Source organism: Arthrobacter sp. Dra40 (genome assembly GCF_059091905.1).
This window is the reverse complement of sequence record NZ_JBNHHB010000008.1, coordinates 1-55,786: the sequence shown is the minus strand read 5'-3', so window position 1 is coordinate 55,786 and position 55,786 is coordinate 1. Positions and strand designations below refer to the sequence as shown.

General features: G+C 66.7%; 53 protein-coding genes (1 of these 53 cut by a window edge). 27 read left to right on the top strand and 26 right to left on the bottom strand.

All coding sequences use genetic code 11. From position 1 onward, the window contains the following. The 3 genes from AC5RWT_RS06265 to AC5RWT_RS06255 form a co-directional block, all read left to right on the top strand. Window positions 1–244 carry the 3' portion of a hypothetical protein gene (locus tag AC5RWT_RS06265; RefSeq protein ID WP_494079580.1) on the top strand. 191 nt of this gene lie to the left of the window's left edge, so only the last 244 of its 435 coding nucleotides appear in the window; its start codon lies beyond the left edge, outside the window; it ends in the stop codon at window positions 242–244. A gap of 63 nt (window positions 245–307) precedes the next feature. Further along, window positions 308–520 carry a hypothetical protein gene (locus AC5RWT_RS06260; RefSeq protein ID WP_494079579.1) on the top strand — a complete coding sequence of 71 codons (213 nt, stop codon included), beginning with the start codon at window positions 308–310 and terminating at the stop codon, window positions 518–520. Window positions 521–896: 376 nt separating this feature from the next. Beyond that, window positions 897–1,442: a hypothetical protein gene (locus tag AC5RWT_RS06255; protein WP_494079578.1), complete on the top strand. Its 546-nt coding sequence runs from the start codon at window positions 897–899 to the stop codon at window positions 1,440–1,442. A gap of 3 nt (window positions 1,443–1,445) precedes the next feature. Here the strand turns inward: AC5RWT_RS06255 and AC5RWT_RS06250 are convergent, their stop codons facing one another. The 3 genes from AC5RWT_RS06250 to AC5RWT_RS06240 are packed head-to-tail and all read right to left on the bottom strand — an operon-like array spanning window position 1,446 to window position 3,546. Further along, window positions 1,446–2,756 carry a Y-family DNA polymerase gene (locus AC5RWT_RS06250; protein ID WP_494079577.1) on the bottom strand — a complete coding sequence of 437 codons (1,311 nt, stop codon included), beginning with the start codon at window positions 2,754–2,756 and terminating at the stop codon, window positions 1,446–1,448. Beyond that, entirely contained in the window at window positions 2,749–3,168 is a 420-nt protein-coding gene (locus tag AC5RWT_RS06245) for a LexA family protein (RefSeq protein ID WP_494079576.1), read from the bottom strand. The genes AC5RWT_RS06250 and AC5RWT_RS06245 overlap by 8 nt, the downstream gene beginning before the upstream one ends. 57 nt (window positions 3,169–3,225) lie before the next feature. Further along, on the bottom strand, window positions 3,226–3,546 hold the full coding sequence (locus AC5RWT_RS06240; RefSeq protein ID WP_494079575.1) for a hypothetical protein: 321 nt from the start codon (window positions 3,544–3,546) through the stop codon (window positions 3,226–3,228). A gap of 261 nt (window positions 3,547–3,807) precedes the next feature. On the opposite strand from AC5RWT_RS06240, the gene AC5RWT_RS06235 reads away from it, so the two are divergent. Next, entirely contained in the window at window positions 3,808–6,402 is a 2,595-nt protein-coding gene (locus tag AC5RWT_RS06235) for an ATP-dependent Clp protease ATP-binding subunit (protein WP_494079574.1), read from the top strand. 156 nt (window positions 6,403–6,558) lie between these two features. Here the strand turns inward: AC5RWT_RS06235 and AC5RWT_RS06230 are convergent, their stop codons facing one another. Further along, window positions 6,559–7,260, bottom strand: a complete 702-nt coding sequence (locus AC5RWT_RS06230) for a TetR/AcrR family transcriptional regulator C-terminal domain-containing protein (RefSeq protein ID WP_494079573.1) — start codon at window positions 7,258–7,260, stop codon at window positions 6,559–6,561. Window positions 7,261–7,318: 58 nt separating this feature from the next. On the opposite strand from AC5RWT_RS06230, the gene AC5RWT_RS06225 reads away from it, so the two are divergent. From AC5RWT_RS06225 to AC5RWT_RS06210, 4 genes are all read left to right on the top strand, one after another. Next, entirely contained in the window at window positions 7,319–8,401 is a 1,083-nt protein-coding gene (locus AC5RWT_RS06225) for an NAD(P)-dependent alcohol dehydrogenase (RefSeq protein WP_494079572.1), read from the top strand. A 141-nt stretch (window positions 8,402–8,542) separates the two neighbouring features. Next, window positions 8,543–9,316 carry a pullulanase X25 domain-containing protein gene (locus AC5RWT_RS06220; protein ID WP_494079571.1) on the top strand — a complete coding sequence of 258 codons (774 nt, stop codon included), beginning with the start codon at window positions 8,543–8,545 and terminating at the stop codon, window positions 9,314–9,316. A gap of 280 nt (window positions 9,317–9,596) precedes the next feature. Next, complete coding sequence (locus AC5RWT_RS06215) at window positions 9,597–10,817, top strand: glycine cleavage T C-terminal barrel domain-containing protein (protein ID WP_494045132.1); 1,221 nt, start codon at window positions 9,597–9,599, stop codon at window positions 10,815–10,817. 112 nt (window positions 10,818–10,929) lie between these two features. Then, window positions 10,930–11,511 carry a sugar O-acetyltransferase gene (locus tag AC5RWT_RS06210; protein ID WP_494079570.1) on the top strand — a complete coding sequence of 194 codons (582 nt, stop codon included), beginning with the start codon at window positions 10,930–10,932 and terminating at the stop codon, window positions 11,509–11,511. A gap of 37 nt (window positions 11,512–11,548) precedes the next feature. Here the strand turns inward: AC5RWT_RS06210 and AC5RWT_RS06205 are convergent, their stop codons facing one another. Both AC5RWT_RS06205 and AC5RWT_RS06200 read right to left on the bottom strand, forming a co-directional pair. Then, entirely contained in the window at window positions 11,549–12,802 is a 1,254-nt protein-coding gene (locus tag AC5RWT_RS06205; protein WP_494079569.1) for a M20 family metallo-hydrolase, read from the bottom strand. Further along, a complete protein-coding gene (locus tag AC5RWT_RS06200) occupies window positions 12,799–14,493 on the bottom strand; it encodes an amidohydrolase (RefSeq protein ID WP_494079568.1) in 1,695 nt (564 codons plus the stop codon). The genes AC5RWT_RS06205 and AC5RWT_RS06200 overlap by 4 nt, the downstream gene beginning before the upstream one ends. Window positions 14,494–14,656: 163 nt before the next feature. On the opposite strand from AC5RWT_RS06200, the gene AC5RWT_RS06195 reads away from it, so the two are divergent. The 3 genes from AC5RWT_RS06195 to AC5RWT_RS06185 all read left to right on the top strand — a co-directional run bounded on the left by AC5RWT_RS06195 (window position 14,657) and on the right by AC5RWT_RS06185 (window position 18,776). Then, window positions 14,657–15,853 carry a helix-turn-helix domain-containing protein gene (locus tag AC5RWT_RS06195; RefSeq protein ID WP_494079567.1) on the top strand — a complete coding sequence of 399 codons (1,197 nt, stop codon included), beginning with the start codon at window positions 14,657–14,659 and terminating at the stop codon, window positions 15,851–15,853. Between the two features lie 187 nt (window positions 15,854–16,040). Beyond that, complete coding sequence (locus AC5RWT_RS06190) at window positions 16,041–17,369, top strand: MFS transporter (protein WP_494045142.1); 1,329 nt, start codon at window positions 16,041–16,043, stop codon at window positions 17,367–17,369. Between the two features lie 132 nt (window positions 17,370–17,501). Next, entirely contained in the window at window positions 17,502–18,776 is a 1,275-nt protein-coding gene (locus tag AC5RWT_RS06185; protein ID WP_494079566.1) for an ArgE/DapE family deacylase, read from the top strand. Window positions 18,777–18,824: 48 nt separating this feature from the next. Here the strand turns inward: AC5RWT_RS06185 and AC5RWT_RS06180 are convergent, their stop codons facing one another. Next, on the bottom strand, window positions 18,825–19,448 hold the full coding sequence (locus AC5RWT_RS06180; RefSeq protein WP_494079565.1) for a DedA family protein: 624 nt from the start codon (window positions 19,446–19,448) through the stop codon (window positions 18,825–18,827). 88 nt (window positions 19,449–19,536) lie between these two features. Between AC5RWT_RS06180 and AC5RWT_RS06175 the strand changes: the two genes are divergently transcribed. The 4 genes from AC5RWT_RS06175 (at window position 19,537) to AC5RWT_RS06160 (ending at window position 22,710) form a co-directional block, all read left to right on the top strand. After that, window positions 19,537–20,550, top strand: coding sequence for a pirin family protein (locus tag AC5RWT_RS06175; RefSeq protein ID WP_494079564.1), 1,014 nt, complete (start codon window positions 19,537–19,539; stop codon window positions 20,548–20,550). A gap of 62 nt (window positions 20,551–20,612) precedes the next feature. Then, window positions 20,613–20,960, top strand: coding sequence for a GNAT family N-acetyltransferase (locus AC5RWT_RS06170; protein WP_494079563.1), 348 nt, complete (start codon window positions 20,613–20,615; stop codon window positions 20,958–20,960). A gap of 163 nt (window positions 20,961–21,123) precedes the next feature. Further along, entirely contained in the window at window positions 21,124–21,957 is an 834-nt protein-coding gene (locus AC5RWT_RS06165; protein WP_494079636.1) for a hypothetical protein, read from the top strand. A 156-nt stretch (window positions 21,958–22,113) separates the two neighbouring features. After that, complete coding sequence (locus AC5RWT_RS06160; RefSeq protein ID WP_494079562.1) at window positions 22,114–22,710, top strand: NADPH-dependent FMN reductase; 597 nt, start codon at window positions 22,114–22,116, stop codon at window positions 22,708–22,710. A gap of 75 nt (window positions 22,711–22,785) precedes the next feature. Here AC5RWT_RS06160 and treS read toward each other — a convergent pair whose 3' ends face one another. From treS to AC5RWT_RS06145, 3 genes are all read right to left on the bottom strand, one after another. Further along, window positions 22,786–25,170 (bottom strand): maltose alpha-D-glucosyltransferase, encoded by a 2,385-nt coding sequence (gene treS / locus AC5RWT_RS06155; protein ID WP_494079561.1) that lies wholly within the window; start codon window positions 25,168–25,170, stop codon window positions 22,786–22,788. A gap of 81 nt (window positions 25,171–25,251) precedes the next feature. Further along, the gene (locus AC5RWT_RS06150; RefSeq protein ID WP_494079560.1) at window positions 25,252–26,034 is read right to left on the bottom strand and encodes a CPBP family glutamic-type intramembrane protease; all 783 of its coding nucleotides are present in this window, start codon (window positions 26,032–26,034) and stop codon (window positions 25,252–25,254) included. A 104-nt stretch (window positions 26,035–26,138) separates the two neighbouring features. Then, entirely contained in the window at window positions 26,139–26,636 is a 498-nt protein-coding gene (locus AC5RWT_RS06145) for a MarR family winged helix-turn-helix transcriptional regulator (protein WP_494079559.1), read from the bottom strand. A 46-nt stretch (window positions 26,637–26,682) separates the two neighbouring features. Here AC5RWT_RS06145 and AC5RWT_RS06140 point away from each other — a divergent pair, with 46 nt between their 5' ends. Both AC5RWT_RS06140 and AC5RWT_RS06135 read left to right on the top strand, forming a co-directional pair. Then, a complete protein-coding gene (locus tag AC5RWT_RS06140; RefSeq protein WP_494079558.1) occupies window positions 26,683–27,648 on the top strand; it encodes an EamA family transporter in 966 nt (321 codons plus the stop codon). A gap of 172 nt (window positions 27,649–27,820) precedes the next feature. Further along, entirely contained in the window at window positions 27,821–28,519 is a 699-nt protein-coding gene (locus AC5RWT_RS06135) for a polysaccharide deacetylase family protein (protein WP_494079557.1), read from the top strand. On the opposite strand, the gene AC5RWT_RS06130 is transcribed toward AC5RWT_RS06135, so the two are convergent. Together AC5RWT_RS06130 and AC5RWT_RS06125 are read right to left on the bottom strand one after the other, a co-directional pair. After that, complete coding sequence (locus tag AC5RWT_RS06130) at window positions 28,516–29,217, bottom strand: endonuclease/exonuclease/phosphatase family protein (protein ID WP_494079635.1); 702 nt, start codon at window positions 29,215–29,217, stop codon at window positions 28,516–28,518. The genes AC5RWT_RS06135 and AC5RWT_RS06130 overlap by 4 nt on opposite strands. A gap of 190 nt (window positions 29,218–29,407) precedes the next feature. After that, a complete protein-coding gene (locus AC5RWT_RS06125) occupies window positions 29,408–30,871 on the bottom strand; it encodes a protein adenylyltransferase SelO (protein WP_494079556.1) in 1,464 nt (487 codons plus the stop codon). Between the two features lie 76 nt (window positions 30,872–30,947). Between AC5RWT_RS06125 and AC5RWT_RS06120 the strand changes: the two genes are divergently transcribed. Both AC5RWT_RS06120 and AC5RWT_RS06115 read left to right on the top strand, forming a co-directional pair. Continuing rightward, window positions 30,948–31,130: a hypothetical protein gene (locus AC5RWT_RS06120; RefSeq protein WP_494079555.1), complete on the top strand. Its 183-nt coding sequence runs from the start codon at window positions 30,948–30,950 to the stop codon at window positions 31,128–31,130. Between the two features lie 174 nt (window positions 31,131–31,304). Next, on the top strand, window positions 31,305–32,810 hold the full coding sequence (locus AC5RWT_RS06115; RefSeq protein WP_494079554.1) for an aldehyde dehydrogenase family protein: 1,506 nt from the start codon (window positions 31,305–31,307) through the stop codon (window positions 32,808–32,810). A gap of 110 nt (window positions 32,811–32,920) precedes the next feature. Here AC5RWT_RS06115 and ligM read toward each other — a convergent pair whose 3' ends face one another. The 6 genes from ligM to AC5RWT_RS06085 form a co-directional block, all read right to left on the bottom strand. Then, complete coding sequence (gene ligM / locus AC5RWT_RS06110; RefSeq protein WP_494079553.1) at window positions 32,921–34,327, bottom strand: vanillate/3-O-methylgallate O-demethylase; 1,407 nt, start codon at window positions 34,325–34,327, stop codon at window positions 32,921–32,923. A 97-nt stretch (window positions 34,328–34,424) separates the two neighbouring features. Further along, on the bottom strand, window positions 34,425–35,096 hold the full coding sequence (locus AC5RWT_RS06105) for a GntR family transcriptional regulator (protein WP_494079552.1): 672 nt from the start codon (window positions 35,094–35,096) through the stop codon (window positions 34,425–34,427). 66 nt (window positions 35,097–35,162) lie between these two features. Beyond that, entirely contained in the window at window positions 35,163–36,125 is a 963-nt protein-coding gene (locus tag AC5RWT_RS06100; protein WP_494079551.1) for a VOC family protein, read from the bottom strand. 21 nt (window positions 36,126–36,146) lie between these two features. After that, entirely contained in the window at window positions 36,147–37,283 is a 1,137-nt protein-coding gene (locus tag AC5RWT_RS06095; protein ID WP_494079550.1) for a 4-oxalomesaconate tautomerase, read from the bottom strand. Further along, entirely contained in the window at window positions 37,273–37,968 is a 696-nt protein-coding gene (locus AC5RWT_RS06090; RefSeq protein WP_494079549.1) for a 4-carboxy-4-hydroxy-2-oxoadipate aldolase/oxaloacetate decarboxylase, read from the bottom strand. The genes AC5RWT_RS06095 and AC5RWT_RS06090 overlap by 11 nt, the downstream gene beginning before the upstream one ends. Further along, the gene (locus AC5RWT_RS06085) at window positions 37,965–38,699 is read right to left on the bottom strand and encodes a PIG-L deacetylase family protein (protein ID WP_494079548.1); all 735 of its coding nucleotides are present in this window, start codon (window positions 38,697–38,699) and stop codon (window positions 37,965–37,967) included. Before AC5RWT_RS06085 ends, AC5RWT_RS06090 begins: the two co-directional genes overlap by 4 nt. Before the next feature lie 393 nt (window positions 38,700–39,092). On the opposite strand from AC5RWT_RS06085, the gene AC5RWT_RS06080 reads away from it, so the two are divergent. The 3 genes from AC5RWT_RS06080 (at window position 39,093) to AC5RWT_RS06070 (ending at window position 41,276) form a co-directional block, all read left to right on the top strand. Then, window positions 39,093–39,683, top strand: a complete 591-nt coding sequence (locus AC5RWT_RS06080; protein WP_494079547.1) for a TMEM175 family protein — start codon at window positions 39,093–39,095, stop codon at window positions 39,681–39,683. Window positions 39,684–39,769: 86 nt separating this feature from the next. Next, the gene (locus AC5RWT_RS06075) at window positions 39,770–40,546 is read left to right on the top strand and encodes a VOC family protein (RefSeq protein WP_494079546.1); all 777 of its coding nucleotides are present in this window, start codon (window positions 39,770–39,772) and stop codon (window positions 40,544–40,546) included. Window positions 40,547–40,748: 202 nt separating this feature from the next. Next, window positions 40,749–41,276: a VOC family protein gene (locus AC5RWT_RS06070; RefSeq protein WP_494079545.1), complete on the top strand. Its 528-nt coding sequence runs from the start codon at window positions 40,749–40,751 to the stop codon at window positions 41,274–41,276. On the opposite strand, the gene AC5RWT_RS06065 is transcribed toward AC5RWT_RS06070, so the two are convergent. Then, on the bottom strand, window positions 41,273–42,154 hold the full coding sequence (locus tag AC5RWT_RS06065) for a helix-turn-helix domain-containing protein (RefSeq protein ID WP_494079544.1): 882 nt from the start codon (window positions 42,152–42,154) through the stop codon (window positions 41,273–41,275). The genes AC5RWT_RS06070 and AC5RWT_RS06065 overlap by 4 nt on opposite strands. A 78-nt stretch (window positions 42,155–42,232) precedes the next feature. Here AC5RWT_RS06065 and AC5RWT_RS06060 point away from each other — a divergent pair, with 78 nt between their 5' ends. Then, window positions 42,233–43,216 (top strand): formylglycine-generating enzyme family protein, encoded by a 984-nt coding sequence (locus tag AC5RWT_RS06060; RefSeq protein ID WP_494079543.1) that lies wholly within the window; start codon window positions 42,233–42,235, stop codon window positions 43,214–43,216. Window positions 43,217–43,241: 25 nt separating this feature from the next. Here the strand turns inward: AC5RWT_RS06060 and AC5RWT_RS06055 are convergent, their stop codons facing one another. Further along, a complete protein-coding gene (locus tag AC5RWT_RS06055) occupies window positions 43,242–45,578 on the bottom strand; it encodes an arylsulfatase (RefSeq protein WP_494079542.1) in 2,337 nt (778 codons plus the stop codon). Between the two features lie 91 nt (window positions 45,579–45,669). After that, window positions 45,670–47,010, bottom strand: a complete 1,341-nt coding sequence (locus AC5RWT_RS06050; RefSeq protein ID WP_494079541.1) for an MFS transporter — start codon at window positions 47,008–47,010, stop codon at window positions 45,670–45,672. A 108-nt stretch (window positions 47,011–47,118) separates the two neighbouring features. Between AC5RWT_RS06050 and AC5RWT_RS06045 the strand changes: the two genes are divergently transcribed. Further along, the gene (locus AC5RWT_RS06045) at window positions 47,119–48,036 is read left to right on the top strand and encodes a LysR substrate-binding domain-containing protein (protein WP_494079540.1); all 918 of its coding nucleotides are present in this window, start codon (window positions 47,119–47,121) and stop codon (window positions 48,034–48,036) included. Between the two features lie 47 nt (window positions 48,037–48,083). On the opposite strand, the gene AC5RWT_RS06040 is transcribed toward AC5RWT_RS06045, so the two are convergent. Both AC5RWT_RS06040 and AC5RWT_RS06035 read right to left on the bottom strand, forming a co-directional pair. Then, window positions 48,084–49,802: an amidase gene (locus AC5RWT_RS06040; protein ID WP_494079634.1), complete on the bottom strand. Its 1,719-nt coding sequence runs from the start codon at window positions 49,800–49,802 to the stop codon at window positions 48,084–48,086. Then, window positions 49,802–50,845 (bottom strand): agmatine deiminase family protein, encoded by a 1,044-nt coding sequence (locus tag AC5RWT_RS06035; protein ID WP_494079539.1) that lies wholly within the window; start codon window positions 50,843–50,845, stop codon window positions 49,802–49,804. The genes AC5RWT_RS06040 and AC5RWT_RS06035 overlap by 1 nt, the downstream gene beginning before the upstream one ends. Window positions 50,846–50,946: 101 nt before the next feature. Between AC5RWT_RS06035 and AC5RWT_RS06030 the strand changes: the two genes are divergently transcribed. Next, window positions 50,947–51,594, top strand: coding sequence for a TetR/AcrR family transcriptional regulator (locus tag AC5RWT_RS06030; RefSeq protein WP_494079538.1), 648 nt, complete (start codon window positions 50,947–50,949; stop codon window positions 51,592–51,594). A gap of 82 nt (window positions 51,595–51,676) precedes the next feature. Here the strand turns inward: AC5RWT_RS06030 and AC5RWT_RS06025 are convergent, their stop codons facing one another. Continuing rightward, window positions 51,677–52,081: a VOC family protein gene (locus AC5RWT_RS06025; RefSeq protein ID WP_494045169.1), complete on the bottom strand. Its 405-nt coding sequence runs from the start codon at window positions 52,079–52,081 to the stop codon at window positions 51,677–51,679. A 9-nt stretch (window positions 52,082–52,090) separates the two neighbouring features. Beyond that, window positions 52,091–52,531 carry a helix-turn-helix transcriptional regulator gene (locus AC5RWT_RS06020; RefSeq protein WP_494045170.1) on the bottom strand — a complete coding sequence of 147 codons (441 nt, stop codon included), beginning with the start codon at window positions 52,529–52,531 and terminating at the stop codon, window positions 52,091–52,093. A gap of 113 nt (window positions 52,532–52,644) precedes the next feature. Between AC5RWT_RS06020 and AC5RWT_RS06015 the strand changes: the two genes are divergently transcribed. Continuing rightward, window positions 52,645–53,373, top strand: coding sequence for a TMEM175 family protein (locus AC5RWT_RS06015; RefSeq protein WP_494079537.1), 729 nt, complete (start codon window positions 52,645–52,647; stop codon window positions 53,371–53,373). Between the two features lie 265 nt (window positions 53,374–53,638). Continuing rightward, window positions 53,639–54,835, top strand: a complete 1,197-nt coding sequence (locus AC5RWT_RS06010; RefSeq protein ID WP_494045172.1) for a M14 family zinc carboxypeptidase — start codon at window positions 53,639–53,641, stop codon at window positions 54,833–54,835. Between the two features lie 68 nt (window positions 54,836–54,903). On the opposite strand, the gene AC5RWT_RS06005 is transcribed toward AC5RWT_RS06010, so the two are convergent. After that, window positions 54,904–55,786, bottom strand: an 883-nt coding sequence (locus AC5RWT_RS06005; RefSeq protein ID WP_494079536.1) for a ribonuclease J, incomplete at its 5' end; no start/stop codon positions are given.

Below are 55,786 nucleotides of genomic sequence, written 5' to 3'. Positions count from 1 at the left end.
CACCGAGGCGGCCAAGAAGGCAGGCTCTGCGGCGGCGTCCAAGTTGCCCGGAAAGCATGGGAAAGACGGCGGCGGGACCTCCACCGGGACCACGACCACCGGGACCACCGTCGGCGATACCCTCTCCGATCCGGCTCTCAACGATCAAACCGGACAGGACTGGACGGATGAGGGAGGCGCCATGCCGGGCCGGCCTGCCACCGGCGGCAGTGATGACCTGCGCCCGCCCGGACCCGGAGTCTGACTCCTCGGAACGCAGCCAGCGGCCGGAGCCGGACCCCACACGCCATTGAGGGAAGGACATGGCATGACCGAAACCAACGAGGACAAAACGCCGCGCGGCCAAGAGGACCCTTCGGCGGAGCCGGGCGTCCCCGAAGAAAAGGCACCGCAAACTGATCCCGCGGCAAAGCCTGGGGACACAAAGGACATGAGCGCACCGGCCGGGCCGGCTGAAGAGAAGGACCGGCAAGAGCAGGACGACCGCGGCCTCACCACGGACACCAGCCCCAGCGACTGAGCGGTTCCCGCGAGGGCGGGGTATATCGGTGAGGGCAGGGTCCATGGGCCCTGCCCTCACCGATATACCCCGCCCTGAAGCAAATTCATGCTGGTGAGACGTCGTCCTCCTCATGCCTTTGCAGTGCGGGCCGTGGGCAACTAGCACTTGTTGGCCGGCGCGCCGGGTGAGGCGATTCGGATCGAGAGTAACGCCACAGTAACGCCGGCAGGACTAAACCGATGCCACGCCTCGTTTGCGGAGGCGCCCCTCGTATAACGAGGTGCTCGAAACTGCCGATAGAAGCGTGGGCCGTGGCCACGAACTTTCTCATCCTTCTTGACGGCGCCGGCGGCCGTGTCGGCGCAGCGGGCGGCAGCGATGTGGATAAAGCGCGGTGTTTGAGTACAAGCTGACACCGCATTTGTCGGTCTCGTTTCAGCGCTACCGTTACCCCGACCACGGCATTGTTTACGCCGCCCCTGCCAGTCTGGGTGCTTTGCCGTTCTGTGCCGGCTCCGAGGGCCTGACAGTCCCTTCCCCGGACGGAGAAGCCATCTGGATCGGCTTACTGACCCGGGTGGTCCCCAGCGAACCTCTTCTCGTGGGGATGCTGGCCACCGGAGCCGACGGGCAACATCTGGACGCCGTTGGCGGCGGGCCCGCCGAAGGGACAACGCCCCTGGCTTGGCTCCGGGTGCCGGAGATGCGGCAACTGCTGGGCATTTCCCATCACGACGACGGCTGGTGGGCGCTGGCCCGCGAAGCGGCCTTCGTCGGGGCGCCGTCTTGCGTTTCCTTGACGCTGCTGGCGCGGCCAGAGCGTCCCCGGCATGCCGCCGCAGTCGTCTTACCCATCCAGCTAACCGACCCCGCCGCGTTCGAAAGCATCTGCCACACACGCGTGCCGCCGCTGCGGCCGGGCCCCGCCTACGGCAGCTAATGCCTACGCCTTAACCACGGGAAGCTCTGCCCACTCGGTGGTGTAGCGCGGCGAGGAGAATTCGCGTTTCATGGACCACGCCGCCGGCGCTGCCAGCCCGCCTTGGCCGAGCCCAATGGCGGCTTCGCCGAACTTGGACCGGACGGCACCGAGCAGGTCGCCGATGTTCCGCTGGTCCAAGTCGCTCACGAACGGGTCGAAGGCCTCCTGGCCGGCAGCCGGTTCCAGCCCGGACAGCAGCACACCTGCCCGGACATAGTGGGCGCCGGGAATGAGGCAGCCGCGCATGGCGGCCACCGCGGCCTTGGTCAGCTGGATCGGATCTTGGGTGGGCGCCGGAAGGTGGACACTGGCTGCTGGAAACGACGCCTCTCCGCCGGCGAACCTGCTGGTCCCCGCCGTCACCGTCAATACCGAGGCGCGCAGTCCCTCGGCAGCCATCCGGGCCGCGCCGCGCTGGGCGTAGACAGCCATCACCTGGTCCATCTCCTCCAGCGTGGTCACCGGTGTGGAGAAGCTGCGCGAGAACATGATCTGCTGCTTGTCGGCCCGTTCCTCGGCATGGGGGATGCAGGCCGTCCCGTTCAGTTCCAGCACCGTCCGCTGCAGCACCACGGAAAACTTCTTGCGGATCATCTGTGGATCCGCGGCCTTCAAATCGGCGATCGACTCGATCCCGATGGCGTTCAGCCGCTTCCCGGTCCGCGCGCCCACGCCCCACAGACCGGTCACGGGAACGCGCGACTGGATCCATTCGATGTCCGCCGCGGGCATGGAACCCAGAGAGCAGACGCCGGCCATCTGTGGGTTCCGTTTGGCAACGTGGTTGGCGAACTTTGCCAGCGTCTTGGTCCCGGCCACGCCGACGGATACCGGAACGCCCACCTGTCGGACTACCGCGGCCCGGATCCGGCCAGCCGTCTCGCGAAGCTGCGGCTCATCCCCGGGCAGGCCTAGGAAGGACTCGTCGATCGAGTACACCTCCTGCCAGGCTCCGAACCGGCCCAGCACTTCCATTACCCGGGCGCTCAGGTCTCCGTACAACTCGTAATTGCTGGATTTCGCCACCAGCCCCCAGGCCTTGGCGCGTGGTGCCACTTGGAACCACGGCGTACCGGTCTTCAGCCCCAGCTGTTTGGCTTCCTCCGAGCGCGCGACCACGCAGCCGTCATTGTTGGACAGCACGACGACCGGGCGCCCCTCGAGCGACGGATCGAACACCCGCTCGCAGGAGACATAGAAGTTATTGACGTCCACCAGCGCTATCCGTTCACGAAGATGCTTCGAGGCTGCGGTGAATCCGCCGCTAGACATGGTGCAGGCAGCGCGTCGCCACGCCCCAGATGCTCAGGTCACCCAGTTCGCCTACCTCGGTGGGCACACCGCCGTCGTCCGTCTGCAGGCGCACACCATCAGCGGCCAGTTGCAGGCGGCGCACCACCAACTCTCCGTCCAGCACGGCGATCACCACCGATCCGTCGCGCGGCGCCAGCGAGCGATCCACAATCAGCTCGTCGCCGTCACAAATTCCAGCCGCCGCCATCGAGTTACCGGCCACGCGCATGACGAACGTACTGGTGCGGTCCTTGATCAGGTGCCGGTTCAGGTCGATGCCGCCGTGGAAGTAGTCTCGGGCCGGGGACGGAAAGCCACGCGCGTCCTCGGGTGTCCCGCTGCCCAGTTCCGGGCCAGATGTCGCGCCGGAAGGCCGCTCCAGACCGAACATGACATGCCCCCATCTTCGAACAAACCTTCGAAGACAAGGTTAGCACCGGGCGACCGGTCAGGCCGCCCCCTGGTGAGGGCCGGGAACATTTTTGATGTTCATCCGCACGCCGACCGGAAAGCGGCCGGCCGACGATTTTGCGTCATGGGACAGTTCGTCGAGCAGACCTTGGATTTCCTTGACAGACAGGCCAGCCCTGCACGCCCGAGCGAGCGTTTTGCCGACCTCTTGGGCGGCGCAGTCCATCTCCGCCCAGGCGACTTCGACAGCTTTTTTGACTTCCTCCTTCAGATAGGCTTCGAGCCGCGGGCCGCCTTCGTTGAGCAACTCCTTCAACTCCGCCATCCGCTTTCGGTTTTCCTCACGTTCATGTCCCATTTCCGCTCCTTTCCTCGATGGTGGAAGCAACGGTAGCCCCGCACCCAGCAGCCCTGGCGGACTATCCACAGGTGCAGGACAGGTGCCGTCGGGCGCGGTTCCTCGTGAACGGACGAAAGAAGTCCGCTCCTGTATGGACTGCCGGAATTCATCTCACGGATATGAGCGACCTCGGCTCAAGTTTTTCGAAGCTGTGGAATAATCTTCGACATGAAGCGTTAACATGAGCCAGAGGCACTCAAGTCCACAGGAGGATCATCCATGCCACTGTTCTTCGGACCCGCATCCGGCAACGGATCATTCGACGAGTTCCTGGTCCGCTACCTGCAGGGCCAGCGCGCGGCCCAGTCGCGCCGCACCGTCGACCTCACCCGGCTGCTCAGCCGCCGCACCCACGAGGTGCTGGCACAGGCCTCCGCGTTCGCGGCAGGTCTCGGCCACACGGAAGTGGACGCGCTGCACATTCTGCGCGTGATGGCTGAACAGGAACCTGCTGCCGGCCAGATTAAGCTCACCGGCGCCGATCCCCAGGACATCGTCCGCGCCGCCGAGCAGAGCCTGCCGGAAAAGGGCGATCCCATCAGCGAGGCGCCGTCCCTGACCCCGTCGGCGCAGCGCGCGCTGCTGGATGCGCACCAAGTGGCCCGGGCCTTCGGTTCCACCTACATTGACCCGGAGCATCTCTTCGCCGCCTTCGTCCTGAACCAGGAGACCGCGGCCGGCCAGATCCTGGCCGGCACCGGCGTCACCCCGCAGGCGCTGCAGCAGGCCAACGCGGCAGAAGCGGCCCAGACCCAGGCCGGCCCTGGCGCAAGCTCCGGCGCCCCACAGCAACAGGACTCCCATTCGGCGACGCCCATGCTGGACCAGTTCGGCCTGGACCTGACCGCACGGGCCCGCGAGAACCAACTGGACCCGGTGATCGGCCGCGCCGACGAGATCGCGCAAACCGTCGAGATCCTGGCCCGCCGAACCAAGAACAACCCGGTCCTGATCGGCGAGGCCGGGGTCGGCAAGACCGCCATCGTCGAGGGACTGGCCCAGGCGATCGTGGACGGCGACGTTCCGGAGCAACTGCGCGGCAAGCGCGTGGTGTCGCTGGACCTGCCCGGCATGCTGGCCGGCACCAAATACCGCGGCGACTTCGAGGAACGGCTGACCAAGACCATGGACGAGATCAGTGCCGCTGGCGGCGAGCTGATCGTCTTCATCGACGAACTGCATACCGTGGTCGGCGCCGGCGGAGGCGGCGAGGGCGGCATGGACGCCGGCAACATCCTCAAGCCCCGGCTGGCCCGCGGCGAGCTGCACGTGGTCGGCGCCACCACACTGGGCGAATACCGCACGGTGGAAAAGGATCCGGCCCTAGGGCGCCGGTTCCAGCCGGTGATGGTGGGCGAGCCCTCGATCGAGGACGCCGTGCAGATCCTGGCCGGGCTGAAGGACCGCTATGAGGAGCACCACCAGGTGACCTACACCGACGGAGCCGTCCGCGCCGCCGTCGAAATGTCCTCGCGCTACATCACCGACCGTTTCCTGCCGGACAAGGCGATCGACCTGATCGACCAGGCCGGCGCCCGGCTGAGCCTGCGCCGCGGCCCCCGCGTGGACGTGGAGGCGCTGCGCGGACAGCTGGCGAAGCTGGAGTTGGCCAAGAACGCCGCCGTTGCGGAGGAACGCTACGAGGATGCGTCCTCGCTGCGCGATGAAATCGAAGAGCTGAAGGCCACGATCGATTCTGCAGCCAAGCCAGCCACCCCCGCCACGGAAGACAACGACGGCGGGGCGCGCCTCGGCGTCGTACCCTCCGACGTGGTGGGCGAGGCGGGGATTGCCGAAATCATTGCCCGCGCCACCGGCATTCCGGCCGCCCGGCTGACTCAGGGCGACCGGCAGCGGCTGGCCCGCCTGGAGGAGGATCTGCACGCCCGGGTGATCGGGCAGGACGATGCGGTGACCGCCATCGCCAAGTCCGTGCGGCGCAACCGCACGGGCATGGGTGATGAGGGCCGGCCGGTCGGCAGCTTCCTGTTCCTGGGCCCCACCGGGGTGGGAAAGACCGAGCTGGCCAAGGCTCTGGCGGAGTCGCTGTTCGGTGACGAGAACGCCATGGTGCGCTTCGACATGAGTGAATATGGCGAGCGCCACACCGTCTCCCGGCTGGTCGGCGCCCCTCCGGGCTACGTTGGCTACGGCGAGGCCGGCCAGCTGACCGAGCGGGTCCGCCGGCGCCCGTACTCGGTGGTGCTGCTGGATGAGGTGGAGAAGGCGCACCCGGACGTGTTCAACCTGCTGCTGCAGGTGCTCGACGACGGACGCCTCACCGATGGGCAGGGCCGCACCGTGGACTTCCGCAACACCGTGGTGATCATGACCTCCAACCTCGGCTCGGAATTCCTGGCCAGCAAGGGCGGGGCGTTGGGTTTCATCTCCAATAACGGCGTGGACGGCTTCGCCTCCGAGCAGGACCTGCGCGCCCGGGTGATGGGCCGGCTGCGCGAGGCCATGCGGCCGGAGTTCCTGAACCGGATCGACGAGATTGTGCTGTTCCGCAAGCTGGAGAAGGAGCAACTACGCTCCATTGTGCGGCTGCAGCTGCGCCGGTCCGAGGCCCGGCTGGCAGCCCAGGGCATCTCGCTGGCCGTGGACGAGGACGCAGTGGACTGGATCGCCGAGGCCGGCTACGAACCGGAATACGGAGCCCGGCCGCTGCGCCGCGTGATCCAGCGCGAACTGGACGACCGGATTGCGGACCTGCTGGTGGCCGAGGCGGTGGCCGACGGCGGCCGGATCAGCGTGACCGCCGGAGAGGACGGACTCTCCGTGACGGCCGACAGCAGGGCCGCCGCCGCATAGCCGGCCCGGAACCCGGTTCCGCGCAACCAGAGGGCGGGGCACTCCTTCGAGCAGGTGGTCGACGGAGCGCCCCGCCCTCGCCGTTGTGTGCGATCTCTAGGGGCTGACGCACGCTCCGCGAAAGACCGACCGCGCAGGGATGAGGCCTGCGGCCGGCTAAGCCACCCCTGCGTCGACGCCACCGGCTGACTCCGGCAGATGGGCCGCGAGGCCATCGAGGATCAGGTCCAAACCGAAGTCGAACTCATGGCCAAAATCGTAGCCGGGCTGCAGAACGTGCTGCATCGCAAACTCGCGCAAATGTGGATAATCCCCCGTGCTGAACATTTCCACCATCGGCCCGGCGACCTCCGCCAAGCTGTCCGGCCCGTCGAACGGCAACGACGCCGCCTGCAGGGCTGAGCCATAAACGTAGGCATCCAGGAGGGCGTAGGTATGCGCGGCCAAGGGAAGGGAAAAGCCGGCGGCGCGGAGGGTCCCAAGGACCGCGTCATGGTGACGGAGGTTCGCCGGCCCCGGCACGGTCCGGGATTCCATCAGTGCAATCGCCCACGGATGGCGGCGCAGCACATCGCGGGCGGATGCCGCCCGCCGCTTCAGCTCTGCCTTCCACTCGCCGCCCGGTACCGGCAGCTCGATCTCGTTGAAGACGGCATCCACAATGCCATCAAGGATCTCGTCCTTATTGCGCACGTAGTGGTAGAGGGACATCGGCTTGGTCTCCATAGACCTAGCCAGCGAGCGGATGGTGAGCCCGGCAAGCCCGCCGCCGTCGGCAATGGCCATGGCGGACTGCAATACGCGTTCACGGCTGAGCGGCAGGCGTTCTGCGGGGGGAGCAGCGGATTTTTCATTCATTGTTCCCGCGACTATAGCATTCTCGTACTTTGTACGATACCTTCGTACAAAGTACGACTTGACCAGCAATCTCATCGTCCAAATCCTCGAGAAGGAAGCCGCCATGGAACCGAAAGAATCCCCTGCAGGACAGACACCGGCAGAGGGCAGCGCCGCCCCACTCGGACAAACCATGCGGGCCATCGTGCAGTACGAGTACGGGCTGGCCGATGCCCTGCATCCGGCCACCGTGGCGGTGCCGGACATTGCCGACAACCAGGTGCTCATCCAGGTCCGCGCCGCCGGGCTGGATCGCGGAACGTGGCACATGGCCACAGGCCTCCCCTACCCGGTCCGCGCCGTCTCGGGCTGGCGTGCTCCGAAGAACCCCATTCCGGGGCTTGATGTGGCCGGAAAGGTGGCTGCGGTGGGCGCTGCCGTGACACGGTTTGCCGTCGGAGACGAGGTCTTCGGCTTCGGCAAAGGCTCCTTCGCGGAATACGCGGTGGCCTCGGAGTCGCTGCTGGCCCTGAAGCCGGCCGATCTGACCTTCGAGCAGGCGTCGGCGGTTCCGGTCTCCGGCCTGACCGCCCTGCAGGCCCTGCGCGACGCAGGCAAGCTCCAGTCCGGACAGCAGGTATTAATCACCGGCGCCTCCGGGGGCGTGGGCACCTACGCCGTGCAGATCGCCGTTGCCATGGGCGCCGAGGTCACCGGCGTCTGCAGCGGCGCCAAGGCGGACCTGGTGCGCGGCCTCGGCGCCGAAACCGTCATTGACTATGCCAGGGAAGACTTCGCCGCCGCCGGCCGCCGCTACGACCTGATCGTCGATACGGCCGGCAACCCGTCGTTGAAGCGCTTGCGCCGGGCGCTGGCCCCTCGCGGGACGGCAGTCGTTGTCGGCGGCGAACACGGCGACCGCTGGACGGGCGGCTTGTTCAGGCCGATCGGCGGCATGCTCCTGTCCCTCTTCAGCCGGCAGCGTTTTGTCATGTTCATGGCACGGCAGAACGCCGCAGACCTCGAGCGGCTGAGTGAATTGATCGCCTCGGTCGAGGTGGCACCGAGCATCGACCGGACCTACCCGCTGGAGCAGATGCCGACAGCAATCGGCCGCCTGGACGCCGGCGAAGTCCGGGGCAAAGCCGTCATCACCCTCTAGCCAGCGGCAGGCTTCCGCGCGGACCAGCAAAAAAGGCACCGCGGCTCCGACACACAACGCCAAACAGTGGCGCACACCACGGCCGGCGTCCCAGACTAGGAGCGTCACCCGTTTCGGCTGCACCGCGAAGGAGCCACGGCTATGCCCAACAATGCCCATCTGCGACTCAGACCCGTCCTCGAGATCCTGGCCGATGCGGCCGCCAACGGCACCCGCCCCGATGCCCGCGAGGTGATTAGCGAAGCGTTGCGCCGCGTACCGCCGACCGCCTTCGAACAGGAACTGCTCAGCGGCGGAGTGCCACGCGGCTTCAAGAACCTGACGACGGCCACCGCCCGGCTGGTCAAGGCGGGCTGGATGTCCAAGGGCCGCGGCGGATGGGCCATCACCGAAGACGGGCTGCGGGCCGTCGCCGCTTTCCCCAGCCCGTCCGAGCTGGCAGAAGCCCTCGACGCAGGAACCCCGCTGCCCGAAGCGCCGGCTCCGGCGGCGCATGTCAAGCTTGCCAACCCGCCGGAAGCGCCGGCCCAGGCGGCTGAAGCCCCTGCCCAAGTGACGGAAGCCCCGGTCGAGGTGGCGGAGTCCGGCCGCCCCACCGACCAGCCGGCGTCCGTAGCCGTCGTCGGGGACTTCGGTGTTTTACTGGGCGCCGACCGGGACTGGGATCCGGCCGCAAGCGCGGTCCAGATGCGCTTTGAGCCCGGCGACGGGCTGTGGCGGTTGGACGGCGAACTGCCTGCCGGGCGCTACGCCTTCAAGTTCGCGCTCAACGGTTCGTGGGAGGAAAACTACGGGGCCTACGGCCTCCTCGACGGAGCCAACCACGAGTTCCAGCACGACGGCGGTGCGGTCACCATCGCCTACGACCACAACAGCCGAGATCTGGCCCCGGCGTCCCAGCTGACTCCTGCCTGAGCCTGAACGGTCCGGCCGGGGAGAGTAATTCTTCCCGGCCGGATTCTTCTAGCGAGACGAGCTAGCGAGACGAGCCGCACCCGAGGTGAGGGACCAGGGGCAGCTGCGGCCCGCCGTCGTACTTTTTCTAGGCGCTGACCGGCTCCACGGAAGGCTCTGCCGGAACCCTTGACTGGTTCGTTCAGCAACTGCCACGATGTCTCACATGGCGCAGAGCTGCGCATCATGCGCAACTACTTCAGGTCCGGCTGGCGCCAGAACCTCGAAGGAGGAAGCACCCATGTCGGAGATTCTCGATTCGGGCTCCGCCCCGTTCAACGGCACAGCTTCACGCGTCAATCCCCACCCGGCCGTCACGCTCTACACCCGACTGCGCAAGTCCCCGTACTTTTGGAAGTCGCGGGAGCACGGCGTCGCGGCCTACAGCGTCTACAACCACACGTACCATCCGCGGCATTACGGCGACCCGGTCAGCGAGTACTGGTCGCTGCTGAACGACGTCACCCTGTGGGACGTCGGCGTGGAGCGGCAGCTGCAGATCAGCGGCCCGCAGGCGTTCGATTTCACCAACATGCTGACCCCGCGCGACCTGACCAAGTGCGCGGTGGGCCAGTGCAAATACGCCTTCATCACCGCGGCCGACGGCGGGATCATCAACGACCCGATCCTGCTGCGCGTGGAGGAGAACAAGTTCTGGCTGTCGCTGGCGGACAGCGACGTGCACCTGTGGGCCATGGGCCTGGCGCACGCCGGCGGCTGGGACGTCACGGTGGAAGAAGTGGACGTGGCCCCGGTCCAGGTCCAGGGCCCCAAGGCCAAAGGGTTAATGTCCGACCTGTTCGGCCCGCAGATCCTGGACATGCCGTACTACTACATGCAGCACCACACCCTGAATGGCATGGACGTGGTGGTCAGCCGGACCGGCTACACCGGCGAGGTTGGCTACGAGATCTACCTCTACAACGCCACGCAGAACGCCGGCCGCCTCTGGGACACCGTCTGGGAGGCCGGCCAACCGCACGACCTGCGCGTCATCGGCCCCTGCCACATCCGCCGGATCGAGGCAGGCATGCTCGCCTACGGCTGCGACATCACGCTCAAAACCAACCCGCTGGAGGTCGGCTACGACTACAACTGGATGGTGGATCTGGACCAAAAGGCTGACTTCGTGGGCAAGGAAGCGCTGGGCCGCATCCGCGAGAAGGGCATCGACCGGCTGCTGGTCGGCGTGGACATCGACGGTGAACCGCTGGGCAGCTACAACGACGGCTCCATGATCGAACCCTTCCCGGTCTCGGTCGGCGGCGGCGCGCACATTGGCGAAGTCACCAGCGCCTGCAACTCACCGCGGCTGGAACGCAACATCGGCCTGGCCATGGTGCCATTCGACCTCAGCGAAGAGGGCACGTCGCTGTCCATCCACACGCCCGAAGGGGTCCGCGACGGCACGGTGGTGCAGAAGCCCTTCTTCGATCCCAGCAAGGAGACACCCAAGGACTGACCCTGACCTTCCAAGCAACCCCGTACGACGGCGGAGCCCACCTCCGCGGGTGGGCTCCGCCGTCGTCGTGCCCGCCTTTTCGAGCCGCGCCTGCGGCGATACGGTCAAAGATATGGGAACTGACTACTTCGCCGGGGATGCCCGAACCAACCGCGAACGGATGCTGGCCGGCGACCTGTACCTCGCCGACGATCCGGAGAGCGAACGCCGGGCAAAGCGTGCCCTCCGGCTGGCCGACGACTACCACCGTGCGGTGGTGGCCGACGCGGACGGTGCGAGGTCGATCCTGGCCGAACTGCTCGGCGGCCTGGGCGACGACGCCTACGTGAAGCCGCCCCTGTTCGTCGACTACGGCGAACACATCTTCATTGGGCCCCGCACCTTCATCAACTACAACCTCACCGCTTTGGATGTCGCGGCCATCACCATCGGCGCCGACTGCCAGATCGGACCCAGCGTCCAGCTCCTGACGCCGACGCACCCGATCGAATCCCAGCCGCGCCGCGACAAGCTGGAGGCGGCCCAACCGATCACCCTGGGCGACAACGTGTGGCTGGGCGGCGGTGTGATTGTCTGCCCCGGCGTAACCATCGGCGATAACAGCGTGATCGGCGCCGGCTCGGTGGTCACCGGGAACATTCCGGCCAACGTGGTCGCCGTGGGCAGCCCGGCCCGGGTGGTGCGGGAAATCTGAGCGCCGTCCGGTCCCGCATGGCACGGAGTTCGGGCTGTTAGTCGGCGGCGAGCTCGCCGCGGACCAGGCGCCGGGCGACCTCGGTCAGCAGGTCCACGCCGCGCAGGGCGTCATCGTCGCGGGTGAATTCTGCTTCATTGTGCGAAATGCCCTCGACGCTGGGAACGAAGAGCATCACCGTGGGGACCACATCCTTCATGTTGGTGGAGTCGTGCCCCGCTACCGTCATGATCTCCGTGTGGCTGAAGCCGAGCTGCTCCGCGCTGGCGGTCCCCAGCGCCACTCCCGCGGGCTGGTAGGAAACCAATCCCCACCGGTGCGTCTGCTCCAGGGAGATGTCCGTCCGGGAGAGGGCCTCGGCGTCGGCGATGCGCTTGTCCAGCAAGTCCATGGCGCGGGCCAGCACCTCTTCGTCCGGCGAACGCAGGTCCAGGTTCATCACCGCCTGCCGCGCGATGGTCACCGGGGAGTTGGGCAGCACGTACATTTCGGACACCGACGTGTGCAGCTGCCCGGGCGCGAATTCGGCGGCGAGGTCGCGGGCGGCGGCAATCACCAGCGCAGCCCCGTAAAGGGCGTCCCGGCGGTCCTCCATCCGGGTGGAACCGGTATGCGACTGCGCGCCGTCGACCGTGACCCGGTACTTGCTAGCCGCCCAGGTACGGTCCACGATCCCGACCTGCGTGCCGGTTTCCTCGAGGTTCTTGCCCTGTTCGATGTGGATTTCGGCGTACCGGGCCACATCCGCCAGCACCGGGGCGCCGGCACCGGTGCCGCGGTCGCCCGCAGCCAGGGCTTCGACAACCGTTGTCCCGGCCGGGTCCGCCGTGGCGAGTGCGTGTTCCAGCGGGAGCTTGCCGGTGAACACTGAACTGCCCATCATGCTGGGCGTGAAGCGGCTGCCCTCTTCGTTGAACCAGTTGACCACGGCGATGTTGTACACCGGGTCGAGGCCGCCGGCAGCGGCCTCGGCCGCGACGCGGGCCGCCGCATGGGCCCCCGCCAGCACGCCGTAGGCGCCGTCGTACCGGCCGGCCAGCGGCTGGGAGTCCAGATGCGATCCGAGCAGTACATACGGAGCGCCGGGAACAACGTCAATGACGCCGAACTGGTTGCCCGCCGCATCCACTTTTTCGGCAAAGCCATGCCGGGCCAACCACTCGCCGAACCATCGGCGGGTGGCGTGGTCCGCCGTCGTGCCCGCCTGCCGGTCCACGCCGCCGCCGGCGGTCGCGCCGAAGCCGGACATGGTGGCGAAGTCGGCAAGAAATTCCTGGTTGGTGGTGCTCATCGGGTTTCCTCCCCGGTCGATGCCATCGCCGGATCCCGGATTTCCTGCGCCGGGAAGTCTTCTGCGCCAAAGCGGATCTCGCCGCCCACCATGGTGGCCAGCACCTGGGTGGCGCTGATCTGCGCTGGGTCGACGGCGGTGGGGTCCTGGTCCAGGAAGACCAGATCGGCCAGCATGCCCGGCACCAGCCGGCCCCGGGTCGCTTCCGTTCCGGTGGCGGCGGCGGAACCAGCGGTGTAGGCGTACAGCGCCTCGGCCCCGGTAATCCGCTCATTGGGACCATAGACCTCGCCGGAGGGGGTAAGCCGCTGGACGAACGACTGCATCACATCGAGCGGCCGGCCGTTGGAGACCGGGCGGTCCGAGCTTCCCGGCAGCGTGGCGCCGCGCTTCAGCAGGCCGTTGGCGGGGTAGGACGTCGCCGTCCGTTCCGGGCCGAGCAGCTTGGCCATGCCGTCGCCGAACTCGGTGATGAAGTGCGGCTGCGGGACCAGGACGATCCCGGCCGCAGCAATCCGGTCCAGCTGTTCGGGCCGGATGACGCCGCCGTGCTCGATCCGGTTGGGCAGCGGTTTGCGGCCGTACGTTTCCTGGGCTTCCGTGATGATGTCGATCGCGTGGTCCACGGCATGGTCGCCGATGGCATGCATCGCGATGGTCCAACCGGCCCGGTACGCCTCCAGTGCGGAGGAGCGCAGCTCGCTGGCGTCCATCTGCAGGTAGCCGTGGTTGTGCGGGCAGCCAACATACTCTTCGGTCACGTACGCGGTGCTGCCCAGCAGCGATCCGTCGCTGAAAATTTTCACTGGGCCGAGCCGGAGCCAATCGTCGCCCAGTCCGGTGCGGATACCGGCGTCGAGCCCCCGGGAGTCCGGATCGGCGTCGTGCCCCGGAACCCGGTGCAGGGCGTCCAGAACCATCATGGGCTGCATGCGCACGCTCAGCAGCCCCTTGTCGCGCGCGCTCTGGTAGGCCCCGAACTCGCGCGGCGAGTAGCCTATCCATCCGCCCGCAATGCCTGCGTCGGTGACGCTGGTGATGCCCTCGGTTAAGTAGTGGGACGTCGCCAACTCCAGCGCGCGCTCGATGGTGGCCAGCGGGTAGGGCAGCATGATGTCCTGCACCAGCCGCATGGCGTTCTCCTCCAGCAGTCCGGTGGGCCGGCCCGCAGCGTCTCTGGCCACGACGCCGCCGTCGATCGGCGCGGCCAGGTCCGCCCCCTGTTCCACGATCAGGTCGAGGGCGATGCCGTTGACATTGCAGGCATGGCCGGACGAGTGCTTGATCCAGACCGGGCGGCCGCCGGAGGCAGCATCGAGCCGGTCTCGGTCAGGCTGGGCGCCGTTGTGCAGCAGCGGGCTGTACCCGGAGGCCACCACCCACTCATCCTCCGCCAGCGATGCAGCGGCCTCGGCTATCACCGCATAGGCCTCTTCGAGGCTCGTGACGGACCCAAGGTTTGCTTCCATCAGGCCCAACCCGAACCACACGCTGTGGGCGTGCACGTCATTGAAGCCGGGGACAATCACGGCCCCTGCGGCGTCGACCACTCTTCGGGCACGGGGAACGCTTTGCTGCTCGACGTCGAGCGCCAGCACCTTGCCGTCGTGGATCAGCAGGCTTTCAGCCACCGGTTGTGCCGGATCCTGGGTCAGAATGCGGGCATTGCGGATCAACAGATCGACGAGCATGAGTCCTCTTCGTGCTTTCGCTGCGGCGTGCCCGGAGCGATCATGGCGGCCAAGGCGATGCCCGGCTGCCACCTCCCCATTCAACACTGGAGGATTGTTGCGCTCAATGTGTAAAAGACGCCACAATTTCCGAGGAATTTAGGCAATTGCATAAGATGGGCCCATGAGCGAGTCGCGCGTTGAAGTCCTTGCGAACGAAACCAGCCTGCCCCGGGACTTCAATCCAGACCCGTCCGCCGAGCCCCAGTGGATGGAGTTGATCCAGCGCCTGTGGCAGGAACGCGACTCCCTGGTCAGCGACTTCCTGGAGCGCTTCGCCACCATCTCCTACGAGGGAGCACTGGTGCCGGACGAGGATGTACACCGGACTGCGGCAGACACCATGGAGATGTTCCTGTACCTGTTGGCCGGGCTGGAACTGCCCCCTGGTCTTCAATCCCTGCCAAGAGACGTCGCCGCTCGCCGGGCGCGTCAGGGGGTTCCGCTGGAGGCCTTCCTCAGCGCGGTCCGCAACGACTTCAGGGTCTTGTGGAAAGGACTTGAACAGGTTGCACGGGGGCACGGCACCGGGATCCTCGTGGCCAACATGGATCGCGTCCTGGACACGGTGGAGAGTTACGTCAGCAGCATCCAGCAGGCCTTTTCGGAAGAAGAAGCCTTACTGGCCCGCAACAAACAGTTGCACCAGCAACGGCTGCTTTCGCGTCTGTTCAATACGGACACACGAAACACCGGGGAAATATCCGACATCGCCGCCGGCCTGGAAGTCCAGAGCTCGGACGTGTTCGAGCTGATGGCACTCACCAGGGAGGCCGTGGCGAAGCTACAGCGGCAGCCAGCGGCAGACCGTCAGACCTTCAGCTATGAACGCGCCGGGGCGCTGTACCTTTTCCGCGTAGTCCGCGCCGGTCGGACATGGCAGGACGACCCGCCCGAGTTTCCGGCGGGCTACGTCCCCGGCGTTGAAGGCCTGGCGGCGATTCCCCAAGCCGCGGCGTCAGCACTGGTCCTGGCCGCCAAGAACGGGGCGGAGGCGGGACTGGCCACGGTCGCTGGCACGTGGATGACTATCGCCCGGGACCTCTTGGAAAGTGCCCTCCCCGGGTTCTCACTTCCGGTCACCACCGCCCTGGACCACTGCACGCCGCACGAACGCCAGCGGTTGCTGCAGGTGGCACGAAGCTATGGCCGCACCGGGTCAATCAAGGAAACGGCGGAGGAACTGTACTGCCACCGGAACACAGTGGTCAACCGGCTGCATTCGCTTGAAGAGGTCATCGGGCTCGACATGACGGTGCCGGCGCAAGCCGCCCTGGCCTTGGTGGCCCTCGCCGACTACAAAACCGACACTTCCTTGTGAAAAAGCACAAGGAAGCCTTGTCAAGTCGGTGGGTATTGTCATTGTTTAGGTGATTGGCACTCCCTTACAGTCGAGAGGTACTTCACAGCTCTACCGCGGGATGTCCTCCGTTCAGGGTTATTAGAATTATCGGGCTGCCGCTGCCTCCATCGCGACGCCGGCCCCGCACAGCTTGAAAGGCAACCACGTGACGACGCCGCAATCTCTCAACACCCCCGGCGCTCCGCCGACAGTTTCCGGCAAGGACGCGGGCAAAATTGCCCGCGCTGCCTTCGTTGGGACAGCCCTTGAGTGGTACGACTACTACCTCTTCGGCACCGCCGCGGCTCTGGTGTTCAACCGACTCTTCTTCACGGATCTGGACCCCACCGCAGCCCTGCTGGCCTCCTTCGCCACCTTCGGCGTCGGCTTCGCGGCCCGCCCCATCGGCGCCGTCGTCTTCGGCTACATCGGTGACCGTTATGGGCGCCGTCCGGCGCTGCTGACGACGATCGTCCTGATCGGCGTCGCCACCGCCCTGATCGGCCTGCTGCCGGACTTCTCCACCATTGGCTTGGCCGCACCGATCCTGCTCGCCGTGCTGCGCCTGGTCCAGGGCCTGGCCGTTGGTGGCGAATGGGGCGGCGCGGTGACCATGGCCGTCGAGCACGCCCCGGCCGAAAAGCGCGGCCGCTACGCCGCCTTGGTCCAGATCGGTTCACCGGTCGCCACCCTGCTGGCCTCCGCCGCGTTCACGCTGGTGCTGCTGCTCCCGTCGGAGAGCTTCGATGCCTGGGGCTGGCGCATTCCGTTCCTGCTGGCCATTCCGATGCTGCTCGTCGCGCTCTGGATCCGGCTTAAGGTTGAGGAATCCCCGATCTTCAAGGACCTGCTGGCCCAAGAAGACACCGCCAAGGTGCCGGCGTTCGAAGTCTTCCGCCACGCCGGCGGCCGACTGGTGGTTGCCGTACTCGCCGCACTGCTGGGCGTGGGCGGCTTCTACATGATCACCACCTTTGCTGTGAGCTACGGCGCCAACACTTTGGGTGTGGACCGCAACGTCATGGTCAACGCCACCCTGGTAGCCGCCGTCGCCCAGATCATCGTCACCATCCTGATGGGCCGGCTGGCCGAGAAGGTCGGGCCGGGCAAGGTCACCGTCTGGGGCGGACTCCTCACCGCGGTGCTGGCCTTCCCGATCTTCGCGATGATCGACACCAAGTCGCCGCTGCTGATCACCCTGGCCATCACCTTGGGCATCATGCTCATTGCCGTGGCCTACGCCGTCAACGGCGCCCTGCTGACCGAACTGTTCCCGCCGAAGCTGCGCTACTCCGGTGTGGCCCTGGGCTACAACATCGCCGGTGCCACCAGCGGCTTCATGCCGATGATCGCCACCGCCATGCTCGGTGTCTCCGGCAATGCGTCCTGGGGCGCGGCGACGATCCTGGCCATTATCGCGCTGCTGACCGCCCTCGGCGGATTCCTCGGAGAGCGGATGCGCGTCCAGGACAAGCGGATCGTGGCCGACGCCTAAACCTCAACAATGCCCGCCCCAACCGGGGCGGGTCCCGGCGGCCCAGTTGCACCGCCGTCGAAAGCAGCACTCTCCATCCGAGCGGGAGCCGCCCGACCAGGCGGCTCCCCTCGTCATATCAAGGAGCTTTGCATGATTACCGAAGAACAGTCCCGGCGTATCCTCGAGGCAGTCGACGCCGCTTTCGACGCACAACTGGCCTTTACCCAGGAACTGGTGAAGCACCCGTCGCTGCGCACCCAGGAAGGCAGCGCCCAGGACCTGCTGCACTCGGCGATGGCCGAGCGCGGGCTGGACATGGACCGCTGGCAGCTTGATCCTGACGAGCTCGCCACGCACCACGGCTTCGGGCCGGTCACCGTCTCCTACGACGACGTGACGAACGTCGTCGGGACCTACCTCCCGGCAGCCGAGGCCGGCCGCTCGCTGATCCTGAACGGGCACGTCGATGTGGTTCCGGAGGGGCCGGAAGCGGCCTGGTCCCGCTCCCCTTGGGACGCCCCCATCATTGACGGCTGGTTGTACGGCCGCGGCGCCGGCGACATGAAGGCCGGACTGGCCGCCAACCTCTTCGCGTTCGACGCCGTCCGGGCCGCCGGTCTTGAACCGGCGGGCCGTATCCATTTCCAGTCCGTCGTCGAAGAAGAATGCACCGGCAATGGTTCTTTGTCCGCACTCATGCGCGGCTACCGGGCGGACGCGGTGATCATCCCGGAGCCCGAAGAGGACATGCTGGTCCGGGCCAACGTCGGGGTGATCTGGTTCAAAGTGCGGGTCACCGGCAGCCCGACCCATCCGCGCGAGATGGGGACCGGGTTCAACGCCATTGACGCCGCCTATACCGCCATGACCGCGCTGCGCGAAGTCGAGGAAAAGTGGAACGCCGACCGCGGCCGGCACCGCTTTTTCGAGGACCTGGAGCACCCGATCAACTTCAATTTCGGTCAGATCGCCGGCGGCGACTGGCCCTCCAGCGTTCCCGCGTGGTGCGAATTCGATGTCCGGGCGGCCATTTACCCCGGCATTCCGGCTGAACAAGCCTGGACCGAACTGCAGGAATGCCTCGCCCAGCTTCGCACCGGTCCGGCGGCCATCCACGCCGTCGCCACCAAGACCGGATTCTTTTCCGAAGGATACGTCCTGGAACCGGGCAGTGACGCCGAGTCCCTGCTGGAGAGCACGCACCAGCAGGTCTTCGGCACGGAGCTTGGCAGCTTCACCACCCCGGGGTACCTCGACGGACGCGTCTTCACGCTGTACGCGGACACTCCCACGCTGGTTTACGGACCGGTCTCGGAAGCGATCCACGGCTTCGACGAGCGTGTGTCGGTTGAGTCAGTCCGTCGGATCACCCAAAGCATCGCGCTGTTCATCGCCAACTGGTGCGGGGTGGAAGAGCGGGGATAGGATCCCCAGCCGCCGACACCGGTTCCGGCCGGCGTTGGCGGCAGCCGCCTAGCTGGACCGTTTCCGGACAAACTCCGGCAACTGCCGGCCTTCCCACCAGCTGATCGCTTGATTGATCAGCCACCCGAGCACCAGCGACACGGCGATGGCCAGCAGTACGGCGAACTCTGTGGACAGCTGGGGCCAGGCACCGGAGAGCGCGCCGACGCCCACGCAGTAGGCGGACCACAGCACACCGGCAATGACGGAATGTGCCAGGAACCGTTGGCCAGGCTGGGGAATCATCCCGGCAGCCACATTGAGTGTCAGCCGCCCCAAGGGAACGAACCGGGACGTCATCACCAGCGGCAGGCCCTTGCGCCCCAGCCTGGTCCGGGCGGCGCGGAAGGCGGACTGCCGGTGTTCTCCGGAGAAGATCCTGCGCTCCGCGAGGTTGAAGTGGCGCACCAAGACGAAGGTGGCAGCGTCACCTGCCACCGCCCCGGCCAGCATGGCTGCCGCCAGCAGGTAGGGGTTGAGTTCGTCCGTATGCACCGACAGCGATCCCAGCGCCACAAACAGCGTGGTGCTGGGCACCGGAGGAACCATGGCGGAAACGGTCACGAATAACGTGCCGGCGAGGTAGATCCACCAGTAATCCAGGCCGCGCAACAGTTCGCCGAGTTCATCCATCCCTCCATCCTGCCCGAAGTCCACGAAGCGAAAGTTCGGACGGATTCTGCACGGGCGATTCGGCGGCCCTGTTGCCTAGACTTAGCCCATGAGCAACATGGAGACCGCACCAAAGGAAGTCGTCTGCACGTTGGAAGCCGACACCGCCGACGTGGAAGTCCTGGCTCCACGGGACGTGCCGCTGGGCGGGATCCGCGCCATGAACGTCCGCCGGACCCTGCCGCAGAAACGGCGCAGCCTGATCGGTGCCTGGTGCTTCCTGGATCATTACGGCCCGGATCTTGTCTCACAAAGTGGCGGCATGCAGGTTCCCCGCCACCCGCACACCGGCCTGGCCACGGTCAGCTGGCTCTTCTCTGGAAAGATCGCGCACCGTGATTCAGCCGGGTTTGAGGCGATCGTTCGTCCGGGAGAAGTGAACCTGATGATTGCCGGCCGCGGCATCTCCCATCAGGAATTCTCGACGCCGGACACCACTTTCCTGCACGGCGCGCAGCTGTGGTTCGCCCTTCCGGACTCCACCCGGAACATGCCGCCGACGTTCGAGCACTACGTGCCGGAACCCGTCGCCGGTGACGGAACCGAAGTGCGGGTGTTCATCGGCTCCTTGGCCGGTTCCACCTCGCCGGTCCGTACGCACACCCCGCCGCTGCTTGGCGCCGAGGCGCTGCTTCGGGCCGGATCGCGGCTGGAACTCGACCTGGACGCTGATTTTGAGCACGGCATCCTGCTGGATACCGGCGACCTTCGGCTGGACGGGGACCAAGTACCCGTAGACCATCTCGTCTACCTCTCCCCCGGCCGCGGCCGCGTGGTGCTGGAGGCGGGGGATGTCCCGGCACGGGTGCTCTTGATCGGCGGCGAGCCGTTGGGCGAGCAGATCATCATGTGGTGGAACTTCGTGGGGCGCAGCCACGACGAGATTGTCGCCTACCGTGCTGCCTGGCAAGCCGAGATCGACGTGGAACCGGCCCCGGAACCAGCCGGTGGCGCGTACCCGGACGGCGCCCCTTATCCCCGGTTCGGGCCGTACCCTGAGGGGATGCCGGTCCCGCTCCCGGCGCCAACACTGCCGACCGTCCAGTTGCGCCCCCGCGGCTGAAATCCACGAGCCACCGCCGGCTGACAATCACCAGACCGCGGCCGACACCTACAGGAGACAACATGGAATCCGAATCGGCGATCACCGTCCGCCCCAACGCCGAACGCCACCGCTACGAACTGGTCGATGGAGACAAGGTCATCGGCAAGGCCCACTGGCTGCCCTTCGAGGGCAGTGATGGTCCGGAACGGATCTTCTTCCACACCACCGTCAAGGAGGAATACTCCGGCCAGGGGCTCGCCGGACGCTTGGCCCGGTATTCGCTCGACGACACCATTGCCGCCGACTTGGCGGTGGTCACCGTGTGCCCCTATTTCACGTCCTACGTGGAAAAGCACCCGGAATACCGGCCGAATACCGTGCCCGTCCGCCCGCAGCATCTCCAGGCGGTCGCCGAGCTCTCCAGCTAAACGGGAATCCGTCCTTCACCCGGATCTCCACCCTTGAGCCATGCCCTGCGTTCCAGCATGCGGACCCGTCGGAACTCCCTCCGGTGCCCGCCAGTTGTTAAGGCGAGAGATGGTCACCGTGTCCCGGTTTTGATCCCGGGCAGGCAAGGAGCACGACGTGGGAATGTTCGACAAGCTGGTCCAAAAGGGCAAAACCATGGCGGTCCAGTATGCCAAAGAGCAGCTGGCCCAGCGCACCGGTCAGCAGCGCCAGGACCGGCCGCAGGACTCGGGGAACGGCTACGGCCAGCAACCCGGATACGGATACGGACAGGACCGCGGTGGGCAGCGCCGCGGATACGGCGACGGCGGCTACGACCGCCGCGGCAATGACGACGGCCAGCGGTATCCGTCCGCGCCGCAGCCCCACGGCGGCAGGCCCGGCCAAGGCGCCGGACGCGACGCCGACCAGGCGGCCATCGCCAAGTACAAATACATGCTCCACACTGCTCCACCGCAGGATATGGAGCGGGCCCATGCCGAAGCCTTCGCCCGACTGACCCCGCAGCAGCGTGCCATGCTCCGGGATGACCTAAACAGCCAGCTTCCCGCCTCGGAGCAGGCCGCCTCCGACCAGCCGGAAACCTTGGCCCGGACCGCAACCCGCGCCGAGGTAGCCCGGCCCGGCTTCATGGAAAAGATCCTCGGCCAGAGCCGATCGGGACGCGGCGGCGGCCGCATGGCAGCAGGAGCCGCCGGTGCCGCCGGCGGCTTGGGTGCCGGGCTGCTGGCCGGTGTGGCCGCCGGCTTCGTCGGTTCGGCCATCGCGGGTCCCCTGTTGGACGGGTTCTCCGGAATCGGCGAGGGAGTTGCCGGCGCGGCGGAAGGGATCGGCGATAGCGTTGCGACCGCCGGGGAAGGCTTTGCGGAGAACGCGGGCTTCGGTGGCCTCTTCGGCGACGGCGCCGGTGGCTTCTTTGGCGACGGCGCCGAGGGCCTCGGTGACTGGGAAATCTAACTACGCCACCGGCCGGCCGCTGAGGGCAGGCAGGGTTACCGCGCGTTTCGGTTCGCAGTAGCCTTGCGGGTGTCGGGCTGCCTCCTCCGGCGCCCGCGCCCAATGGATCAACCGCAACGGGCCGGTCCGCGCCGGCCGCCGGGAAGGAAGAATCCCATGCCCACGTACAAGATCGGCTACTTCGTCGGCAGCTTGTCCAGCACGTCCATCAACCGAACGCTCGCGAAGGCTCTGATCAAGCTGGCTCCGGACACTCTGGACTTCAACGAAATCCCCATCAGGGACCTGCCCCTGTACAGCCAGGACTATGACGACAACTATCCGCCCGAGGGCAGGGCGCTGAAGGAAGCCATCGAGGCTTCCGACGGCATCTTGTTCGTCAGCCCCGAGTACAACCGCTCCATTCCGGGTGCACTGAAGAACGCCATCGACTGGGGCTCCCGGCCGTGGGGAACCAACTCTTTCGCCCGCAAGCCCACCGGCATTGTCGGGGCCTCCCCCGGCGGCATCGGCACCGCCGTGATGCAGTCCTCCATGCGCGGTGTCCTGAGCTTCCTGGATGCTCCGCAGCTGAACGCCCCTGAGGTCTATATCGCCTTCAAGCCGGAGGTGTACGGGGAGGACGGCGAGGTCAAGGACGAATCGACAAAGGGCTTCCTGAGCCACTACATGGCGGAGTACGGCGCGTTCGTCGAACGGGTCCTGGACGTCAACGCCCCCGGTCACATCGGCGACCCCGACACCGAAAAATAGCTCCAGCAGCTCGTGGACTGAGTGATGCCCCCCCAGACCTGCCGGGTTCAGGGGCATCACTTGGTCCAAGACCGCTCAGTCGTAAGTTTCCGGCCCCGGCTCGTCGGATTCGTCGATCGCCTCGGAGGCACCGCCGTCGTCGTTGTCCTCCTCACCCGGCGGCGGGCTGACGAGGAGCGCCGTCCCTTCGTAGGGCCCCAACTGCAGGTAGAAACTGTGCAGGTCGTCCACGGTACCGATGGCCTCGCCGCTGAACGCGTCGGTCACTTCCGACCCCAACTGCAGCGCTTCGGAACGGACCGTGCCGGCCATCTCCTGCCCGGAGAAGTTCAGCACCGTGACCTCCTGCCCGCCGTCGACCAGCTGGTGCACCATCACCAGCATGCCGCGCTGGGAGACGTCGGGGACGTCGATGAGCGCGCTCTTGGCGATGCCGTACTCGTCGCGGACCTCCAGTATCCGCGTCAGCTGCCGCGCGAAGGAAGATTCGTCGTCGAGCTGCTCGGGCAGCGTGCCGTACAGCGCCCGCGCCATGGGCATGCCGGCCGTCGACTTCTCCGCCGACGGATCGAAGCCCATCAAGTCGTGCGCGCCGCGGTTGATCCAGCGGGTATCCCCGCGGGACATCAGCCGAGCCACCTTGCTGCGATCCAGCGGAAGGATCCCGCAGAGGTCCCAGCCGGAGAGCGCAAAAACACCGGGCTGCAGTGCGTTGTACATGGCCAGCAGCAGGTGGACCTTCCGGACCTCCGCCGCCTGTTCCTCGGTGATGGAGTCCAGCTCGGTGATGCCCAGCACCGCGGTGATCACGCTGGCGGTGGTGCAGGCGATGCCGTTGGCGGTGAAGACCAGGTTGTAGGGCGCGGCCTCGCCGGTGATCCCGTCCCGCAGCGTCTGCTGCACCTTGTGGGCGAGCTCGGCGCCGGTGAGCTCCTCGCCGTCGAGCTCGTAGAGGTCGTCCTTGTGCTTGGTGGTGAAGTGCACCAGTTCGTAGGTCAGCTCGTCGTGGTTCTGCAGCGCGTGCACCAGCGAGGCCTGGTCGATGCCGATCTCCATGGCCAGCCGCAGCGTCAGCCGGAGGAACTCCGTATCCGCGGTGACCAGGGCGTGGTGGTACGCCGGACGGGTGACAAAGTCGTAGGACAGATCCGGGCCGGTTTCGGACGTGGCCTTGATGTCGTCGATGCTGAGGTTCAGTTCCTGGAACGTGAAGGCGCCGACCTTGCGGACCATGCTGCCGATGATCTGGTTGGCCGCCGCGGAGAGCGGATGCCCTTCCGACCAGCCCGGCGTTTCCTCCGCGCTTTTCTCCACGCCCAGAAAGCCATTGGCGTCCAGCCGCAGCGCCCCGGTGCCCAGATCCACCAGCGAATGCAGCGCGTCGCCCATCACCAACCGCATGCCGGAAAAGGTGGGATCCAGCCAGTTAATGGACGGCTGGCCGGCCTTGAAATAGTGAAGGTACACCCAGCGGTGGGGCTTGCCGTGCGTGTCCAGGACCGGCGGTGTGGCGCTCCAGTTGGTTTCCTTCACGCCGGGCTCGTAGAAGATGACTCGCTGAAGCTCGCCGATAATGTACCCGGCCCGCTGGAGGGCGCGCTCGGTGGCGACGTCGATATTGACCGAATCCTCGCCCTCCGGCACGTCGGGCAGCAGATCCCAATCGGATTCGGGAATGTCGATCATGTGGTAAATGCCCGGGTAGTCGCGGAAGTTCATCTCCGCCAAGCGGAAGTCCGCGCCCTTACCGGTGTGGCCCGGCACAATGTCGTCCACAATGGTGCCGCCGTGCTCGGTGGCGACTTCGCACATGCTCCGGAACTCGTCCTCGGTGCCGAACAGCGGGTCGATCGCCATGCTGATCCGGTCGAAATGCCCGTCCACGCTGGGCGTGTGGTCCCAACCGGTCAGGCCGCCGGCCAGCTTCACCGGGCCAATATGGATGGCCTTGATCCCAATCTGTTGGAACGCCTCCCACAAGTCCGAGTCGCCCAGCGCCGCCAGGAACGTCTGCCCGGGACGGGTGATCAGGGACAGCGGGTAGGCCGTGAACCAGACCGATGCCTTCTCCACCGCGGCCCTCGGATCCGGGTAGGCGTAGGGGTTTTGCCACATGCTGGCCTGCCCTGACAGCTGCCGCGCCAGCACCTTGGCATCGCCCAACATGGACTGGTTGCGCAGCCACTCCACGTAGACGCTGTTCCGCGCATCCGGGTCGAACGGTGGCCGGCCGGGCATAAAGTGCCGGCGCCGGGCGGTCGGCCGCAGCGAGCGCGGGCGGGCCGGGTAAAACGCCTCGTCGAACGTAATTTCCGGAACCTGCGGTTCGGCCTCGGGCTCGACGGCGGTGCTGCCGCCGTCAGCGGCAGGATCACCGCCGTTGTTGGAGGCGGGGTCACCGCCGTAGTCAAGGTAAGTGCTGTCAAGGACGGGCTCGGGCCTAGGAACCGAATTGTTCATGGCGTCATCTCCTTCGTGCTCGACTGCTGGAATAATCCAGACCGGTTTGCTTCCAACACTGCCAGACGGGCGGGGCCATCACTACCCCCGCGCCACCTCAAGGACCGCTAAGGCAGCCTGAAGATCCAGCATGAGGTGGATCACCACCAGGTAGGGCAGCAGCGACGGCCGGCGCCGCAACACCCAGCTGAGCAGCAACGCGAAGGGCAGGAACATCAGCCCCCGCCACAGCAGGTAAGTGGTGTCGAAGAGCACCGGGAGCGTGATGTGCTGCAGGGCATGAACGAGCGCCGGGACCAACACCACCAGCCAAACATGCCGGGACAGCTGCGCCAACCGCGGCTGGAGGTAGCCATAGTAGGTGGGCAGCTCCGCGAGCGCTGTGGTCACCGGAAACAGCACGACGGCGGTGATCGCCGCCCAGAGTGGGAGCGGCTGGACCAGCAGCGCGTAGCTGGCCTGCGGATCGCCGTACAACCAGGACGCCAGCACCATGTTGGTTCCCGCGGCGAGCGCCCCGCCAGCCAGCGTGACCAGCAGCAGGCGCCAGAGGTCGCCCTTCCAGCTGCCCCGGTCCGGGCGGTAGAAGCCGGCCAGGCCGGCACCCTCGCGCCGGAGCAGCGCCTGCAGCAGGCCCAGACTGACCAGGTTGGCTAGAACAGCTGTCAACGGCCACCAGGCAGCGGAAGCAGCCCAAGGAGCGGGGTTTCCGGCGGCGGCCAGCAGCAGTGCCGCCACCACTTGGAACACGGCAAAGAGCACTAGGCGGGACAGCAGCAGCCCGGCCACCAGCGTGCCCGGCAGGTCTGCTGCCCGCCGAGACGTTACCGGTGTGCCCGGCGGCGCAGTCATGGCGTAAGACATTCGATACTCCTCAGTGAATACGGTGCGAACGGATAATGCGCGATACTCGGGCCGGGACAGGCCGCCGCGTCGGCCAACTGCTGCCGGCGCGCTCTACTGGCGCTCTACGGGCGGGCTTCGGCGGCGGCCTGCTCCACCTTGGCCAGGAGTTCCGCGAGCTGGCCGCGCTCTTGCTTGCTGAGGCCAGCCAGCAGGGTGTGCTCGGTTTCCACGTGGTCCGGCAGCGCCCTATTGACCAGTTCCAGGCCGGCCTCGGTGAGGGTCACTTGCTTCCCCCTGCCGTCCTTGGCGTCCTTGCTGCGCGTGACCAGCTGCCTCTCTTCCAGCCGGTTCAGGCGCTGGGCAATGGCAGCAGAGGTCACCATGGCGGTCTGGGTCAATTCGCGGGGACTGAGCGCATAAGGCTTTCCGGACCGCCGCAGCGTTGCCAGTACGTCGAAACTGGCCGAGTCCAAATCGTGGCGGGCGAAAGTCGCGGCGAGGACCGCATCGATTTTTCTGGCCGTCCGGGAAATCCTGCCGACCACAGCCATCGGCGAGACGTCCAGGTCGGGCCGCTCCGCAGCCCACTGTCTGAGAATCCGCGTTACCTGATCTTCCATGCCGCTCAGCATAGACTATTGCTAAGCACTTAGCTATATTGACTAAGTGCTTAGCAATAAATGGGTCATCCTGACAGCGACTGCCCTCGCCCCGCTGACCTGGGGAACCACGTATGCGGTGACCACCGAGCTCCTGCCGCCGGACAAACCATTCCTGGCCGCCGCGCTCCGGGCGCTGCCAGCCGGACTCATCCTGCTCGTGGCTGCGCGCCAGCTGCCGCGGGGCGCCTGGTGGTGGAAAGCGGCCCTCCTCGGCGCGCTGAACATCGGAATGTTTTTCGCACTGCTCTTCGTCGCCGCGCACCGCCTGCCCGGCGGCGTGGCCGCGACCATCGGCGCCGTCCAGCCACTGCTGGTGGCGGTCCTGGCCTCGCGTTGGATCGGTGAGCGCTTGACCACCGCCAAGGTTGCCGCCGCAGCTGCGGGACTGGCCGGCGTGGCGCTGCTGGTTCTCCAGTCCCAGGCCAGGCTCGACGCCGTCGGCGTGGCGGCGGCCTTAGGCGGAACTGCCTCAATGGCCGCAGGCCTGGTATTGACCAAAAAGTGGGGGCAGCCGGCCACCTCGCTGGCCGTCACCTCGTGGCAATTGACGGCCGGCGGTCTACTGCTGGCCCCCTTGGCCCTGTACGCCGAGGGCCCGCTGCCTGCGCAGCTGACCGGGCCGAACGTGGCCGGGTACCTGTACCTCTCTCTAGTGGGCACAGCGCTGGCGTATGCACTGTGGTTCCGCGGCTTGCAGAGGCTGCCGGCATTCAGCGCGTCACTTCTGGGCTTATTGAGTCCGGTCGTAGCCACCGCCACAGGCTGGCTGCTCCTCCACCAGCAGCTTTCCCTCGGCCAGACGGCCGGCGCCCTGCTGATCCTTGGCACACTGGTGGCCGCCAATCTGCGGCGAAGGACGACGGCGGAGCACGCACCCGCCGTCGCCACCTGCGGGACAGCTCCCACACACCGAGCCGGCGCCGCCGGTAGCGGTGCTCCGCTATTCCGGCACCCTAGCGGCGGGGGATAGCCCGGCTAAATAGGGTAGGTCTACCCTCTTGCCCTTTCCAGCCTAGCTGCAACATAATGGCTCGTAGCCGCACGCGCCCCACGAACTGGAACCCTCAGTTCCGGCCGTACGGTGTTTGGGGGAAGGACGGTGCGCTATGCGTACTCGTCGGTTACTAATCTTGACTACTGTCTTGGCTCTTGCCACCGCCGGGTTCGTGCCCAGCGCCCAGGCCGCCAATAATTGGACCCAGAGCGAGGCACGGGGACCCAACCACACCAGCCGCGTGGTGCTGACCTATGATGACTGTCCCAGAAGCCTGACCGCCTTCAAGAAGGTAGTCAAATACGCAAAAAAGAAAAACATTGGACTCGTCCTCGCGCCCACCGGCAAATGTTTGCAGCAGTACAAAAAGAAATACGGCGTCGACTTGGCGAAGCTGGCCCGCTCGCACGGCCAGTACGTCATTAACCACAGCATCAATCACCGCAAGGATATGAAGACGCTCAGCTGCTCCGCGGTGGCCCGCGAACTGCGTGCTCCCGGGGTGGTGACCAATTATGGCCGCCCGCCGCATGGCCGGATCGATGATTCGGTCCGCTGCGGCTACCGAAAGGTCGGCATGAAGCCGTGGCTGTGGACCGGCAGCACCGCTGACTTCACGGGCAAGACAAAAGCGCAGGTGGTCTCCAGCGCGGCGAAGATTGCCACCAAGGGCGGCACCATTCTGATGCATATGCAGTGGAACGGTTTCAATCCGGATGCCATCAGCAAGATCAAATCCAAACTGGCCGACCGCGACCTCAAGGTATGCCGGGCCTATCGCGGCAAGGACAACAAAGGCTCAGTCATCACCAGTCCTGTGAGGCTGCCGTCCAAGCTGCCCTGCTAGCTGGCCCGGGCGCTGCGGTTCTCGTAGATGTACTCGGCAGTCACGAGGATCGGCAGATGGTCCGACTGGCCGCGCGGCAAGGTTTCCACGTTCTGAATGTCCAGTCCCAAAGAGGTGGCGAAATCGAAGTGGCCGCGGAATAGCTTGTAGCGCGTGTAGGTCCTGCGGTTGCTCAAGGTCAGGGCGTAGCCGGATTCCTTCAGGTGCTCAACCAAGTTTTTCGTGAAAAACGGGTAATTGAAATCGCCCACCATCAACGTCATTTGTTCGCCCTCGCCTCCCATGCGCAGCAACGCTTCGTGGCCCGCCTTGATCTGGTGCCTGCGCAGGGAGTTGGTGGCCGTTAGCGGTGCGGCGTGGAAGTCGCCGACAACGATTTCATGCTGGGTTTCGTTGTCCACCATTTTGACTCCGAGCAGCCGCTCATGGGCCGGCGCGAGCACGTAATCGTGTAGCGATTTCTTCAGTTCGAAGGTATTCGTATCTACGGCGGAGAACCTGTTCCCGTCGTAATAGATGGCCAGGCCAAGTCTGTTCCCCTTGGTCGAATCGGCCAACTGCAGATGGCCCAGTTTGTCCGGGAGCTTCTCAGTGTCCGCTTCCTGCAGGCACATGACGTCTACATCGTAGCGGTCGGTCAGGTCTTCGAGTTCCTCGCTCGCACTGTGCTTCCGGAGGTTGTAGCTAATGGCTTTCAGCAAGGGATCACCCTTCCAAGGCGGCGGTAGTTGTTGCCTGCGGCCCATCCTACCGAGCCAATCTGGGTGATCCACACAGGGTCCATCTGCCCGCGTCATGTAGGCAGCGCATTCAAGCCATCCCAAGGTGCAAACCCAAGAGCGTGACTCTTCGGCCATGGCGCCATGGCTGGTGCGGCGCGCGATCCCCTCAGGTGCCGCAGAAAGTCCGGTAAGCGCCGAAATCTTCCGGCGGCGCGGCGGCATAGCGCTCCAGCCCCGGACGCTCGTCGTAAGGACGGGTCACCGCGTAAAGGAGGCTGCTCAGCGGGTCCAGGTCCCCTTCCTCAGCGGAGGCAAGCACCTCCTCGACCAGGTGGTTGCGTGCGATGTAGACCGGATTGACCCGGTCCATCAGGCCTGCATCCGGTCTGAACGGATGCCAACGTCCCACCCAGTCATCGAACCCTTCCGGGTTGGGGAACAGGCGCCGCGCCGCCTCAACATGGCCGCGGGCAGCCGCACCGAGGCTGCGGAAGAACGACGTGTGGTCCACTTGGCCCTCCTGGAGCAGTGCAAACAAGTCATTGACCAGTCTTGATGCCGCTGCGGGATCGACGTCGCCGTGCAGGCCGATCTTGGCCCGCGCTCCCTCCGACCACAGGGCGCTGTACTCGCTCCTGAAGGCGCCCAGTGCTTCTGACGCGAGTGCGACCGCCTCCTGCTGGTCGTGATGCAGGATCGGCAGGAGGGACTCGGCAAAACGGGCGAGGTTCCACTCGGCTGCGAGGGGCTGGTTGGCATACGCGTAACGGCCGCCCTCGTCGATCGAGCTGTAGACCGAGGCGGAGTCGAAGGCATCCATAAAGGCGCAGGGGCCGTAATCGATGGATTCACCGGAGATGGTCATGTTGTCCGTGTTCATCACCCCGTGCACAAAGCCCACCAGCATCCACTGCGCCACCAGCGAGGCTTGGGCGGCTATCACCGCTTGGACCAGCGCCAGATAGGGGTGCTCTGCCTCGGCAGCGGCCGGATAGTGTCGGGCAATCGCATGGTCGGCGAGTCGGCGCAGGAGACCGTCGTCGCCCATGGCCCGGGCGTACTGGAAGCTGCCTACCCGCAGATGGCTGCTGGCCACCCGGGCAAGAACTGCTCCCTGCAATTGAGTGTCGCGGTAAACCGGCAGCCCTGTGGCCACTACTGCAAGGGAGCGCGTGCTGGGAATGCCCAAGGCATGCATCGCTTCGCTGACTACATACTCGCGGAGCATCGGCCCCACCGCGGCTTGGCCGTCACCCCTCCGGGCGAACGGCGTTGACCCGGAACCCTTAAGGTGCAGATCGCGAAGGCTGCCACTGCTATCGGTCAGCTCACCCAGCAGGAGAGCCCTCCCATCGCCCAGCCGGGGAGCGTACCAGCCGAACTGGTGACCGGCGTAAGCCTGTGCGACAGGAGTGGCGCCGGCGGGGACGACGTTGCCGGTCAGCAGGTGCAGTCCATCGGGGCTGCGCAGGACGGCCGGGTCAAGCCCCAGCTCGACGGCCAGCGGCTCGTTTAGGATCAGCAGCCGCGGGTCCGGGACCTCCTGTGCCCGCCATGGAATGGCCAACTCCGCAAGCTCGCGGGCGAAGCGACCATCAAACTCCACTGTTGATTGTGCTAAAGCAATCATCCTTCAAGAATATCTACCACACCATAGACGGCGTCACCCGACCCCCTCTGAGGCCAGACCCCACAGGAAGGCCACCATGAACACCAAAATCCTTGACATCCTCAACCGGGCCGGAGAAGAGATGGTTTACATCGGGCCGGACCACCCCACGTACGAGCTGCTGGCCGGGCTGGTGGCTTCCGTACACCAAGCCTGGCAGGAAGGCTATGACCATGGCCGCCATGGGGGTACCAATCAGAATCCTTACCAGGGCTACTGAAAACAGGCAGCACTTACCTCTAGCACTCCCTCCGCAGATAGGTAAAGCTGATGGAGGGGAATCAGTGCCTGCCCACCCGATGCCGCCGTTCTCCTTCGGCAGGGACGGCCACGGCCTGATCAGCTCCTGCTTCCGGCATGGGACCGGAGGACAAACACAGAGAGGTGTTGTGAGATGACTGATTTGGCAAGCACACCGGGCAAAACCACCCAAGTCACTACGGGGCTCTACATTGGGGGTGAAGTCCGGGACACCGGCGAGACCTATGCTGTGGCGGACCCTGGCAAGCCGGATGTCGTGGTGGGCTACGCCGCTGCCGCCTCCAAACAGGATGTGGCCGACGCCGTAGCCGCCGCGAAGTCTGCCTTCCCGGCTTGGGCTTCCCTCGGCGCGAAAGAGCGGGCGGCTCAGCTTGCCGCAGCGATCGAAGGCCTCGCGGACCTGCGGGACGAGGACGCGGCCATCCTGTCGCAGGAAAACGGCAAGATCCGGATGGAGGCCTGGGTGGACGCCCTGGTCTTCGACATCCGCTTCCAGTTGGCGCTTTCGCTCGCCGATCAAGTGGACCAGGGCAAGGTGCTCGAACCGGCGCCGGGCATTCCGGTGACCACGTCCGTGGCCTACCAGCCGCTGGGCGTGGTGACCGTCATCGTCCCCTTCAACTGGCCCATCGCCATCCTCGGCGCCTCGCTGCCGCATGCCCTGCTGGCAGGCAACACCGCAATCGTGAAGCCGCCACCCACCACGCCACTGGCGATCACCCGGGTGGTGCAGCGCGTGGCGGAGAAGCTACCGCCGGGCGTGCTGAACATCGTCACCGGCCACGACAGCGAGATGGGCGGCCTCATCGAGAACGACGACGTGGCGAAGGTCTGCTTCACCGGCAGCGTCGGCGGCGGCAAGAAGATGATGGAGATGGCCTCCAAGAGCCTGACCCGTGTCACGCTTGAGCTCGGCGGCAACGACGCAGCGGTCTTCCTCGACGACGCTATTCTGGACGACACGCACTTGGATCGGCTGTATGCGGCAGTCTTCGATACCACCGGGCAGATCTGCATGAACGCCAAGCGTATCTACGTGCACCGCTCGCGGATGGACGAACTGGTGGCCGGGCTGTCCTCCCGGCTGGAGAAGGCCGTCATCGGCTACGGCCTGGACGAAGGCACCACCATGGGCCCGCTGCACCAGCCCGCCCAGAAGACGTTCGTCGAGGAACTCATCGCCGAAGCCAAGGAAGCCGGCGCAGACGTCCGCGAGTTCGGCGAGCTGCCCTCCGACCCCAAACTGCAGGGCGGCAACTTCCTGAAGCCGGCGCTGGTGGTGGACCCGGCACCCGACCTCCGCGTGGTCACCCAGGAACAGTTCGGCCCGGTCATCCCGATCATCCCCTTCGATACCGAGGAGGAAGCGGTGGCCGCCGCGAACGACACCTGGGCAGGCCTCTGCGGTTCGGTGTGGACCGCAGACAAGGACAGGGCCAATGCGGTCGCGGCGCAACTGGTCTGCGGCTACGTCTGGGTTAACGATCACGGCGCCACCCGGCTGGACCTGCGTGCCCCGTTCGGCGGCATGAAGCACTCCGGATTCGGCCGTGAGCAGGGCATCGAAGGCGTCCGGGCGTTCCAGGACACCCGCTCCGTCGCGCATCTGGATGAAGCGGCGGCGGCCGCAGGCCACTAAGAACAACGACGGCGAACGGCCGGCTGCGCGACAACCGGCCGCCCGCTCCCGCCAACGGTTACGGGCCGGCTCCCCTCAGCAGGGGAACCGGCCCGTTCGGTGCTGGCGGCTCAGACCGCCTGAGCCGTCCGCCAGCCGCCGCGGTATTCGTTCCGGGCGGTGACCGAGTACGGTGCCGGGCTGACCACCGCGCGGACCTCCAGTTGCCGGTGTGGCTCCACGGTGGTCTTGCGCGTGCCGCCGTCGGGCTCGCCCCACACCACCTTCACTTCGGTGCCGATTTCCACGTCCGGGTTGACCGTGGCCAGGGACAGCGCCCGCTTCTCGTTGGCGCTATAGCCGGTGAACAGGGACAAACCCACGTTCGTGCCGCCGGCGTCGATGATCGAGTCGTAGTTCGAGGAGCCGTAGTTGGCGTTGGGCAGGTCGAAGTACTTGTACGCTGTGCCCTCGGTGTCGAACAGCGAGGCGAAGATCTTGGTCATGTCCTCGGCGTTCCAGGCCAGCGTGACCTTCTTGCGCTGCGCTGCAGGGTCGATTCTCTCGAGCGCCTCCCGGCCAATGAAGTCATGGTCGAACTTGACGAAGGAGCCGTAGCCGAGCTCCCACGGGTTCAGGTAGTAGTCCTCGATCTTGTCGGAGACGAAGCTCCCGGCCACGGCGTTGACGGCCTCGTAGCTGTCGGCGCCGAGCCATTCCCGGTAGGGCCGCAGCTCCTCCCCCGAGTAGATGGCCGGCAGCGGGGACGGGATCCAGCCCGATTCCAGCGTGTTGGACGAGTACGCCCGGGCGCCGACGGCCAGCATGCCGAACTCCTGCCCGGCCGCCAGGATGGCCTCCCGGACCCGGTCGTAGGATTCGTACGGTCCCCACAGTTCCAGCCCCGGGGCCCCGGCCATGCCGTGGCGCAGCGTGCGCACCTGCGCCCCGGCCACCTGCATGTGGTCCATGCTGAAGAATTTCAGCTGCTCCACCGTGCCGCCGTTGATCTTCTCGATGATCTGCCAGGCGTTCGGGCCCTGGATCTGGAAGCGCCAGTACTTGCGCCGCACCGGCTTGCCCATTGGCCGCGACGGCGACCGGCGGTCCACCTCCAGCTCCACGTTGTACCCACCGGTCTGGCCGAGGAAGAGCAGCCAGTTGGCGGCCGGCGAGCGTCCCACGTAGACGAACTGGTCCTCGGCCTCGTGGAACATGATGCCGTCGCCGATCACGTGCCCGGACGGCGTCGTCGGCACATATTGCTTTGCCTTATTGACCGGGAAGCTGACCACCGAGTTGATCGCGGTGTCGGAGATCAGTTTCAGCGCGTCCGGGCCCTTGATGAACAGGTTGTCCATGTGGTGCGACTGGTCGTACAGCACGGCGGTGTCCCGCCAGGCCCGGACCTCGCTGCGCCAGTTGGTGAACTCCGGTGCCACCACCGGATAGACGTAGGCGCCGATCTGCGAGTTGCGCAGCATCTCAATCGTGTTGCCGGCCTGGTCCAGGACCTGCTGCAGGTTCTGTGCACTCATGATTCCCCTATCCCCGCCGGCCGCGGCCGGCGTATCCCGCACGCCCGTTGGCCGGGGCGTGCTGTTCGATTGCAGGTGGCAGGGAAACCGGCGTGTGTCAGCCGCCGGGCTCCTCAGCTGCCCGCATGATGGCAGTGGCAACGCTCTTCAGGTGCTTCTCCATGGCTGCTGCGGCCCGTACCGGGTCCTTGGCGCAGACGGCGTCCACAATCTCCAGGTGTTCGGGCAGGGAGACGGAGGGCCGCCCCGGCTGCATGGCCAGCCGGAACTGGAAACGGACGCTCTGGCCGCGCAGCCGCGCGATCAGGGCGGCCGCCGTGTTGTGCCCGCCCAGTTCGATGACCCGCCGGTGCAGCGTTTTATTGCAGTCCGAGTACTTCAGCAGGTTCCCGGTTTCCACGGCCTGGCTCATGGCCCTACCAAGCGCCTGCAGTTCCTGCACGTCCTCGTCGGTCACGTGTTCTGCTGCCTTCGCGGCGCAGACGGCCTCCAGCGCGGCCCGGACTTCGGTGATCTCCACGGCCTCTTCCACCGAAACCGCGCGCACGCGGGCGCCCCGGTTTTGGATCCGCTCCACCAGCCCCTCCAGCGTCAGTTCCGCCAGCGCGGCGCGGACGGTGGCCCGGCTGGCGTTGAACTCGGCGCAGATGTCCGCCTCCACCAACCGCTGGTTGGGGACCAGTTCGCCCCGGTCAATCGCCTTCTTCAGCCCGGCGACGACGGCGGCTGAGTCGGTGGGCTTCGGGACGGCGGGTGGGGTGGTGCTCACGGGAGGCTGCTCCATGCTGGATTGTGTGCTGACAAAGTTGTTGCCAACAACCTAGCCCACCCGGACTCAGTGCTCGTCCGGCACATCGATGGGCGGCGTGCCGTGGGTATGGAACGTGGAGATGGTCTGCATCCCCCAGGCCTGGCCCTTCTTGCGTTCGGTCTCGCTCCACACCACCGGCTCCCAGTCCGGGGCCAGCAGCAGCCGGGCCCCGGCGTTGGCGAACTCGATGCGGTTGCCGCCCGGCTCGTAAACGTAGAGGAAGAACGTCTGGTTGATGGTGTGCTTGTGCGGGCCGGACTCGATGTGGATGCCGTTTTCCAGGAAGATGTCGGCGGCCTTCAGGATGTCTTCCCGGGTGTCCGGTGCGAAGGCGATGTGGTGCAGCCGCCCGGATGCGCCGAGGTTGTCCGCGGAGTAGACCAGGTCGTAGGACTTCTGACCGAACCGGAACCAGTGGGCCGCCGTGCGTCCGTTGTCCAGCCGGATCAGTTCGCTGTCCTTCAGCCCCAGGACCTCGGCGGAGAACGAGGCGTTCTCCTCCACATTGGCCGCCAGGTAGTTGATGTGGTCCAGCCGGCGGGCGTTGACCCCGTGGCCGGGGAAGCGGGAGGCCTGGTTCTTCAGCGCCGGCTTGTCGTCCGAGGCCTGGTACCACTCGGTCTCGTAGTAGACGGACATTGGGTGCCCGTCGGGGTCGGTGAAGTGGAACGACGGGCCGACGCCGAATTCCCCGTCCCGCCAGTCCCCGCCGAGTCCGGCCTCCTGGATCGAGGCGACCAGCCGTTCCAGTGCCTCTGGCGACGCAGCCCGGTGGGCGACGAGTCCGACGCCGGAGGCCGCGCGCGGGGTGAGCTTGATGCTCCAGTTCTCGTAGTCGTCCCAGGTACGGAGGAACACCGATTCGCCGGCGCGGCCGACTTCCCGCATGGCCAGCAGGTCGTTGAAGAACCAGTAGCTTTCGTCGAATTTATCCGTGAAGAGCTCGATGTTGCCGAGATGGGCGATATCGCCGTGGTGGGGTGTCATGCTCATCCTTCAAGTGGTTGCTTAGTGGGTTTGTGCGCGGGGAAAAACGGTGCCGTCGAACAGCTTCCGCGCTGTCCGCAGCACCGTGGAGGACTTGGTGGTGATGCCGGAGGGCCCCTGTTTCAGTTCGGCGCCGACGTCCAGGTAGCCGGTGGGATGTTCCAGCCGCAGCGGTCCGCCGTCCGCGGGCAACTGCGCCAGTTCATGCCCGACGGCGTCCGGCAGTTGGATGCCGGCCGCCACGGTGGTGCCGCCGAGCACGCCGATGGAGGTGTGGCAGCGCACCGGCAGGAAGCTGCGGGTGGTCACCGCTCCGCCGTTGCGCGGTGGGGCGAGCAGCACCAGCTTGGGCACCGTCTTGGCGGAGACGTCGCCCATGCCCATCAGCTCCGCGGCTTCCAGCCGGATCCGCGCCAGCCGGCCGGCCAGCTCGGTGTTGGCTTCCAGTTCGGCCGGGCTCTCGGTGCCGCTGACGCCCAGTTCGGACGCGCGCATCAGGACCGACGGCATGCCGTTGTCCACGCAGGTGACCTCGATGCCGTCCACCACATCTTTGGTGTTGCCGGTGGGCAGCAGGGCCCCGGTCGAGGAGCCCGCCGTGTCCGCGAAGTCCAGCGTGATGGGCGCCGCTGTGCCGGGCACGCCGTCGATCGCCGCGTCCCCCCGGTAGTCCACGCGGCCGCCGGGCGTCGCGAAAGTAGCCGTGGCAATGCTGTCCGAATTCACCATCCGGATGCGCACCGACGTCGTGCTTTCCTGTGCAGGGACCAGGCCGCGCTCGACGGCGAAGGGGCCGATGCCGGCGAGGATGTTGCCGCAGTTCTGGCTGTCCGACACCGTGGGCTCGTCGACGGCCACCTGCAGGAACAGGTAGTCCACGTCGGTGGCCGCGTTGGCCGACGGCGAGACGACAGCCACCTTGCTGGTCAGCGGGTGCGCCCCGCCGATGCCGTCGATCTGCCGGGCATCCGGGCTGCCCATGATCCGCAGCAAGAAGTCGTCCCGCTCGGTGGGGTCGAACGGCAGGTCGTCGGCCAGGAAGTAGGCGCCCTTGGAGGTGCCGCCGCGCATCAGCAGGCAGCGCACGCCGTCGTCGCAGTTCCGGCCGGAAGCCGAGCCCGTGTGCGGATTCCGGGCGCCGCCGTGTTCAGCCGTCATAGTCCTCAGCCGCCACATACTGCACGCCGAGCCTTTCCAGCAGCGGCCGCAGGCCGTAGTAGTCCAGCCCCAGCGTCCCCTCCTGGAACAGCGACCGGGTCTTCGCTTCCTTGGCCTCGCGCGCCTTCGATGCCTCGATCGCGGCCGAAACCTCCAGCCGCGGCACGCAGACCACGCCGTCGTCGTCGGCCAGCACCACGTCGCCGGGGCGCACCGTGACCCGGCCCAGGGCGATCGGCACGTTGACCGCGCCGGCGCTGGCCTTCACCGTCCCCTGCGCGTGCACGGCCGCGGACCAGGCCGGGAAGCCCACCGCCTGAAGCTCGGCGACGTCGCGGATGCCGGTGCTGGTGACCACGCCGCGCACGCCGCGGTACTGCAGGGCGGTGGCGAACAGCTCGCCGAACAGCCCGTCGGTGCATTCGGAGGTGGTGGTGACCACCAGGATGTCCCCGGGCCGGCACTGCTCGATGGCCGCGTGGATCATCAGGTTGTCGCCGGGCCAGCAGAGCACCGTGACGGCGGTGCCGGCCACCCGGACGCCGGACTGGATCGGCCGGAACTGCGGGCCGGCCAGGCCGGTGCGGCCCATCGCCTCGTGCACCGTGGCCACACCGAAGCCGGCGAGCGCATCGACATCGGCCAGCTCGGCCCGGGGCGGGTTGGTGACAATGACGTTTTTCATGCCAGCGTGGTGGTCACTTGCGGGTAGTAGCGCATGTAGGCCTCGCCCTTGGTGTCGGTGGTGAAGCCCAGGTTGGGGCCGGCGTTGCGCTTGACCTGCACGCCGCGGCGGGTGGCCAGGTCCGTGTAGTAGTCCCACATGTGCTGCTGCGCCGCCAGGCACTCCATCGCCTTGCGCTTGGCGGCGAAGGCATCGGTGATGTCCAGCAGTACGTTCGGCTTGAAGTCGCACTGTTCCGGCTGGTGCGGTTCGAAGAAGAACACCGGCGGCGCGCCCAGCGGATCGCCCGGCGCGTCGTAGCCGATGGCCTGCGCCAGCACGCGGGCGTCCAGCGCCATCCGGGCGGCGGCCGGGTGGTCCCCGTTGTAGGGGTCCACCAGCGGGTGGGTCAGCACCACCGTGGGGTTGACCTCGCGGTAGATCTGCACCAGCTGGTCCACGAGTTCGCGGGTGGGCACCAGCGGGTAATCGCCGGCATCCAGGAACCGCACCTCCGCGCCGAGCGCCGCGGCCGCATTTTCGGCCTCCTCGCGGCGGATCGCCTTGATCTCCTCCAGCCCCTTGCCTTCCCGCCAGGCCTTGGCGGACTCGCCGCGTTCGCCATAGGACAGGCACACGACGACGGCGCGCTCGCCCCGCTGCGCCGCGGCGGCGATCGCTCCGCCCGCCCGCCAGACGAAGTCTCCGGCATGGGCGCTGACCACCAGCAGGGCCGGCTCGGTGTTGTTCACGAAATTCTCCTAGTGCTAGGACCGTTCTGAGTGGAAGTCAATCACTGAGAACCAGAATCGTCAACAATCTTGGTTGCAGAATGTGTTGGCGGGATGCGGTGCCCCCGGAGAGCACAGCGGACCTGCCTCGGGGAGAGCCGGCGTACACTCTGCGCCACATTGGGCCGCGGAGACTAAGGGTCGCTGATGGTCGAGGTGTAACAGGGCCGCCAAGGTAGGGGCCGCCGCCCACCAGGCGGCAGGATTCCTTGCCGTTCCGCGGCAATGTGGCGCATAGCGTACATACGCCCGCCGGATCTCCGTCCGGATACTCGCCCACCGCCGGCACCCGCCCGCCGGGCACTTCCCATCGGCGGGTGGCGCGACGATGATTTCGTGCATGGAAGTTCCGTCATGAACAAGAGCCGGCTGGAAGCCTTCAGCGACGGAGTGCTGGCCATCATCATCACCATCATGGTGCTGGAACTCCGTGTGCCCGAAGAACCCACTTGGCAGGCTCTCTTCGGTCAGGCTCCTGGATTCTTCAGCTATCTCCTGAGCTTTGTCTACGTGGGCATCTACTGGAACAACCATCACCACATGCTCCACCTGGCCGGAAAAATCAACGGCACCATCCTCTGGGCCAATCTGCATCTGCTCTTCTGGCTGTCCCTGTTCCCGTTTACCACCCGCTGGATGGATGAAACCGGCTTCGTTACCGTGCCGGTCCTGGTCTACGGGGTGAACCTGCTCCTGGCAGCCGTTGCCTACTTGACTCTGGAAACCTGTCTCATCCGGCAGCAGGGACGCGACGGCGCGCTGGCGCAGGCGTTGGGCCGGGATTGGAAAGCAAAGGTCTCACCTCCCATCTACGTTTTCGGTATCGCGGTGGCTTTGCTGCAGCCTCTGGTCAGCATCGCTGCCTACACGGTGGTGGCGTCCTTGTGGTTGATTCCGGACCGGAGGGTGGAGCGCTTCCTGGCCCGGCAGGAGCAAGAGGACTGAGGGACTGGGTTTCCATTGCCGCCACAGACACCCCCGAGTATGCTCGCGCATGTCTCCACCACCCGCCCACTGAATAGGAGCATGCCATGCCCAAGCCCACCTTCAGCCCCGGCGCCCCTTGCTGGGTTGATCTGATGACCTCCGATCCGGAGAAGGCCAAGCAGTTCTACACCGAACTTTTCGGTTGGACCTACGAGGTCGGCGACCAGGAAAAATACGGCGGCTACATCATGGCCTTCAAAGACGGCCAGTCCGTGGCCGGCATCATGCAGAGCCAGGACTCCGGTTTTCCGGACGTTTGGAGCACCTACCTGCGGGTGGAGGACATTGACGCCGCCACCCGGGCAGCCGAGGCCCACGGCGGCCAGGTTTACGTGCAGCCCATGGAGGTCCCGGAGCAGGGCAAGATGGCCATGATCGGCGATGCCGGCGGAGCCGCCGTCGGCCTGTGGGAGTTCGACGGACACACTGGCTACCAGGTGGCCGCCGAGCCCGGCGCTCCCGCCTGGCACGAACTCTTCACCCGTGATTACTCCGCCACCGTGAAGTTCTACGAGGACGTCTTCGGCTGGGACACCGAGGTGATGAGCGATACCGACGACTTCCGCTACACCACCCTGGGCTCCGGCGAGAACGCCACGGCCGGCATCATGGACGCCACCGCCTGGCTGCCCGAAGGCGTCCCCGCCCACTGGCGCGTCTACTTTGCCGTGGAGAACACCGACGCCGCCATCGAGAAAGCCACCGCCCTGGGCGGCAGCGTGGTCCAGCCCGCCGAGGACACGCCGTTCGGCCGCATGGCCACGCTGACCGACCCCACCGGCACCACCTTCCTGGTCGCGCAGACCCTGCCCCGGCAGTAGTCCGGCCAGCCACCTAGCCGGGTGCCGCTGCCCTCTGGTGCCGCTGCCGTTTAATAACGACGGCGGTGCCCGGCTATCGCGCACCGTGCGCCGCGCGCGGTATGGCATCCCTGTTACGGGAGGTGGCACGGCACCAGCGCACACTTCCTGATTGACGGAAATCTTCAAGACGGGACGCCGGCCGCCCGCCTAGCTTGGAGGCATGATGACTGACACCACGCAACCCGCCCACGGCAAATACACGGACCACGGAGTCCCACACGGCGCAACGTCCCTGACGCCGTTTATCGCGCTCACGGGCGCTGCGGGCGCCATCGACTTCTACACCCGCGTCTTTAAAGCTAAGCTGCTGGACCGGACCGAGATGCCCGGCCCAGACGGCAGCCCCGTCGTCGTCCACGCGACCCTTGATTTCGGCCACGGCTGCCTGCAGCTGGGCGAGGTCAACCCGGCCTACCACCTGGTCAGCCCGCCCGAGGGAGACGATGACTGCTACTCGCTGGGCCTTTACGTTCCGGACGTGGATGCAGCGGTGGAGCGTGCCGTGGCCGCAGGTGCCGTCGTGCGCGAGGAGGTGAACACCTTCGTGTCCGGGGACCGCTTTGGCAGCATCCGAGATCCCTTCGGCGTCCGGTGGTCCATCATGACCCGTGTGGAGGACCTGTCCCCGGAAGAGAGCAACCGCCGCGTGGCCGAATGGGCGGAGTCGATGGCCGCCGGCGAAGCCTAGCTCTGTGCCCCGCCTGACGAGCCCGGCGAACCCGGGTACCGGCGCGGCGTAAAACCGAGCACTTGGCGGAACTCCCGGGTTAAATGCGCCTGGTCGGAAAACCCCAGCGCGGCAGCGAGTTCGGCGAGGTCGGTGGCCGGCTCGTCTCGGACGCGCTCAGCGGCGTCCTGCAAACGACGGCGGCGCAGCATCAGCACCGGCGACATCCCCACGTAGCGGGAGGCCAGCCGCTGCACGCTGCGCTCGGACATGTGCAGCCTCCCGGCTAGCTGCGGCGCTGACCGGATGTTGCCCTCGTCGATCAGGTCCACCATCCGGTTGGCGAGGGCGGCGTCGTCGGACATCCCGCCGTCCGCCCTCTGGGCCGCGAGCGCCTGCACGAAATTCTGAAGCAGTTCAGCGGCGCGGGCCCGGCGCGCTGCACCAGTATCGGCGGTCCCAGAGTCTGCAGGCCCGGAGTCTGCAGGCCCGGAAAGGTCGGCCACCCCCGGCCTTCTCATTACCTCGGAGATCGACTCATGCAGGGCTGCCGCCTCTACCCGAGCTTCCGCGTTCAAAAGTTCCGCCGGCCGCTCCGTGAAGAGCCGCACGCCGGCGGGCTTCAGCAGCGCGCCCACCGCCCACCCGCTGCCGGTCAGCACCTTGGTGGACGCCCGGCTGGTCGGTCCATAGATCGCGACGCCGTCGAGCTCCACCACCACATTGCTGGCCGGATAGCCCAGCACCAACTCCTCCGTCGACTCCCCCGGCGGCAGATGCCACACCGGAATCCAGATCTGGCGGACAAACGCCGTCACATCCGCCCGCGCCGGAAACCTTGTCACCACGGACCCGGGGCGCGGCGTCAGGTGCCCCTTCGTCGTCGGCCTGAAACTCATGCTGCGATCGTATCCGCCGTGTGTTTGCCCGGCCCGCCCGGCACTATCCTGAAAGGAGAGTGCCCGCGAAGGAGTCGTATGTCTTGCTGCCATGGGCCGGAGCGCGAAGGCGCTGGCGCCTCGGCTACCACGCCTGCCGCTGTTGCCGGAGCCGGAACTGCCCCGGATAACGTTGCCACGCCGTCGGTCGGTCCTGCCATCCGGGAGCGTGACATCGAGCAGGTTTCGCTGCCCGGCGGTAGCTTCCTGATGGGCGACGCGTTCGACGAGGGCTATCCGGAGGACGGTGAAGGGCCGGTCCACGAGGTAGCTTTGTCCCCGTTCACGATGGACGCCACTGCCGTGACCAATGCGGAGTTCTACCGCTTTGTCGCCGCCACCGGCTACCGCACCGAGTCCGAGGTCTACGGCTACTCGGCGGTGTTCCACCTGCTGGTCGCCGCCGATGCCGCTGACATTTTGGGCCGTCCCGAGGGCCTGCAGTGGTGGGTCACCGTCCGGGGTGCGGACTGGGCCCATCCCCATGGGCCGAAATCCTCCTGGCAGGACGTTCCGGCCCACCCCGTGGTCCAGGTTTCGTGGAACGACGCCGTGGCCTACTGCCGGTGGGCCGGGCGGGCGCTGCCGACCGAAGCCCAGTGGGAGTACGCCGCCCGCGGGGGTATGGAGCAGGCGCGCTATCCCTGGGGCAATGAGTTGATGGATCCGGACGGGACACACCGCTGCAACATCTGGCAGGGCATCTTCCCCACGGACAACACGCTCGACGACGGTTTCCTCGCCACGGCCCCGGTGCGCAGCTTCCCGCCGAACGGCCTTGGTCTCTATGAGACCAGCGGCAATGTGTGGGAATGGTGCGCCGACTGGTTCCTGCCCAAGTATTACCGCAAGTCCCCGGCGGACAACCCGCCCGGCCCCACCATCGGGCGGGGCCGGGTCATGCGCGGCGGCTCGTTCCTCTGCCACGATTCGTACTGCAACCGCTACCGGGTGGCGGCCCGATCCAAGAACACCCCGGACTCGGCGGCCAGCAACATCGGCTTCCGCACCATCGCAGCCTGAGCGCGCACGGCGCGCACCGCCGTCGTTATTCGAAGGCGGCGACCATGGCGCGGTCCAGTTCCACGATCTGTTCCGGGTTGTAGTCCGCCTTGGCGCCCGGGGTGTAGCGGACATGGCGCAGCCGTCCGGTGTAGCGGAAGCAGCCGTGCCGCTCGGAGAGCTCCCAGTCCACCGGGCCGCCGCGGTCCAGCCCCACGCTGATTCCGGCGAACGGCGCCATCCCAGTCAGCTGGAAGACTTCCGGCAGAACGGCCATCTGCCGCCCATCGACATGCAGGCTGACGGCCCACTTGAAGTCCGGCAGCGCGGCGAATTCCACCCGGATATCGTGAAGCCCGGGTTCGATCGGGGCGCCGATCCGCTTGACGTCGCCGTACTCGTTGTAGGTCAGGACCAGCTTGCCGTCCTCGATGAACAGCACATAGCCGCCGCCCTGGTCGCCGTGCGCCACCAGCACGCCGCCGTCGCCGTGAGCTGTCTCCACGCGCGAGTCGATGGTGAAGGAGCGCAGCCGGACCAGCTTGGCGGAGCGGTAGCGTTCCAACGTCGGCGCGCCGGGGTACAGCGTCACCGGCTGTTCCAGGAGCAGCTCGCTGGCGGGCCGGTTGCGGTTGAACGAGCCGTCGTCGTTCAGCGGGTAGACCTGGTTCCACCAGGCGTCCGCCTCCCACTTCGCGGCGAGCTCGCGCACCTTCTCCGGATGCTGGGCCGCCACGTTGACCAGCTCGGTGGGGTCGGCTGCCAGGTCGTAGAGTTCCCAGCCGTCCTGCTTCCAACCCGGACCGTTGGGCTCCGGGGCAATCGCCTTCCAGGTCCCGGAGATGTAGCCGCGGCGGCCGTTGAGCTCGGTGTACTGGGTGGTGTGACCCGACGCTGCCGCAGGGTTCCGCAGCCAGTTGCCGAACGGCACGCCGTCGGTGTCCCGTGCCGGCAGCCCGTGGCGCTCGGCCAGCGGTTCGACGCCGGCCAGTTGCAGCAAGGTCGGCGCGATGTCAACGGCATGCGCGAACTGGTGGCGGACGCCGTCGTCTTCCGCTGTCCGGGGCAGGCCTGCCGGCCAGGACAGCAGCATGGGCACCCGGACGCCACCGGCATGCGGGAAGGTCTTGTACATCCGAAACGGGGTGTTGGACGCATAGGCCCAGCCGCGCGGGTAGTGCACATAGGTCCGCGGCCCGCCGATGAGCTCGGGGTCCCGCGGCACATCTGGCTGCCAGTCCTGGGGCAGCCCGGACCGTGGCGCGGAGAAACGGCTGAAGTAGCTGCGCGTGCCCGTGTCGCCGCCCTCGGACGTGCCGCCGTTGTCCGAGGTGAAGACGATGATGGTGTTCTCATACTCGCCCAGGGCCTTCAGGTGGTCCGTCAGCCGGCGCAGGTTCTGGTCCACGTTATCCACCGCGGCGGCGTAGGCCTCCATATAGCGGGCGAACAACGCCTGCTGTTCGGCACCCAGCGAATCCCACGGCACCACGTCCGCGCCGGGTTCGGTGTTGCGCGGGGCGCAAACCGTGCCTTCCGGGAACAGCCCCAGCTCGATCTGCCGGGCGAACCGCTCGGACCGGATGTGGTCCCAGCCGGCCTCATACCGGCCGCGGTATTTCTCCATGTCCGCGGCCTTGGCCTGCACCGGTCCGTGCACGGCGGTGTGCGCAAAGTAGAGGAAGAACGGCTTGGACGGGTCGTTCGCGCGCAGCTCGGAAATCATTCCGAGCGCCTGGTCGGTCAGGTCGTCCGTCAGGTAGTAGTCCTCCGGGTACTCGTCCACCACAATCTGGCTGTTGTCCCGCACCAGCCGGTGCGGGTGGAACAGCGAGGTGAAGCCGTCCATGCAGCCGTAGTAGCGGTCAAAGCCGCGCTGCACCGGCCACGAGGACTTCTCGGCGGCGTCGTGCATTTTGGACTCCACCGTCAGGTGCCATTTGCCCACCATGAACGTGGCGTAGCCGGCCGCCCGGAAGTTCTCGGCCAGGGTCGGCGCGTCGGCCGGCAATTCCATGGCCGAGTTCGGGAAGCCCGGATCCATGTGCGGAACATAGGAAAAACCGGCCCGGTGCGGGTTCATGCCGGTCAGCAGCGCGGCCCGCGCCGGAGCGCACATCGGCGGCGTCTGGTAATTACCCAGCCGGTAGCCGTCCGCGGCGATGTCGGCCAGCGCCGGGGTGTCGATCTCGCCGCCAAACGGGGCGATGTCGCTGTACCCCATGTCATCCATCAACATCACGACGACGTTCGGCGCACCTTCCGGGGCGCGGGGGGCCCGCTTCCACGCCGCGACCGATTCACTGGCTTTCCGGGCCACGGTGCCTTCGAAGCCGGCGTAGTCGCGCACCGGGTGCGGCCCGTTGTGGAGATGCTCGTTCATGGTTCTTCCTTCGGTGGTGCCGCCGTCCACCCGCCGCAAAGCAGCGGGTGGACGGCTGGGGTTGGTGCAGGGGCCTTGGCCGGATAGCGGGTCAGCCGATTTCGGCTCGGTGGCTTTCGCGGGTCATCACAACGGCAGCGGTGCCCGCGGCAATGACCAAGGCCCAGAAGACTGCCACCAGGGCGGTCCCGCCACCGGCGGCGATGACCAGACCGGTGGCGATCATCGGCGTGAAGCCGGCTCCGAGCACGGACGCCCCTTGGTAGGCGAGCGATGCACCGGTGTAGCGCACGTGGGTGGGGAACTGCTCCGCAATGAAGGCGCCAATCGGCCCGTAGAGCAACCCTTGGACCAAGCCGTTGCCGATCACGATGGCGACCGCGAAGCCCCACATGGTGCCGTTGTCCAGCAGCGTGATCAGCGGGTAGGCGAGGACGATGCCGGTGATGCCGCCGATCACCAGCATCTTTCGGCGGCCCACGCGGTCGCTCATCCGGGCGGCCCAGAATGTCACGATCAGCGTCAGGACCGCGCCGGCGGCCTTCCAGTTCAGCACACCGGAGCGGTCAACGCCGTTCTCCACGGCCACCGAGACGCCCCAGACGGTGAGCAGGCCCTGGCAGCAGTAGAAGCTCATGGTGGCGACGAGTGCCAAAATCACGGCCTTCGGGTGGTTCCGCAGCACATCCAGGAGCGGCATCTTGCGCTTTTCGCTGGCGTCCTCCAGCTTGGCGAACATGGGCGACTCCGTGACCTTCAGCCGGATCACCATGCCCACCACGATCAGGACGGCGCTCAGCAGGAACGGGATGCGCCATCCCCACTCGAGAAACTGGTCGCCGGTGGCTGCCGAGACCGCGGAGACTACCAGCGTGGCCAGAACGGCGCCGGCGGGGCCGCCGGCATTGGCGAAAGAGGTGGCGAAGCCGCGCCTGGACTTCGGTGCGTGTTCGAGTGCCATCAGGGCGGCGCCGCCCCATTCCCCGCCCACGGCAACGCCTTGGACCAGGCGGAGGATGACCAGGGCGATCGGGGCCGCGATCCCCACCTGCGCCGTCGGCGGCAGCATGCCGATAATCATGGTGGCCACGCCCATGATCAGCATTGACAGCACCAGCATCTTTTTGCGGCCGACCCGGTCGCCGAAGTGGCCGAAGACCACCCCGCCCAGCGGACGGGCCACGTAGCCGGCGGCCAGAGTGGCAAAAGAGGCGAAGAGTGCGAAACCGTCGCCGAGGTTGGCGAAGAACACGTGGCCGAAGACTAGCGACGCGGCCGTGGCATACAGGATGAAGTCGTAGTACTCGATGGCGCTGCCGATGAAGCTTGATGAGAGGATGCGGCGCATCTCCCGCGTGTTCAGCGATTCACTTGCTTCCGGCAGCGTCGCCGGAGTCTCTACCGCCGTGCGGGTGTTGCTGGTTCTCTGCACGTTGGAACTCCTTGAAGGTTGGGTAGGGGGCCTTGGTTGCTTCAAGTGTGCTGCAGGCCACACAATATAGAAAATCAATTGTTCCGATGCAACTCATCAAGAGGATTTATGCCCGACCTGACCCTGAGACAGATGGAGTACTTCGTTGCGGTAGTGGACCATGGGTCCGTTACCGCCGCGGCGGCCGCGTGCCACGCCTCGCAGGCGGCGGCGTCGATGGCCATAGCGCAACTCGAGAAGTCTTTGGGAGCCGACCTGCTGGTGCGCAGCCGGTCCCGCCAGGTGGCGTTGACGCCCGCAGGAATCGAGTTCGCCGCACACGCCCGGGCGGTGCTGGAACGCGTTACCGAAGCGGCTGCGTCCATCTCCGACAATCTGGGACAGATCCGCGGCCCGCTCCGCGTTGGCTGCAGCCAAACGCTCTCACCGCGGTTGGTGCCGCCGCTGGCCGAACACTTCACCAAACACCACCCGGAGGTGGACCTGCGCTTCACCGAAAGCTCGGCTGGAGCCGTTCAGGAAGGCTTACGCGAGGGCCGGCTCGACGTCGCGCTGGTCTATGCCCTGCAAGCCGACGACGACCTGGCCCAAGAGCTCATTAAGGAAATTCAACTCCAGGTAGTTCTGCCGCAAGACCACCGGCTCGCCGATCGGTCCACCGTGCCGCTGCAGGAAATCTCCGCCGAACCGGCGATCCTCCTGGATGTGCCGCCGACCATTGAACGGCTGACGGCCGTGGCCCGGCAAGCCGGGCTGGAACTCAACGTGCGCTGGACCAGTGCCAACATGGAGACCATCCGCAGCATGGTCGCCCGCGGACTGGGCTACTCGTTCGCCAACAGCCCTCCGGTCGACGGCACCACCTTCGACGGGCTGCAGGTGGTGCACCGGCCGATCGCCGACAAGCACGCCCGCAACGCCATCGTCGCCCTGCTCCCGGCCGGCCACACTCCCCCGCGCAGAGTCGCTGCCGCCATCGACGTGCTGCGCAAGGCCGAGGCAGTCCGCCCGGAGAACGTCCCCTGAAGCCAGCACCCCTAAGTCCGACCCCATCGCGCTGAGCCGTTCCGCCCTCAGCCCAGCCGCGGGGTCCGGGGAGGCTCGGTCCGGCGGGAACCGGTGGCTTCGAAGGCGGCCGCCAGGGCCAGCAAGGCGTTGTCGTCATAGGCGCGCCCGGCGAAGGTGAGGCCCACGGGCATGCCGATGTCCGCCGTCGTGCCCATGGGCACCGTGACGGTGGGGATGCCCAGGTGCCGCGGGACCAGGTTCCCGTTGGCGACCCAGACGCCGTTGCGCCAGCCGAGGTCGGCCGAGGCCGGGTCGGTATCCATGTCCGCGGGTCCGATGTCCGCGACGGCTGGGAAGACGACGGCGTCCAGCCCGTGCCGGTCCATCCACTCCTCCAGATCCACCCGGCGGGTTTCCTCGAGTCCACGCAGACCGTCCGCCAGATGCGGAATATCCGTGAACGATTCGACGCCGTGTTCGCGGACGTGCGCCGGATACGATGCGATGTCGTCGTAACTCTCGTAGCGGTCCGGCAGCGCGCCGTCGGGGTGCGGGAAGATGCGGGCGCCGTCCACGCCGGCCAGGGAACGCAGCGCCGGGTCCCCGTTGGCGGCAAGGAAGTCCTCCCACGCCCACGCCGAGAGGTCCAGGATCTCGCGCCGCAGGTACTCCGGGCTCACCAGGCCGCGGGTGCCGATGGTGGGTGCGCCGGGCCGGTCGCCCTCGTAGTTGGACACGACCCGGAATTCCACCGGAACCACCTCTGCGCCCGCTGCCTCGAGGTCCCGGCGCGCCGCCTCCCACAGTTCGATGATGGAGGCCCGGGTCTCGATCCGCTGCCCGGTGGCACCGCCGATGCCTGGCTGTTCGGCCGTGCCGGCCTCCGGGTCGGCGTTGATGTACATGCGCGGTAGGCCGAAGCGTTTTCCCTGCAGCACCTCCCATGCCTGTTGCAGTCCGCGGGGCGCCAGGGCGGCATAGGAGTCGGGCCGGACCGAGGAGGCGGCCGGGATGGGCACCCACGGCTGTGCGCGCCAGAAGTCGCCGCGGGTTTCCGGGTCGTCGGCCACGATGACGTCCAGCACTTCGAGCAGGTCCGCCATGGAACGGGTGTGCGGCACCACCACGTCCATGGTGGGAACCAGCGGCCAGTTGCCCCGCACCGAAATGACGCCGCGCGAGGGGGTGTAGGCACAGAGCCCGTTGTTCGACGCCGGGGCGCGCCCGCTGGACCAGGTCTCCTCGGCGAGTCCGAAGGCCGCGAAGCTTGCCGCCGTCGCGGTCCCGGACCCGTTGGACGAACCGGATCCGAAGGCGGCGGTGAGGAAGTCTGCATTGTAGGGGCTCTCGGCACGCCCGTAGAGACCTCGCTGCATGCCGCCGTTGGCCATCGGCGGCATGTTGGTCAGCCCGATCAGCACCGCTCCTGCCGCGCGCAGCCGTTCGATCGCGAAGGCGTCGCGCTGGGCCACCACATGCTCGAAGGCGGGCGAGCCTGCCGCGGCAGTGAGGCCTTTGGCCAGATAACTGTCCTTGGCCGTATAGGGGATCCCGTCCAACGGACCGAGCGTGTCGCCGCGGGAGCGCCTTTGGTCCGAAGCGCGGGCATCGGCCAACGCTTCAGGATTCATCACGACGACGGCGTTCAGCCGGGGGCCGGACTGGTCGTAAGCGGCAATCCGCTCCAGATAGGCCTGGGTGAGTTCCTCGCTGGTGGCCTGTCCGGTCTCCAGCGCCTCGCGCAGCTGTGCAATCGGGGCTTCCACCACGTCGAACGTGCCCATCATGCGGCCCCGAAGCCGAGCACAGGCTGCTGCTGGGTGATGCAGTGGATCCCGCCGCCGCGGGCCAGGATGGGCCGCGCGTCCACCGTGACCACGCGCCGGCCGGGATAGGCTTCGCCGAGGATCTCGGCTGCCAGCGCATCCGCTCGGTTCTCGCCGTAACCGCAGGCGATCACGCCCCCGTTGACCACCAGGTGGTTGACGTAGCTCCAGTCGACGAACCCGTTGTCATCCTTGAGCGTTTCCGGAGCGGGCAGCTCGACGATCTCGAACGGTTTGCCGGCGGCATGGGCTTGGGCCCCGAAGAAGTCCCGCAGCTGCCGGCTCACCTCAAAGTCCGGGTGTGCCGGGTTGTTCTGCATGTGCAGCAGGACCCGGCCCGGCGAAGCAAACGTGGCCACCATGTCGATGTGACCGCGCGTGCCCAGGTCCTCGTAGTCCCGGGTCAGTCCCCGCGGCACCCACACGGTGTGGGTGGCGCCCAGGGTGCGGGCCAGTTCCGCTTCGACCCTTGCCTTGTCCGTGTACGGATTCCGGCCGGGATCGAGCTGGACGGTTTCCGTCACCAGCACCGTGCCCAGACCGTCAACATGGATGGCGCCGCCTTCGTTAACCAGCAGCGAGGCGACCAATTCGGCGTCGGCCTGCGCCGCGACGAAGCGGCCGATGTCACGGCTTTTCTCCCACTCGGCCCAGGCCGGTGCGCCCCAGCCGTTGAAGGTCCAGTCCACCGCGCCGAGCACCTCGGGCCGCTCGTCGTCCACCACGAAGGTCGGTCCGATGTCGCGCATCCAGAACTCATCCAGTGGCGCATCGAATTGTTCGATTCCGATGCCCAGCATGCGCCGGGCGCGTTCCCGCTCGGTCGGGTCCACCACCATGGCCACCGGCTCAAACTCGGCGACGGCGTGGGCCACGGCGGTCCAGGCGTCGTACGCTTCCTCAGCGGAGGCGGCGTCGTCGCCCAGCGTCAGTCCTGCCCGGGGAAACGCCATCCAGGTGCGCTCGTGCGGTGCAGTTTCCGCCGGCATGCGCCACGCCATGAGGCCTCCTGCTGTCTCTGGGACGGGGACGCGTCGCCCCAGCCCGAACGCTTATTGATCACATGATCAATAAGGGGCAAAGTACTTTAGACTGGTTTGTGATGTCAACCACCCCGCCCAGACGCGCCCCGAGGAAAGCTCCGGCCGAACGCGCCGCGGAGCTCGCCCAAGCGGCCCGGAGCATTGCCCTGGAGCAGGGTCTTGCCGCCATCACGCTGCGCAACGTCGCCCAACGTGCCGGTGTTGCCCCGGGCCTCGTGGCGCACTACCACCCCTCCGTGGAGACTCTGGTGGCCGCAACGTTCAGGCACATTACCGCCGCGGAAACCGAAGAGGTTTCCGCCTTGGTGGCCAGCATGCCCACGCCGCGGCAGGGCCTTGCCCTGCTGCTGGAAACGCTCCTCGACGAACACCGCCTCGATGTGACAGCGGTGTGGGTGGAAGCCTGGTCCCTGGGCCGCCGCAACGAGACGCTGGCCACCAGCGTGCGGGAGCAGATGGATGCCTGGCAGGCGGTCATCCGGGATCTGGTCGACGCTGGCGTTGCATCGGGTGACTTCAGCACCCCGGATGCGGAATCCGTGGCGTGGCAGATCCTGGGCATGGTCGATGGGATGAACGCCCAGGCCCTGGTGCGCTGGAACGGCGTCGCCGACCGGCACACCCACCTCGCCCGTGCCGTGGAGGTGATGGTTGGCGCGGCGCCGTCGTCGCTCCTGCCCGCCGCGGTGCCCGGCGTGGACCGATGAAGCCCCGCCGTGATCATTGATTGATGCACGACGTCGGCCGCTCGCCTTCGGGAGGTGAGCGGCCGACGTCGTTCTGGTGGCGTTACATGTTCTGGTTGATCCGGATCATGTTGCCCGATGGGTCCCGGACGGCGCAGTCGCGCGGGCCCCACGGCTGGTCCATCGGTTCCTGCAGGACTTCAGCCCCGAAGGAGACCAGCCGCTCGAAAAGGGCGTCCAGGTCATCGGTGCGGAACACGAGCATGGGAAGCATGCCCTTGACCAGCAGCTCCTGGAGTTGGTCGCCGTCCGCCTGCGAGCGGCCGGCATGCGGAGCGGACAGCACCAGCTCCAGCTCCGGCTGGTCGGGGCTGCCCATGGTGATCCAGTGGAAACCCTCGTTGGCGACGTCGTTGCGGACTACCAGCCCGAGGCCGTCTCGGTAGAACGGGATGGATTCCGCGGGGTCGTTGACGGTGATGTTGCAGTACTGAAGTGAAATAGTCATGGGCCCAAACTACGCAGGGGCCGGCGCCGCCGCTTCTCGGATCCTGCTCGATCGCGGATCGATAGGCCTGGTCAGGAGCTTCGCGATACAGGGCGGCATCGCCTCGGCCGCCTCGTGGCTCCGGCTGCGGTAGGAACTGGGGCTCTCGCCGGTGAGTTGGGTGAACCGGGTGCTGAAGGACCCCAGCGACGTGCTGCCCACTTCCATGCAGGCATCCGTCACGCTCCAGCCGGCACGCAGCAGCGCCATGGCCCGTTCGATCCGCCGGGTCATCAGGTAGTTGTACGGCGTTTCGCCATAGGTTGCCTTGAACCGGCGGGAGAAATGGGCCGGCGACATCAGCGCCTTCGCGGCCATCGTCGGCACATCCAGCGGCTGGGCGTAATCGCGGTCGATCAAGTCCCGTGCCCGCCGCAGATGGGCCAAGTTGGCCAGCTCCTCAGGATTCACAGCTTGAGGTTACCGCTCCAGGGAACCTGCCGGAAGTTCTACCGAGGCTGCCTTCGCTCCACCGGCTTCCCCAACCCATTGCACCGCCGCTTCGGTTGCGCCACGCTGATCACGTGGAACAGCGACCTGATCGCCAGCAGGCTGCCCGCGCGGCTGGCCCTGAAGCTTCCAATAAAAAGACAGGGGATGCGGCACGCAGCGCCGCGGTGCTGGCACGTGAATCCAGCGAGTTCGACCGCGGGATCAGCTTCTACGACGTCATTTACGGATTCGCCATCACGCTGTTGGTCACCAACATCGACGCTCCCTCCGCCGATGCATGGCAAGACCCGCGGAGTCTGCTCGAATCAGGCGTGGTGCACCAACTCGCCGGCTTCGCCTTGAGCTTCGCGGTGATCGCCGTGTTCTGGCGCTTGAACCTCCGGCTGATCAAACGGCTCTCCGCACTGGATTCGGCGACGACGACGGCCAACCTCCTGGCTGCTGCGTTCGTCGTCCTCATTCCGTTCACCACACAGGGCGTGAGCGACCCGGAGACATCGTCGTTTGAGCTGCCGACTGTGCTGTACGCCGCGAACATCATTCTGGCGTCGTTGGGCCAGTTGCTGATGTATGAGATCGCCCGTCGGCACGGTCTTGAGATCGACCCGATGACGCCTCGGCACCACGCAGCCTTCGTGCTCGATTTCCTCGTTCCGCCCTTGGTTTTCGCGGTGTCAATACCCATCGCTTTGGCCGCCGGCGGCACGGCGGGGAAGATCACGTGGGCCGCGCTCGTCGTGCTCGGACCGGTCTCCGGCATCCTCGCCACCCGGGTCCAGCGATCAACATCAGGCCGTTGATCCGGTGCGGCTGAGGGCCGCCTCTCTCATACTGGCGTTACCGCTGCACTCCGCCTTCACTGCACTCCAGGACCGACACTTTGTCCGGCTGTGGGAAATTTTCGGGCCGTATGTCCAGATTTGGCGGCGGGCTCTGTGCTATTCCCGGCCGTGCGACTAGCCTCTCCGTTACCGGCAGCTCGCGCGAGCTGCCGGTCCCATTGTTCGCTGCCGATCCAGCCGGCCGCGTTCGGGGATGAATCGCTCAACCTTTGGAGGACATGCAGTGAAGCACCAGCCCAAGAGCAGCACCAACCAGCTACCGGCCCGACCCAAGCGCTGCCGCAGCCTGGCAGCGGCGGCGGCCCTCGCCGTCGTCATTCCCTTCAGCGCCGCAACGCCGGTGCTTGCCGATGCCAACTTCCCCTCCACCGAGGGAAAGACCAATATCTCCAGCATCCTGACCTACGACGACGTGGTGAAGGAGCTGCGGAAACTGGAAAAGACCAGCCGCTTTGGCGTGGATTCCTTCACGCTCGAAGAAGCGGGCACACAGGTCAGCAAGTCGGAACAGGGCCGCGATCTCTGGGTGGCCACGGTCGGCAACGGCGCCGAACACGTGTGGATCCAGGGACGCATCCACGGCAACGAGCCCTACGGCACCGATTCAATCCTGACGCTGCTGAAGGATCTGGGCACCAACGGTTCGTCGGACTACCAACTGCTGCGCGACAAGTTCACCTTCCACTTCATCCCGATGTACAACCCGGACGGCTCGGAAGCGAATATCCGCCACACCATCCTGTGGGACCAGGCCAACGGCCTGCCGGAGTTCGGCGCCAACGGACGTGAGCAGCGGATCGACCTGAACCGGGACTGGACACCCAACGGATTCGTGGCGAACGAATCGCTGGCCTTCTACGAATACTGGACCGATGTGAAGCCGGCCTACGGCATCGACATCCACCACCAGGGCCTGAAGAAGGAATGGGGCACCGGCGACGACGTCACGCTGTCGCTGGGCATCTCGCTGGCTCCGGGCGGTCCGACCCTGCCGGGGATCAAGGACGGCGCCTACGACGAGTTGACCCGCCAGATGCACGTGCACGTGTACGACGAGCTGTCCAAGTACGGATCCATCAACATGGACCGCTACCAGGTGGGCAACGGCCAGGAGATCGACATCAAGGGCGGCGTGGTCTCGGCGATGATGCTTGGCCTGGACTACCAGGGGATGAATCCGGAGGGGCACTCGAACCCGGTGGTCTTCTTCGAAACCTCCGGCAACACCTCCGATGGCAGCCTTGGCCAGAAGGCCCGCGGCAAGAGCATCAAGCAAAACGTGCTCGCCATGAAGGAACTGCTGCTTGGCCTCGCAACCGGCGAAGTCCAGCAGGAGGACGCCGATCGCTGGGAAGAGATCCCGCACCAGCCGGTCACCGGCTACAACACCGACTACGCGGGAACCATCCCGGTCCCGTAGCCAGTTGCAACAACAGCAGCGCCCCTGCCCGACCGGGCAGGGGCGCTGCTGTGTGCGAGGTAGGGCTGCTACGCCTCGACGATGATGACCGTGACAACCGGCTTGCGACGGAGGGCCCGGTCGGACCAACGGACCAGGGCCTGGCCAATCGCCTTTTCGGCGTCCGGCCCGGTCTTGTCGCCGCGCAGTCCCATCAGTGTTTTCTCCACGATGCCGGTTGCCTTTTCCAGCTCCTCCACGGCCGGGGCGAAGCCCACCGGGAAGAATTCCGGTTCTTCCTCCAGCCGGCCGGTGTCCGGGTTGACGATCAGCAGCGCGGTGACGGCGCCGTCCTCGGCCAGCCGGAGCCGGTCCTGCAGCGAGGCCTCGGTGGCCGCGCCAGGCACCATGTTCTCCACGTAGACGTAGTCGGCGGCGATCTGGCCAACGACCTGTGCTACGCCGTCCTTGAGGTCCACCACGATGCCGTCTTCGCCGATTAGCGCGCGCTTGGGCTCGACGCCGGTGCGGACCGCCAACTCGGCGTTCGCCTTCAGGTGCCGGTGTTCGCCGTGCACGGGCAGCACGTTGCGCGGGCGGACCAGGTTGTAGCAGTAGACCAGCTCGCCGGCGGAGGCGTGGCCGGAGACGTGCACCTTGGCGTTGCCCTTGTGCACCACGTTGGCGCCGCGCTTGGTCAGGTCGTTGATCAGCCGGTAGATGGAGGATTCGTTGCCCGGTACCAGCGAGGACGCCAGCAGCACGGTGTCGCCTTCGGTCAGGTCAATCATGTGGTCGCCGCCGGCCATGCGGGCCAGCGCCGCCATCGGCTCGCCTTGCGAGCCGGTGCAGATCAGCACGGCCTTGGTGGGCGCCAGCTTCTCCAGTTCCTTGAAGTCCACCAGCACACCGCGCGGGATGTTCAGGTAGCCGAGCTCGCGCGCCGTCGTCATGTTGCGCACCATGGACCGG

Coding starts and splice junctions, on each gene's coding strand:
- AC5RWT_RS06260 (WP_494079579.1), top strand. CDS start 308: ATGACCGAAACCAACGAGGACAAAACGCCGCGCGGCCAAGAGGACCCT.
- AC5RWT_RS06250 (WP_494079577.1), bottom strand. CDS start 2,756: ATGTCTAGCGGCGGATTCACCGCAGCCTCGAAGCATCTTCGTGAACGG.
- AC5RWT_RS06245 (WP_494079576.1), bottom strand. CDS start 3,168: ATGTTCGGTCTGGAGCGGCCTTCCGGCGCGACATCTGGCCCGGAACTG.
- AC5RWT_RS06240 (WP_494079575.1), bottom strand. CDS start 3,546: ATGGGACATGAACGTGAGGAAAACCGAAAGCGGATGGCGGAGTTGAAG.
- AC5RWT_RS06235 (WP_494079574.1), top strand. CDS start 3,808: ATGCCACTGTTCTTCGGACCCGCATCCGGCAACGGATCATTCGACGAG.
- AC5RWT_RS06230 (WP_494079573.1), bottom strand. CDS start 7,260: ATGAATGAAAAATCCGCTGCTCCCCCCGCAGAACGCCTGCCGCTCAGC.
- AC5RWT_RS06220 (WP_494079571.1), top strand. CDS start 8,543: ATGCCCAACAATGCCCATCTGCGACTCAGACCCGTCCTCGAGATCCTG.
- AC5RWT_RS06215 (WP_494045132.1), top strand. CDS start 9,597: ATGTCGGAGATTCTCGATTCGGGCTCCGCCCCGTTCAACGGCACAGCT.
- AC5RWT_RS06210 (WP_494079570.1), top strand. CDS start 10,930: ATGGGAACTGACTACTTCGCCGGGGATGCCCGAACCAACCGCGAACGG.
- AC5RWT_RS06205 (WP_494079569.1), bottom strand. CDS start 12,802: ATGAGCACCACCAACCAGGAATTTCTTGCCGACTTCGCCACCATGTCC.
- AC5RWT_RS06200 (WP_494079568.1), bottom strand. CDS start 14,493: ATGCTCGTCGATCTGTTGATCCGCAATGCCCGCATTCTGACCCAGGAT.
- AC5RWT_RS06195 (WP_494079567.1), top strand. CDS start 14,657: ATGAGCGAGTCGCGCGTTGAAGTCCTTGCGAACGAAACCAGCCTGCCC.
- AC5RWT_RS06185 (WP_494079566.1), top strand. CDS start 17,502: ATGATTACCGAAGAACAGTCCCGGCGTATCCTCGAGGCAGTCGACGCC.
- AC5RWT_RS06180 (WP_494079565.1), bottom strand. CDS start 19,448: ATGGATGAACTCGGCGAACTGTTGCGCGGCCTGGATTACTGGTGGATC.
- AC5RWT_RS06175 (WP_494079564.1), top strand. CDS start 19,537: ATGAGCAACATGGAGACCGCACCAAAGGAAGTCGTCTGCACGTTGGAA.
- AC5RWT_RS06170 (WP_494079563.1), top strand. CDS start 20,613: ATGGAATCCGAATCGGCGATCACCGTCCGCCCCAACGCCGAACGCCAC.
- AC5RWT_RS06165 (WP_494079636.1), top strand. CDS start 21,124: ATGTTCGACAAGCTGGTCCAAAAGGGCAAAACCATGGCGGTCCAGTAT.
- AC5RWT_RS06160 (WP_494079562.1), top strand. CDS start 22,114: ATGCCCACGTACAAGATCGGCTACTTCGTCGGCAGCTTGTCCAGCACG.
- treS (WP_494079561.1), bottom strand. CDS start 25,170: ATGAACAATTCGGTTCCTAGGCCCGAGCCCGTCCTTGACAGCACTTAC.
- AC5RWT_RS06150 (WP_494079560.1), bottom strand. CDS start 26,034: ATGTCTTACGCCATGACTGCGCCGCCGGGCACACCGGTAACGTCTCGG.
- AC5RWT_RS06145 (WP_494079559.1), bottom strand. CDS start 26,636: ATGGAAGATCAGGTAACGCGGATTCTCAGACAGTGGGCTGCGGAGCGG.
- AC5RWT_RS06125 (WP_494079556.1), bottom strand. CDS start 30,871: ATGATTGCTTTAGCACAATCAACAGTGGAGTTTGATGGTCGCTTCGCC.
- AC5RWT_RS06120 (WP_494079555.1), top strand. CDS start 30,948: ATGAACACCAAAATCCTTGACATCCTCAACCGGGCCGGAGAAGAGATG.
- AC5RWT_RS06115 (WP_494079554.1), top strand. CDS start 31,305: ATGACTGATTTGGCAAGCACACCGGGCAAAACCACCCAAGTCACTACG.
- ligM (WP_494079553.1), bottom strand. CDS start 34,327: ATGAGTGCACAGAACCTGCAGCAGGTCCTGGACCAGGCCGGCAACACG.
- AC5RWT_RS06100 (WP_494079551.1), bottom strand. CDS start 36,125: ATGACACCCCACCACGGCGATATCGCCCATCTCGGCAACATCGAGCTC.
- AC5RWT_RS06095 (WP_494079550.1), bottom strand. CDS start 37,283: ATGACGGCTGAACACGGCGGCGCCCGGAATCCGCACACGGGCTCGGCT.
- AC5RWT_RS06090 (WP_494079549.1), bottom strand. CDS start 37,968: ATGAAAAACGTCATTGTCACCAACCCGCCCCGGGCCGAGCTGGCCGAT.
- AC5RWT_RS06080 (WP_494079547.1), top strand. CDS start 39,093: ATGAACAAGAGCCGGCTGGAAGCCTTCAGCGACGGAGTGCTGGCCATC.
- AC5RWT_RS06075 (WP_494079546.1), top strand. CDS start 39,770: ATGCCCAAGCCCACCTTCAGCCCCGGCGCCCCTTGCTGGGTTGATCTG.
- AC5RWT_RS06070 (WP_494079545.1), top strand. CDS start 40,749: ATGATGACTGACACCACGCAACCCGCCCACGGCAAATACACGGACCAC.
- AC5RWT_RS06065 (WP_494079544.1), bottom strand. CDS start 42,154: ATGAGTTTCAGGCCGACGACGAAGGGGCACCTGACGCCGCGCCCCGGG.
- AC5RWT_RS06060 (WP_494079543.1), top strand. CDS start 42,233: ATGTCTTGCTGCCATGGGCCGGAGCGCGAAGGCGCTGGCGCCTCGGCT.
- AC5RWT_RS06055 (WP_494079542.1), bottom strand. CDS start 45,578: ATGAACGAGCATCTCCACAACGGGCCGCACCCGGTGCGCGACTACGCC.
- AC5RWT_RS06045 (WP_494079540.1), top strand. CDS start 47,119: ATGCCCGACCTGACCCTGAGACAGATGGAGTACTTCGTTGCGGTAGTG.
- AC5RWT_RS06040 (WP_494079634.1), bottom strand. CDS start 49,802: ATGGGCACGTTCGACGTGGTGGAAGCCCCGATTGCACAGCTGCGCGAG.
- AC5RWT_RS06035 (WP_494079539.1), bottom strand. CDS start 50,845: ATGGCGTGGCGCATGCCGGCGGAAACTGCACCGCACGAGCGCACCTGG.
- AC5RWT_RS06030 (WP_494079538.1), top strand. CDS start 50,947: ATGTCAACCACCCCGCCCAGACGCGCCCCGAGGAAAGCTCCGGCCGAA.
- AC5RWT_RS06025 (WP_494045169.1), bottom strand. CDS start 52,081: ATGACTATTTCACTTCAGTACTGCAACATCACCGTCAACGACCCCGCG.